44 protein-coding genes are annotated in these 57,671 nt (G+C 38.2%); 24 read left to right on the top strand and 20 right to left on the bottom strand.

Features of this window, described 5'->3' with window-relative positions; all coding sequences use genetic code 11:
• Positions 1 to 91 precede the first annotated feature (91 nt).
• Together BC008_RS48695 and BC008_RS28005 are read left to right on the top strand one after the other, a co-directional pair.
• Positions 92 to 1,075 (top strand): calcium-binding protein, encoded by a 984-nt coding sequence (locus BC008_RS48695; protein WP_058184083.1) that lies wholly within the window; start codon positions 92 to 94, stop codon positions 1,073 to 1,075.
• A gap of 429 nt (positions 1,076 to 1,504) precedes the next feature.
• Entirely contained in the window at positions 1,505 to 2,377 is an 873-nt protein-coding gene (locus tag BC008_RS28005; protein ID WP_027844163.1) for an MBL fold metallo-hydrolase, read from the top strand.
• A 171-nt stretch (positions 2,378 to 2,548) separates the two neighbouring features.
• Here the strand turns inward: BC008_RS28005 and BC008_RS51595 are convergent, their stop codons facing one another.
• Complete coding sequence (locus BC008_RS51595) at positions 2,549 to 3,733, bottom strand: DUF2808 domain-containing protein (RefSeq protein WP_058184082.1); 1,185 nt, start codon at positions 3,731 to 3,733, stop codon at positions 2,549 to 2,551.
• Positions 3,734 to 4,254: 521 nt separating this feature from the next.
• Here BC008_RS51595 and BC008_RS27995 point away from each other — a divergent pair.
• Positions 4,255 to 5,373 carry a glycosyltransferase gene (locus BC008_RS27995; RefSeq protein ID WP_036266065.1) on the top strand — a complete coding sequence of 373 codons (1,119 nt, stop codon included), beginning with the start codon at positions 4,255 to 4,257 and terminating at the stop codon, positions 5,371 to 5,373.
• Between the two features lie 452 nt (positions 5,374 to 5,825).
• On the opposite strand, the gene BC008_RS27990 is transcribed toward BC008_RS27995, so the two are convergent.
• Positions 5,826 to 6,704 (bottom strand): hypothetical protein, encoded by an 879-nt coding sequence (locus BC008_RS27990; protein ID WP_058184081.1) that lies wholly within the window; start codon positions 6,702 to 6,704, stop codon positions 5,826 to 5,828.
• Between the two features lie 794 nt (positions 6,705 to 7,498).
• On the opposite strand from BC008_RS27990, the gene BC008_RS51590 reads away from it, so the two are divergent.
• Positions 7,499 to 8,995, top strand: a complete 1,497-nt coding sequence (locus tag BC008_RS51590) for a protein kinase domain-containing protein (protein WP_027844166.1) — start codon at positions 7,499 to 7,501, stop codon at positions 8,993 to 8,995.
• A gap of 4 nt (positions 8,996 to 8,999) precedes the next feature.
• Positions 9,000 to 10,727 carry an RDD family protein gene (locus tag BC008_RS27980; protein ID WP_058184080.1) on the top strand — a complete coding sequence of 576 codons (1,728 nt, stop codon included), beginning with the start codon at positions 9,000 to 9,002 and terminating at the stop codon, positions 10,725 to 10,727.
• A gap of 139 nt (positions 10,728 to 10,866) precedes the next feature.
• On the opposite strand, the gene BC008_RS27975 is transcribed toward BC008_RS27980, so the two are convergent.
• Both BC008_RS27975 and BC008_RS27970 read right to left on the bottom strand, forming a co-directional pair.
• On the bottom strand, positions 10,867 to 12,558 hold the full coding sequence (locus BC008_RS27975) for an NAD-binding protein (RefSeq protein ID WP_027844167.1): 1,692 nt from the start codon (positions 12,556 to 12,558) through the stop codon (positions 10,867 to 10,869).
• A gap of 622 nt (positions 12,559 to 13,180) precedes the next feature.
• Positions 13,181 to 14,035: an acyl-CoA desaturase gene (locus BC008_RS27970; protein WP_058184079.1), complete on the bottom strand. Its 855-nt coding sequence runs from the start codon at positions 14,033 to 14,035 to the stop codon at positions 13,181 to 13,183.
• Between the two features lie 330 nt (positions 14,036 to 14,365).
• On the opposite strand from BC008_RS27970, the gene BC008_RS27965 reads away from it, so the two are divergent.
• Positions 14,366 to 15,610 (top strand): TetR family transcriptional regulator, encoded by a 1,245-nt coding sequence (locus BC008_RS27965; RefSeq protein ID WP_027844169.1) that lies wholly within the window; start codon positions 14,366 to 14,368, stop codon positions 15,608 to 15,610.
• 320 nt (positions 15,611 to 15,930) lie between these two features.
• Here BC008_RS27965 and BC008_RS27960 read toward each other — a convergent pair whose 3' ends face one another.
• From BC008_RS27960 to tyrS, 3 genes are all read right to left on the bottom strand, one after another.
• Positions 15,931 to 16,680 carry a hypothetical protein gene (locus tag BC008_RS27960; protein WP_153009675.1) on the bottom strand — a complete coding sequence of 250 codons (750 nt, stop codon included), beginning with the start codon at positions 16,678 to 16,680 and terminating at the stop codon, positions 15,931 to 15,933.
• Positions 16,677 to 17,393, bottom strand: coding sequence for an orotidine-5'-phosphate decarboxylase (pyrF, locus tag BC008_RS27955; protein ID WP_027847009.1), 717 nt, complete (start codon positions 17,391 to 17,393; stop codon positions 16,677 to 16,679). Before pyrF ends, BC008_RS27960 begins: the two co-directional genes overlap by 4 nt.
• Positions 17,394 to 17,533: 140 nt before the next feature.
• Entirely contained in the window at positions 17,534 to 18,739 is a 1,206-nt protein-coding gene (gene tyrS / locus BC008_RS27950) for a tyrosine--tRNA ligase (RefSeq protein ID WP_027846133.1), read from the bottom strand.
• A gap of 239 nt (positions 18,740 to 18,978) precedes the next feature.
• Between tyrS and BC008_RS27945 the strand changes: the two genes are divergently transcribed.
• Entirely contained in the window at positions 18,979 to 20,904 is a 1,926-nt protein-coding gene (locus BC008_RS27945) for a transglycosylase domain-containing protein (protein ID WP_027846134.1), read from the top strand.
• Positions 20,905 to 21,106: 202 nt separating this feature from the next.
• Here the strand turns inward: BC008_RS27945 and BC008_RS27940 are convergent, their stop codons facing one another.
• Complete coding sequence (locus BC008_RS27940; protein ID WP_027846135.1) at positions 21,107 to 21,430, bottom strand: DUF1825 family protein; 324 nt, start codon at positions 21,428 to 21,430, stop codon at positions 21,107 to 21,109.
• 325 nt (positions 21,431 to 21,755) lie between these two features.
• Here BC008_RS27940 and BC008_RS27935 point away from each other — a divergent pair, with 325 nt between their 5' ends.
• Both BC008_RS27935 and BC008_RS27930 read left to right on the top strand, forming a co-directional pair.
• Entirely contained in the window at positions 21,756 to 22,130 is a 375-nt protein-coding gene (locus BC008_RS27935) for an NINE protein (protein WP_027846136.1), read from the top strand.
• 14 nt (positions 22,131 to 22,144) lie between these two features.
• Positions 22,145 to 22,678 (top strand): helix-hairpin-helix domain-containing protein, encoded by a 534-nt coding sequence (locus BC008_RS27930; protein ID WP_027846137.1) that lies wholly within the window; start codon positions 22,145 to 22,147, stop codon positions 22,676 to 22,678.
• A 368-nt stretch (positions 22,679 to 23,046) separates the two neighbouring features.
• Here BC008_RS27930 and lepB read toward each other — a convergent pair whose 3' ends face one another.
• The gene (gene lepB / locus BC008_RS27925; protein WP_027842706.1) at positions 23,047 to 23,640 is read right to left on the bottom strand and encodes a signal peptidase I; all 594 of its coding nucleotides are present in this window, start codon (positions 23,638 to 23,640) and stop codon (positions 23,047 to 23,049) included.
• A 747-nt stretch (positions 23,641 to 24,387) separates the two neighbouring features.
• On the opposite strand from lepB, the gene BC008_RS27920 reads away from it, so the two are divergent.
• The 4 genes from BC008_RS27920 (at position 24,388) to BC008_RS51585 (ending at position 32,003) form a co-directional block, all read left to right on the top strand.
• Positions 24,388 to 25,356, top strand: coding sequence for an AAA-like domain-containing protein (locus BC008_RS27920; protein WP_235595946.1), 969 nt, complete (start codon positions 24,388 to 24,390; stop codon positions 25,354 to 25,356).
• A 2-nt stretch (positions 25,357 to 25,358) separates the two neighbouring features.
• Positions 25,359 to 27,785 (top strand): DUF456 domain-containing protein, encoded by a 2,427-nt coding sequence (locus tag BC008_RS27915; protein WP_027842707.1) that lies wholly within the window; start codon positions 25,359 to 25,361, stop codon positions 27,783 to 27,785.
• A gap of 643 nt (positions 27,786 to 28,428) precedes the next feature.
• The gene (locus tag BC008_RS27910; protein WP_027842708.1) at positions 28,429 to 29,487 is read left to right on the top strand and encodes a TniB family NTP-binding protein; all 1,059 of its coding nucleotides are present in this window, start codon (positions 28,429 to 28,431) and stop codon (positions 29,485 to 29,487) included.
• A 2-nt stretch (positions 29,488 to 29,489) separates the two neighbouring features.
• Positions 29,490 to 32,003, top strand: a complete 2,514-nt coding sequence (locus BC008_RS51585; protein WP_027842709.1) for a hypothetical protein — start codon at positions 29,490 to 29,492, stop codon at positions 32,001 to 32,003.
• Positions 32,004 to 32,038: 35 nt separating this feature from the next.
• Here BC008_RS51585 and BC008_RS27900 read toward each other — a convergent pair whose 3' ends face one another.
• The 4 genes from BC008_RS27900 to rimI form a co-directional block, all read right to left on the bottom strand.
• A complete protein-coding gene (locus BC008_RS27900) occupies positions 32,039 to 33,052 on the bottom strand; it encodes a sensor histidine kinase (RefSeq protein WP_036265164.1) in 1,014 nt (337 codons plus the stop codon).
• A 5-nt stretch (positions 33,053 to 33,057) separates the two neighbouring features.
• Positions 33,058 to 34,218 carry an FIST signal transduction protein gene (locus tag BC008_RS27895; protein ID WP_027842711.1) on the bottom strand — a complete coding sequence of 387 codons (1,161 nt, stop codon included), beginning with the start codon at positions 34,216 to 34,218 and terminating at the stop codon, positions 33,058 to 33,060.
• A gap of 379 nt (positions 34,219 to 34,597) precedes the next feature.
• A complete protein-coding gene (locus tag BC008_RS27890; protein ID WP_027842712.1) occupies positions 34,598 to 37,066 on the bottom strand; it encodes an ATP-dependent Clp protease ATP-binding subunit in 2,469 nt (822 codons plus the stop codon).
• Between the two features lie 435 nt (positions 37,067 to 37,501).
• The gene (gene rimI, locus BC008_RS27885; RefSeq protein ID WP_027842713.1) at positions 37,502 to 38,056 is read right to left on the bottom strand and encodes a ribosomal protein S18-alanine N-acetyltransferase; all 555 of its coding nucleotides are present in this window, start codon (positions 38,054 to 38,056) and stop codon (positions 37,502 to 37,504) included.
• 165 nt (positions 38,057 to 38,221) lie between these two features.
• Here rimI and lysA point away from each other — a divergent pair, with 165 nt between their 5' ends.
• The 3 genes from lysA to BC008_RS27870 all read left to right on the top strand — a co-directional run bounded on the left by lysA (position 38,222) and on the right by BC008_RS27870 (position 41,745).
• Positions 38,222 to 39,634, top strand: a complete 1,413-nt coding sequence (gene lysA, locus BC008_RS27880) for a diaminopimelate decarboxylase (protein WP_027842714.1) — start codon at positions 38,222 to 38,224, stop codon at positions 39,632 to 39,634.
• A gap of 441 nt (positions 39,635 to 40,075) precedes the next feature.
• Positions 40,076 to 40,999, top strand: a complete 924-nt coding sequence (cdaA, locus tag BC008_RS27875; protein WP_027842715.1) for a diadenylate cyclase CdaA — start codon at positions 40,076 to 40,078, stop codon at positions 40,997 to 40,999.
• On the top strand, positions 40,996 to 41,745 hold the full coding sequence (locus BC008_RS27870; RefSeq protein WP_027842716.1) for an isoprenyl transferase: 750 nt from the start codon (positions 40,996 to 40,998) through the stop codon (positions 41,743 to 41,745). Before cdaA ends, BC008_RS27870 begins: the two co-directional genes overlap by 4 nt.
• Positions 41,746 to 42,043: 298 nt before the next feature.
• Here BC008_RS27870 and BC008_RS27865 read toward each other — a convergent pair whose 3' ends face one another.
• The 4 genes from BC008_RS27865 to dnaK form a co-directional block, all read right to left on the bottom strand.
• The gene (locus BC008_RS27865) at positions 42,044 to 42,316 is read right to left on the bottom strand and encodes a DUF3143 domain-containing protein (protein WP_027842717.1); all 273 of its coding nucleotides are present in this window, start codon (positions 42,314 to 42,316) and stop codon (positions 42,044 to 42,046) included.
• Positions 42,317 to 42,671: 355 nt separating this feature from the next.
• Positions 42,672 to 43,253: a J domain-containing protein gene (locus BC008_RS27860; RefSeq protein ID WP_082650653.1), complete on the bottom strand. Its 582-nt coding sequence runs from the start codon at positions 43,251 to 43,253 to the stop codon at positions 42,672 to 42,674.
• 362 nt (positions 43,254 to 43,615) lie between these two features.
• Entirely contained in the window at positions 43,616 to 44,596 is a 981-nt protein-coding gene (locus BC008_RS27855) for a DnaJ C-terminal domain-containing protein (RefSeq protein ID WP_027842718.1), read from the bottom strand.
• A 302-nt stretch (positions 44,597 to 44,898) separates the two neighbouring features.
• Positions 44,899 to 47,250, bottom strand: a complete 2,352-nt coding sequence (gene dnaK / locus BC008_RS27850; protein ID WP_027842719.1) for a molecular chaperone DnaK — start codon at positions 47,248 to 47,250, stop codon at positions 44,899 to 44,901.
• A gap of 118 nt (positions 47,251 to 47,368) precedes the next feature.
• On the opposite strand from dnaK, the gene BC008_RS27845 reads away from it, so the two are divergent.
• On the top strand, positions 47,369 to 48,217 hold the full coding sequence (locus BC008_RS27845; protein WP_027842720.1) for a M20/M25/M40 family metallo-hydrolase: 849 nt from the start codon (positions 47,369 to 47,371) through the stop codon (positions 48,215 to 48,217).
• Positions 48,218 to 48,528: 311 nt separating this feature from the next.
• Positions 48,529 to 49,542 (top strand): DUF3179 domain-containing protein, encoded by a 1,014-nt coding sequence (locus BC008_RS27840; protein WP_027842721.1) that lies wholly within the window; start codon positions 48,529 to 48,531, stop codon positions 49,540 to 49,542.
• 262 nt (positions 49,543 to 49,804) lie between these two features.
• Here BC008_RS27840 and BC008_RS27835 read toward each other — a convergent pair whose 3' ends face one another.
• Positions 49,805 to 51,169 carry a DUF3370 domain-containing protein gene (locus BC008_RS27835; protein ID WP_027842722.1) on the bottom strand — a complete coding sequence of 455 codons (1,365 nt, stop codon included), beginning with the start codon at positions 51,167 to 51,169 and terminating at the stop codon, positions 49,805 to 49,807.
• 40 nt (positions 51,170 to 51,209) lie between these two features.
• A complete protein-coding gene (locus BC008_RS27830; protein WP_027842723.1) occupies positions 51,210 to 51,746 on the bottom strand; it encodes a pyroglutamyl-peptidase I family protein in 537 nt (178 codons plus the stop codon).
• 58 nt (positions 51,747 to 51,804) lie between these two features.
• Between BC008_RS27830 and hisH the strand changes: the two genes are divergently transcribed.
• Together hisH and rsmD are read left to right on the top strand one after the other, a co-directional pair.
• Positions 51,805 to 52,440, top strand: a complete 636-nt coding sequence (hisH, locus tag BC008_RS27825; protein ID WP_027842724.1) for an imidazole glycerol phosphate synthase subunit HisH — start codon at positions 51,805 to 51,807, stop codon at positions 52,438 to 52,440.
• Between the two features lie 160 nt (positions 52,441 to 52,600).
• Positions 52,601 to 53,146, top strand: a complete 546-nt coding sequence (rsmD, locus tag BC008_RS27820; RefSeq protein WP_027842725.1) for a 16S rRNA (guanine(966)-N(2))-methyltransferase RsmD — start codon at positions 52,601 to 52,603, stop codon at positions 53,144 to 53,146.
• A 261-nt stretch (positions 53,147 to 53,407) separates the two neighbouring features.
• Here the strand turns inward: rsmD and petG are convergent, their stop codons facing one another.
• Positions 53,408 to 53,521, bottom strand: coding sequence for a cytochrome b6-f complex subunit V (gene petG / locus BC008_RS46795; protein ID WP_072207778.1), 114 nt, complete (start codon positions 53,519 to 53,521; stop codon positions 53,408 to 53,410).
• Positions 53,522 to 53,731: 210 nt separating this feature from the next.
• Between petG and BC008_RS27815 the strand changes: the two genes are divergently transcribed.
• The 4 genes from BC008_RS27815 (at position 53,732) to BC008_RS27800 (ending at position 57,464) form a co-directional block, all read left to right on the top strand.
• Entirely contained in the window at positions 53,732 to 54,106 is a 375-nt protein-coding gene (locus tag BC008_RS27815; RefSeq protein WP_058184089.1) for a c-type cytochrome, read from the top strand.
• A gap of 116 nt (positions 54,107 to 54,222) precedes the next feature.
• On the top strand, positions 54,223 to 55,395 hold the full coding sequence (locus BC008_RS27810; RefSeq protein ID WP_027847074.1) for a RuBisCO large subunit C-terminal-like domain-containing protein: 1,173 nt from the start codon (positions 54,223 to 54,225) through the stop codon (positions 55,393 to 55,395).
• 139 nt (positions 55,396 to 55,534) lie between these two features.
• Positions 55,535 to 56,134 (top strand): arsinothricin resistance N-acetyltransferase ArsN1 family B, encoded by a 600-nt coding sequence (locus BC008_RS27805; RefSeq protein WP_063800826.1) that lies wholly within the window; start codon positions 55,535 to 55,537, stop codon positions 56,132 to 56,134.
• A 415-nt stretch (positions 56,135 to 56,549) separates the two neighbouring features.
• On the top strand, positions 56,550 to 57,464 hold the full coding sequence (locus BC008_RS27800; protein ID WP_027846941.1) for an NF038130 family PEP-CTERM protein: 915 nt from the start codon (positions 56,550 to 56,552) through the stop codon (positions 57,462 to 57,464).
• Positions 57,465 to 57,671: the final 207 nt, after the last annotated feature.

Genomic DNA, 57,671 nt, shown 5'->3' with positions numbered 1-57,671 from the left:
TCGTTTAGGATCGCTATAACAAAAGTTCTTAATTGTTTTTTTCGTAGACTTGGCATCAATCTGTTTTGGATATTGGGGGGTTCAGATAAATATGGCAGATATTTTCGGTACAAAAGATAACGATCTACTTTTTGGTACTCCAGAAGATGATTTCATCAATGCATTAGAGGGTAATGATGATGTCGTCAGTGCTGGTGATGGTAACGACACAGTTAAAGCTGGGAGTGGAGAGGATAACGTTTTCGGTGGAAGTGGTGACGATCGCATAGAAGGAGAAGGTGGAACTGATTTTATTAGAGGGGGAGATGGTAATGATTCTCTCTATGGTGGTGCTAAACCTGATATTTTAATTGGGGAAAATGGTAATGATGTTGTCAATGGGGGTAAGGGGAATGATTTATTGTTCGGTGATGTAGATGACGTCACGGGAATCGGAGATGATGTTCTCAGGGGTGGAGCAGGGGACGATAAAGTTAACGGTGGTCCAGGAAACGATCAAGTTTTCGGTGACAAGGGTAAAGATATTCTTAGTGGTAGCATGGGTAATGACTTGGTTAGTGGTGGTGCAAATGACGACCAAGTTTTCGGTGCAGCAGGGAACGATTTAGTTTTTGGCGATCGCGGTGACGACCGAGTTAATGGTGGTTCGGGTAATGATTTTGTCTCGGGTGGTGATGGTGACGACACTTTGAGTGGAACTACTACTTTAAGTCCCCAACCTGGTTTTGGTGAAATAGATGTATTGATTGGTAATGCTGGTAATGATGTCTTTGTGTTAGGACAACTATTACGAAATGCGATCGAGACTGTCTTCTATAATGACGGCGATCCTAATACTGCTGGAACTGACGATTATGCTGCGATCGCAGATTTCGAGCTTGAAGGGAAAACTAAAGACAAAATTCAACTAGTAGGGGAAGCAAGTAATTATTCCTTGGGTACATCTCCTGATAATTTACCACCCGGAACAGCAATATTTTTAAATGATGGTTCAACACCTGAGTTAATCGCAATTGTGGAAGGAGTTTCCCCTGAAGAACTTAATTTAGAAGATCCAAATCAATTTATATTTTGATTTTTGGATAAGGTTAATTAAGGGATATTAGCAAGTCTGCAGAGGGTTGCTATATATCAATATTGTAGCCTTTCTTTCCGGCATCACCTCAGGAATACATTTGTCGGGGATTGGCTTCAGTTTTCTATTCAACGCCAAGTATGATATGGCACTTTGCAATTAAAAATTAAATAAGATACAAAATCATATCCTCAAACTCTTTTGGTAAAGTTATTACTACCCATGTAAATGTATCTCATCAACCTGAAATGTGCTGTATAGCCCATAGAAGCACCAATTATGTTATGTGCGCTTAAATACCTATCGTATTTGTGAGGGCTAGTAACCCTCACGAATACTTCTAAATTTTTTTATCGTAGTCATACCGACTTCGTATATACTAAATTCATCATCTACCTAAAAAGTAACAGGGTAAGAGAGAGCACACACATGGCTAATTTAAATCTACGTCATCCGCAAAATACAAAAGGCGATTTTTACGTAGACACAACTTGTATAGACTGTGATACATGTCGCTGGATGGCTCCTGATATCTTTAATCGTACTGACGAACAATCCACAGTTTACAATCAACCGAATAGTGAACCAAAAAGATTGGGTGCACTACAAGCACTTTTAGCCTGTCCAACTAGTTCTATTGGTACTGTTGAGAAACCCCTAGATATTAAAGATGCTCAGTTAACTTTTCCAATTCTCGTTGCAGAAAATATTTATCATTGTGGTTACCATTCGGAAAAATCTTTTGGTGCTGCAAGTTATCTTATTCAAATGCCAGAAGGTAATATTTTAGTAGATTCCCCTCGGTTTGCACCTCCACTAGTCAAGCGTTTGGAACAGATGGGGGGAGTTAGCTATATGTACATGACTCACCGTGATGATGTTGCAGATCATGATAAATTTGCTTCACATTTTAACTGTCAACGCATTCTTCATGAAGACGAGATCTCCCATAATACTCGCGATGTGGAAATTAAACTCACAGGTTTGGAACCATTTCAACTCACACCTGAAGTTTTAATTATTCCCGTTCCCGGTCACACTAAGGGACATACAATATTACTTTATAAAAACAAGTTTCTTTTTACTGGCGATCATCTAGCATGGTCAGATTCCCTTAAACAACTAATTGCTTTCCGTCGCGCTTGTTGGTATTCTTGGTCGGAATTAGCCAAGTCTATGACTAAATTAACTCAGTACTCTTTTGAATGGGTTTTACCGGGACATGGTCGTCGCCACCATGCAGATTTTAATACTATGCAGCAACAACTACAAGAATGTATTGAGTGGATGAAAACTGTTTAAAAAATATCATAAGTCAGGAGACAGAATATGACCTGCGGTCACGCAATACCTATAGCTGCGCTAAGAGCGGTTAAGCCTTACGGCATTGCTGCGCTAACGTCGTCAGACGCGTGCATTCGTCTTTAGACGCGTCCAAACCGGTACGCTGTCGCTAGGCGCTAACAGGAGAGATTAGGTACCACTGTAGAAATGTAAACGTCCAAAACCAAGAAACTGACCGCGAGATTTTTCACCTACGGGAAACGCTGTGACTCCGAAAAGATAAATTCCTTCCGATGTAGGGTTTTGTCTTGCTTGTAGGTCAACTGTGATAGTTTTACCAGGTGCAACTGCTGGATCGAATACTAGTGATACTGTTTTTGCTTTTTTATCGCTAGTTATATCTTTGAGTTGCAGCCTCTTTCCTTTTTTTGAACGCGTCCCTTCAAAGACAAAACTCTTTTTGAGATTAAAGCGAATGTATTCTAAGCCTTTGCGTTGCTCAATTGTGATTTTTTGCAATGGTGTTCCAGCGTTCTCTGGTAGCTTAACAGTGAAATAATATGTTACTGCCCATTCCCTGATGTTATCATGGGTGGCAACTGCGTAAGTCAAACGCGGTGGTTGAGTAAAATATCTAACTTTTGGGGAAGTTGTAATTGTTGGAGTCGGAGACGGAGTAGGACTTATTGTTGAAACCGGGGTTGTTGAGCTAGGTTTTACATAGGTATTGTAGGTATTAATGGGAATTGCAAAAAAATCTGTTGTACCAGTTCTTGGATCCCTTATACCTCGTCCATTAATCCCCACTAATCGTCCTTTTGCATCCAGTACGGGACCACCACTCATCCCTGGCTTAATAATATTGGTATATATCCAACCATAGCCATCTTTTGCATTAGGTAAACGTACGGAAAGAGTTCCAGGTCGGGATTGGAAGCAACGTTGGGGACAAATAGCATCGGGATCTAACCAACCAGCAGCATAAACTGTTGTTCCTTCCGTTACCTTGCCAGAATCAGGGACCATATTCGCAGGTTGGTGATTTCGGTTGCTCTGAAATTGGAAAAAAGCTAAATCTACATTTGGTAAGCGTTTGATTTCGCTAGAGTTAATTCGGTAAGATGCCCCATTTTGGGTTTGGATCCTGTAAATTCCTGTGGTATCTACTACATGCCAATTAGTCAGGACAGTATAAGTGTTACCTTCCTTGTTAACTATTATTCCACTACCAGCTTCAGGACCGCTAATACGAACTGTAATTTTTTGAGCGATCGCATTAACTTCTGTTGGTTCTAATGCCACTACAAATCGATATGATTGCATTACATTGAACACAGCGAAGAGCATTGCAGGTAGTAGATAACCAAACTTCATATCTATCCTTAATGTAGCTTTTTTATTATAAGAATCAATTCTAACTGTATTGAATAATTTAACATTCCTACACTGAGACTAAGAGAAGTAAAGTCAAACTGGAATGTTTTCTTAAGAAGCTTCAAAGACGAGAAAACGTTTCTTTAAAGTAATCTATTTAGCAATTGCAAAAAACACCACTACACATCAATTCTTTGAATCTGTTCCCCGTTTCCTCTTCCCTGTCTTGGTCAGCATTTCCACCCTGTGGGGTGGCTAGGTTGGATGACGCCTGTTGGCGGCGCGGGATCTCGTGTTCGTTGTTTCCTTCTATAAACATTCGGCTTGCCGCGTTCTAAGTGTAGCAACATTAAAGGAAACCGGTGTATTACCATCAGATTATTACCATCAAAGGTCAATTAACGGTTATAGTGGTTATTTTCAGCATTAGTAGTTTTTGCAATTGCCACCTTAACCCTCAGAAATTACTAGGACAAGAAAAGTATAATATATTGCTATTTTGTGATTATGGAGAATCAATTATGAATAACACAATCTTGAAAAATTCTCCCGACATTGCAATTTTTCTACGTACCCTTAACGGTGGTGGAGCCGAACGAGTATGCTTAAATTTAGCTCAGTTTTTTTTACAACAAAATCTAAAAGTTGATATGGTCCTTGCAAGAGCAGAAGGTCCTCTTTTAAAGCAATTACCACCAGATATTCGACTTATAGACTTACAAGGTCAATCTAAGTTTAGCATTCCCTTAAAGTTAGCTAAATATCTGCGATTTGAAAAGCCTGCAAGCTTATTAGCTGCTTTACACTATCCTTGTGAAATAGCCATTCTAGCGAAGCATATTGCTAGGGTTTCAACGCGAATTATAGTATCAGAACGTAATACTATTTCTGTAGAAGCAAAACGTATTCCCAGACTATCAGTACGTTTGACACCCTTCGCAGCAAGACTTTTTTACCCTTTTGCGGATAATATTGTGGCTGTTTCTGAAGGAGTCGCTGAAGATTTAGCCAATGTTACCCACTTACCTCGGGAACGTATTGATTTAATTTATAATCCGGTTTTAACTTCTGAAACTTTTATAAGAGCCAAAGAAGCGGTTCATCACCCATGGTTTCAACCGGGAGAACCACCAGTTATTCTTGCTGTCGGAAGGTTAAAACCCCAAAAAGATTATCCGACTTTATTACGTGCATTTGCTCTAGTACGAAAAATGCGTCGTTGTCGGTTAGTAATTTTGGGAGATGGATCGGAAAAATATAATCTAAAAAATTTAATTTCTGAATTAGGCTTAGAAAAAGATGTTTACATGGAGGGTTTTGTAGATAATCCTTATGCTTACATGAGTAAGGCTAACGCATTTGTACTTTCTTCATTATGGGAAGGTTTAGGTAACGTATTAATTGAAGCTATGGCTTGTGGTTGTCCGGTAATTTCCACAGATTGTCCTAGCGGTCCCAAAGAGATTTTAGCGGGAGGTAAATACGGAGAATTAACCCCAGTTGGCGACCCTAAGGCTATGGCTGAGGCTATTTTAAAAGTACTTTCTGGAAATACAAAGCAAATAGATTCTGATTGGCTAAATCAATTTACTTTGGAATATAGTGCTGAAAAATATCTTAAGGTGTTAGGTATAAACTAATGATACTAGGTTAAACAAGATAAGGTTAATTCTCTTCTGTTATTCTGGGGAAATAAATACATGGAGCTTATTTTGAGTTCTAGATGTAACAATAGTTTTGGCGTTCGTACTAAGATTAATGCCATTTATACCCTATTATTGCGAAAACTTTGAAACACGAAGGTTGTAGATTATTATCTGCCGAAAGTGACAAAAGAGGATTAAGTACTTGGGAGTTGTTTATAAACAAAAAATAAAATTGCTGCAGTTATATCGGTGCGCTGCAGCAAATTTTGAATTATTACACGATTAAATCCTTATTTTGCCGTAACATACCCTACTTTATAATTTACTTATAAACATTCTCTTAAACAAAATTAATGTAGTATTCTTTTGAGAATAGATTGCGATCATAAAGTCAAAACAATTAGTAAATAGAATCGCTTTCGAGCACCAATATTGTTATATTAACTTCACAGTAACCAAGAAAGTTGGCGAAATACTGCAAAACGAATCAATCGACCCGGTACATTAGAACCTTGAATGACTTTGATTCTGAGAAAGCGTGCACTCAGTAATCTTGCAATACCTTTGAGGCGTGCTTTTAATCTAACTTTCATTAATTCTAATTTACCTTGATTCTTATCTAGGGCATATATTGGCATAAATGCTAATTTTCCATATAAAACATCTGCACGGTGGCTAGAACTGAGATTATTTTGTCGGTGTTCGGGATTGGGTATACCACCATGTTCCCCATAGTTGCGCCAAGGAATATAATTTTTTAGGTTCCGTTGACGAAGGAATTTATCGATCGTCGAATCCCAACTCGAATATTGATCGGTTCCATATTTTTGCTTAATTTCTGTAGCTAGTTCCAATAGATAAGTTGCAGCTTGGGGAGTAACAATATAAGCAACTGTAGAAACGGAAAAGCCTTGAGCATAACCCTCACAATCAATACTGTATACTTGGGAAGCACAGGTATAAATCCAACTAACTCCCACATCAGAATGCTCGGGATTAAAGGGTAAGGGTAGTTGACCCATACATGTGACGGGAACAAAATCTGCTTCAATAATCAAAGTCAATTTGGTCTGATTTTGTGCCTCTTCCCAAGCTCGACGATGATTCATCAAACACAGATAACTACGAGAATATTGTTCTAAATTCGGCAAAGGTTCTTGTCTGAGAATTTGATAATCAAAACCTTCTTTTTGCAAAGCTGCTTCTAGCTGTTCGGTGGGTTCTTTATTAGCAATGATAAAAACTTTTGCAACACGATCAAGCAAGCTATTGGAGGGGACAGGTGCTGAATTGATTGTCTGATGTTTGAAATAACTTATTTTCATAGAAGACTTAAAGCTAGCTAAATTTTTACTTCTGTAATAAATCTTTTATACTCGCTCTACTTCTTCAATCACAAGTCAGGGAAATACTGATTTTGAGGCAAACGCTTTCAGTAGAAAGGGAAAAAATGGGGGTATATCAAATTTAAAGATGCTAGCTATTTACTATATCTTCCAATCATCTATAAATTATCTATTATTTCATCACATTAATAACGAAGACAGACTAATTGTGACGGAATTAATTTCTTACTATAACCCCGTATAAAGCTTATAAAGTATCTCTTTGGAAAAAATATAAATTATGTGGACCGCATAAATTCAATAACCGTATAAACGTTGATGCTATGTGGTAACAATTATAGCAATATACTGAACGAATGAAAATAAGTAAAACTAAAACAGGAAGACCGCGCTAAAAAAATAAAAAATAAAATTGATAGATTTATTTGATTATATTTGGTTTGATTATCATAATTTTTCCACACAATTATCAGAAATTTTTAAACATTTACTGTATATATTAAATGTCAATTCAATATAAACTCAATATTAAACATATATTAACAGCTTAGTATTTCGTTTAAAAAATTATTGAGATTGTGAATTGTTTGTAGAATTTCGTGACATCAGCTCGACAGAGTCTGTCTGTAATTTTATACTTACATAAAAACACGGTAGTAGGAGTACTATTATTGCTCAGATTTAATTAACAAGCTAGTCAACAAACTCCCTAAAATAAAGTATAAAAAAAAACAGAATAATATTCATATCCTGAAAACTGCGTAAGCATATTTATGTTAGGAGCAAGTCTGGTAGGGGAAATACTTCAAGGACATTACCAAGTTACAAAAAAACTAGGTGAAGGTGGTTTTGGGGAAACCTATTTAGCTGTAGATACCTCAAGATTCAATCGACCTTGTGTTGTTAAAAGACTAAAACCCCAGAATCAATCAACCTTTAAATGGGTGCAACAAGCCTTTGAGAAAGAAGCAAAAACTTTAGAAATACTAGGAAAACATTCCCAAATCCCCGAACTTTTAGCTTATTTTCAAGAACAGCAAGAATTTTTTCTCGTCCAAGAATTTGTTGACGCCGATGACTTGCGAAAAAAAATAGTTCGCGGTCAGAAATGGTCTGAGAATCAAGTTATTTTTTTATTACAGAAAATATTAGAAATACTAGCTTTTGTACATCAACACGGAGTTATCCATCGCGATTTAAAGCCAGAAAACATATTATTTTATCAAAATAACCAAGTAGTAATAATTGATTTTGGCGCTGTTAAACAAGTAAGCACAAAAGTTTTTAATACTCAAGGGATGATAACATCTACAACAGCAGTTGTAGGTACTCAAGGATATATGCCAGTCGAGCAACTACGGGGACATCCAATGTTGTGCAGTGATGTTTATGCCGTAGGAATGATTGGTATTGAAGCACTGACAGGTACATATCCTTTGGAATTAGATATTGATACCAACACATTAGAAGTTGTTTGGCGTCATTTAGTTCAAGTAAGAAGCGATCTAGCGGATGTTTTGGATCGCATGATTAGCTATCATCCGAATCAGCGATATAATTCAGCATCAGCTGCATTACAAGCAGTTCAAGAATTAACAAAGACAGTTTATCCAGGAACACCTCAAGTACCAAATGTTACGAATGTTAACTCTACTGTACCCCCAACTTCATCATCACAAGCAAAATCAGTACCATCACGACAACCAACACCAACCCCAACACCATCTTTAAAACAGCAACCCGCACAAAATTTATCCAGTAATACTTCATCTAGTACTGGTTCATCTAGTACTGGTTCATCTAGTAATAGCTCGTTTAGTAATTCGTCAAGCAATTCATGTAATAATTCATTTAATAATTTACCTGTTCCTATTAAGTATGCGGGTATTTCGAGAAGAGTAGTTGCCGACATTATAGACAAAACAATTTTAATTGTTAGTGCTTTAATATTTGACTTAATTACCAGTGGAATTGACAATAATGAGGGATTTTGGCTGAGGTTTTTAGCTGAATATATAATTTTGGGCTTTATATATTCTTTAGTAATGGAAAGTTCTCCCACCCAAGGAACCTTAGGGAAAATGTTATTGGGGATTGCTGTTACTGATATCAATGGAAATCGAATTACATTCGAACAAGCTGCCAAAAGATATATCAGTAAATCTCTTTCATATTTAACTGCTTGCTTTGGTTTTTTTATGGCAGGAGTTACAGATAAAAAACAAACCCTGCACGATAAAATTTCTAATTCTTTAGTTATTAGAAAATAGTAAAATGTCTATTACAAATAATTATGCTGGCTTTTGGAAAAGATTTGTCGCAGTTTTAGTTGATGGTATTATTCTACTAATATTGCAATTCATTGTTGCTTTTGGTGTACCGCCGACCTGGGGTAATTCTAACAATGGTTGGGATAACCCAAAAGTAATTGCTTATAACATTTTTACACTTGTAGTTGGCTGGATGTACTTTGCAATTATGGAAAGTTCTCCCTTGCAGGCTACATTTGGTAAAAAAATCTTAGGAATAATGGTTACTGATGCCCAAGGTAATAAAATTTCTTTTGGTAAAGCTACTGCAAGGTATTTTGGTAAATCTTTTTCGATTCTAATTTGGCTTGCTGCTGGCTTAGTAGCATTAATGGCTCAAAATATCGGGGGAGGAGAATCGCCTTACCAATATTTAGCACTCTTATTATTTTTAATTGGAGCAGGAGTTTTCTTTTTTGGCTATTTAATGGCGGCTTTTACTCCAGAAAAACAAGCGCTTCATGACATTATTGCAAGATGTTTAGTTGTTAAAGGTCAAGACCAAAACGTTAAAATTCCTTGGAAACCATTAGTTGGATTACTTGTTGGTGCGATCGCAGCAGGAAGAGTTGTATCGCAAATACCACAAAAGAGTTTTACAGCAAATTCTAATGTTAATCGTCGTAGCACAAATAGAGTTAACACCCAAAGCACTTCTTCAGAACCGCAAAATAGAAGTAATTCAATTAGAGCAAATAACGGTGTTTTTGCTTCTAACAGTCGTAAAGCTAATATCTGTGGTTCTCAGGAACTATTGATCGATCCGGGGAGAAACAATATAGATGGAAATTGGCGACTGCAATGGACCGGTGGTACTGCTCTTTATGTCGCGACACTACAAATGCAAGGACGTAGGGGAAACATGTTAGTTAAATTTCCCGATGGTAGAGGAGGTAGTAATACTGTTCGGCAGAATATGCAATTGTATACTTCTTCACACGGATTAATTTTACTTGGTTCCAATCCAATTAATACAAAAACTGGCTCGCGCTTTGCTACTTATTTCCCAGATAATTTTTTGATTAGAACAGAACTTGATGGTTCTTTAACCGTTATTAATTGCGACAATGGCGGTAATCGCTCTCCTGTCAGACTCACAGCATTAAATAATATTCCCAGAAACTTCCAAAACTCAATTCCTCCCTCAAGAAGTTCACAAGCATATAATTCTCGACTAAGAAGTTCTCGGCTGAGAAATTTTCGTTCTAGATCTCAAACTAGAAATTCTCAACTTAGAAACTGGTATTCCTATACTTCAGGTGATGGTAGCTATACTGTTAAATTTCCTCGACGTCCAAAGCAACAACGTCGCTCTAATAACAAAGGACAAGATTACGTCTTGGTAACCTATGAAGACAGAGCAACAGGTCGGGGATATTTCACTTCAAGTATTAAATATTCTGGTAGTTCCTCCAGATCTAATGTTAACCGATACTTAAATAGGGCAACTAGTATTATTGCTAAAAGTACCAATTCTAAAATTATTAGACAAAAGAGAATTAGTGATAATGGATACCCTGGAAAAGAAATAATTATGCGGGGTAATAATGGATTTGCTTATAGGGCGAAGATATTAATCGACCCGAGAAAAAGAACTTTATATCAAGCTTTTGTAGTATCTAAATATGGCAAGATATATTTTCCTGAAGCTAGAGGTTTTTTGAAATCTTTTATTATTTCAGAGCAGGTTTGATTTGGGGATTGGAGATTAGGTAATGGGTAATGGGTAATAGGTAATGGGTAATGGGAATAGATAATTGGCAATAATTTGATTGTTAAATTGGATTCGAGCCGAGCCTACTTCAATTAAGCATATTTTAATTAACCACAATTCAATTAACCATGACCTGGGATGGTGCGCGTCGCCATAGTTCGTACAGTCGGTTTGCTGGCATTGTTAAATATAATGTATCTCCACCACTCAGGGAAGTTTCTAATAGATCCCAACCATGAATTGTTTGATGGTTAGTTTCCAGATACAAGGGAACAAAATCAGCACTCATTGCTGCATCTCTGACTTTTTGTCCACAAAAAGGGTGGGAGGGTGTAATTAAAGTAGAAAATGCTACCCAAAGGCTATCAGCAGTAATTCCATTACCAATAATTCGTCCGCCAAGAGCAGCTGCTGCAAAAGCTGGAGCGGCTAGTTCTGCTGGGCTAAGAACAGCTTCAAAGTCAAACACTTCCTGCGCCATCCGAGCAAAGTCTGGATCGGCATAATGGACGATTACGGGTATTCTAGGTGACAGACCCTTAGCTTTCAAGGCAATTTCAACATTAGTTGCATCGTTACCCGTAACAGCAAGTAGTCCAGCAGCATCTTCGATATTACTCGACTTGAGAGTTTCAGGAAAACTAGCATCAGCCTGAATTATGGGAATACCAAGCCTACGGGCTGTATTAACAAAGCGATTATTGATGTTTGGTTCAATAACTACTACTTCATGTCCCCTAGCATTTAATTGTTGAACGATTTTGATCCCAATACCACCCAAACCGCAAACAATATAATGATTTTGACGGGGTACTCTAGCCGCATCCCAAAACTGTTTGAATCGAGTTCCTAAAATAAATTCATTGAGCAAAGCATACCAAATACCAAAGGCTGCTGCTCCAATCAACATCATTATTACAGTAAATATTTTGATACTATTGGGAGCTTGTTCTACAACTTTTTCACTACCACCAGCACCGGTAATCATACCTACAGAAAAATATAAAGCATCAACTATAGAAATATTTAGTTCGGCAGAAACATAAGTAAGAGTAGCAATGGTAATAATAACCATTAACACGATCGCAGCTATAACTACCGATTGAGCATGGTATTGAAACTGCCGCAGATTAGTCAATACTTTAAGTAACTTGGTAATTAATGATTTGCGGGTTGGACGAATACGGGGTTGGGTACCAACAATTAGGCGATCGCCCTCATTTAATTGCTGTCCGGAAGTAACCGCTGAAACCAAATCTATCTCACCTTGAACGGGGAGATAATAAATTAGCATCCGGGAACGGTCTTCCCATAATTCATTTAATTTTTTGCCCAACCAAGGATGATATCTATGAATATATTCTTCATGAATCGGCCAAGTTTGATTAAATAATTTTAATTGTCCAATTAATTGATTGCCCAAAGCTGCAAAAGTAAATACAGGTGCAGCTAAACCAGCAACACTCATGGTCAAATGATTGGGTAATGTTTGATCCAAACGCGAACCCAAACTAGTATTAAAAAAGCGATTAATAATCCGGATGCGGGGATTAAGCACTCGCGCTTGCATCACAATCCATAAATTCAATGCATCGTCTTCACCAGCAATTACTAAAGTATTCGCCTTTTCGATTTCTGCAGCTTTTAGGGTACTAGCTGCATGTAAATCGCCGATAATCACATCTCCAGCACATTCTCCTGCAATTGGTTTGTGATGTATACCGACAACTAATGCTCCTTGCTGTCTAAGCAATCGAAAGACTTTATATCCAGTACGTCCTAAGCTACAGACAATAATTCTAGGTTTCATGAAACGGCTGCATGATTTACATCGATCGGACGCATTTGTGAAATCCCTACAGTTATAATCGCAATCCCTATTTTTGACAGGTAAATTATGATTTGAAATGATGCGGCTCCCGATATTATTAGTTAAATTAGCTTACTGTTTTAGGAGTTTATTCTTAAGTCAAAAATTGATTATGTACTAGGTCATAGACAATCTTGAATAAGAATGAGCCTATGGGATATGTATTCACAATTTTGCCGATTTCAGAGTTATTTAACTGTAGCTGAGGGTACGATTATTTCAAAACAATTAAACTTTTAAGCTGAAGTTCAAGCAGATGGTAAATATTGTCTAATCTTATTGCTAATGAATGTTTATCAGACACTTGAAAATGATTTTGATTTGATGAAATAATAACAGTTTTTTGGTAATTGGTATACGCCCGCACTGCTAACGCAGTGTTAGCATTTGCCTTAGGAATGGTTTAATGCTGGATGTAGGCTGAAAAGGTTGAAATTGCTCTACATCCATTGCTTTACCTAATTTGATAGATCTAGTTGATTATTTAACGGTCCTCGATAATTAGAAAGTGACACAAGAGAGAGATACCTACAATATAAACTTGTTACTACCTACCAATCTTTTAAATATTTGGCATTTTTGATGGATCGGGTAGTGCAACTTTTTTAGCTAAACCTAAAGTCTTTAATAACCCGATCGCCCACCAAGTCATGTCAATTTCCCACCAACGCAAGCCAGATTTAGCTAAGTGAGGAAAAGTATGGTGATTGTTATGCCATCCTTCTCCATAGGTAACAACAGATACCCACCAACAGTTACGAGCGTTATCATCATGATTAAAGGTGCGATAGCCCCACATATGTGTAGCAGAATTAACTAACCAGGTGGAATGCCAAAGTAAAACTGACCGAACAAAAATTCCATAGACAACAAAAGACCAACCACCTAAAACATATAGTAAGAGTCCTAAAGGAATTTGTAAAAATAAAAAGTAGCGATTTAGCCAACGATAGAATCCTTGTCGTGCTAGATCGGGAGCATAATTCTTATATATTTGGTAGTCAAAAAACTCTGGACGAGGGGACAAAATCCATTGCATATGACTCCACCAAAATCCTCTTTTTGCAGAGTAAGGATCTTTATCCAGATCTTCAGTATGAGCGTGATGTTGACGATGTCCCCCAACCCAGAAAATTGGTCCTCCTTGGAGGGACAGTGCTCCCAAAGTTGCAATTATATATTCTAGCCATTTGGGAACTTGAAAACTACGATGACTTAACAAACGGTGATAACCCAAGCAAATACCAATACTCCCTAATAGCCAGTGGAGAAATAGAGTTAGACCTAATGCAGACCAAGAAAAAAACCAAGGAGCCAATAGTGCTAGCAGGTGAAATGTAGCAAAAAATGCTACGTTTACCCGATTAATTGCAGCATAATTACTGCCACTAGAGGCGATCGCCAATTTTGTGTTCATAAAAAATCCTATGAATAGATAGGTGAAAACTTAAGATTTAACTAGGGAGAGGTTTTCTCTCTATACTTCAAAACAAATACTTCAAAACAACAAACTGTCAAACCAACAGATTACTGAAACCATGAAAGCAAGTGTCACTTACATTAAATATGCTAACAATATTTGAATTGTTATGCAAGTGCTACTTGCTTATTTATAATAACTCTTGTGGTTGGACCCGTAATTGTTATAGATTTAGCATTCACCTCAGAGATAAAGATGGTGAGCAGTGCGGTACTTCCGCCTATAGCAAAAAAATTAACTTAACAACCCAGGAGCAAGCTATCGCCTATGTGCGCTCGAACCAATTCAACTCGACAACGTCTGATCCAAGCAGCTTTGGAGTTATTTATATCTCGAGGTGTCAGTAGCACGACCACTCGCCAAATAGCAGAGTTAGCTCAAGTCAATGAAGTTACTTTATTTCGACATTTTGGTAATAAAAACGGATTATTATTGGCTGTAATTCAAGAATCAGAAGTATTTGGGAATTTGGGGGAATCTCTTATCCAGAAAGCGAATCCTCCAGAAAATGTTTACCAAGCACTCAAGGATTATGCAAGTGTTTGCTTGCATGCATTAGAAAAGAATCCAGAATTTGTCAGATCTGTAGTTGGTGAGGCTGACCAATATCCTACAGAAAATCGTCGTGCTTTAGGAAAAGTATTAACTGAAGCTAACGGTCATGTGGCAGAATATTTAGCTTCAGTAATTCAACAGGGTCATTTAACTACTCATTTAACAGCAGAAAAGTTAGCCAGCTTACTAAATGGAATTATATTAGGCTATACGGCGATCGAGTTCACAAGTGAGTTCCACGGACTTTGGGAAGACCGCGATGATTTTCTAGACAACTTGGTGGAATTATTTTTGCATGGAGCAATATCATCTGCAAATGACACTTCATCTGGATTATTGGTCCCTCAGAACGATAGAAATATTAGGACAGTAGCTGATTTACCGGCGAATTTAGTTAATCAAATTTTGCGACAAGCCAAAAAAGCAGGATTACAAGATTATGCTTTAGGATATGTTTTGTTTGGATCTGGATTGTCACCTACAGAAATTTGCAACTTAGAGCGATCGCATCAAATTACAGACACTCGCCAACATCTTTTACAAGTAACAACAAGTGGCGAACAAATGCGCCAAGTCCCTGTAAATCAATGGATTATGGGTAAACGTTATGGCTCTTATACTGCAAATCCATTAACTAAATGGTTGAAAATTCGTAAAGATAGTGAAAGTGCGATGTTTCTCAACGATGATGGTTTACCAATATCAGAATCAGAAATTGAGTCCCAATGGAGAGTTTGGACTGAAGAAATATTAACTCCAGAAGGAAAACCACCTGACGTAGCACAAGCTCAACAAACTTGGTGTGTCGAGATGTTAATGCGAGGCGTTAGCCTGGAAAATATTAGCATTATAACTAATTGGGATTTGGTCAAATTAGAACCCTATGCTCGCAGAGCAAAGGAAAAAGCAGCTATAGAAGAAGCAACTCGCTTGGATCGAAAACCTAATAATAGTTAGATAATGCGATCGCGGATAATAATTTTACTTATTAGAATTAAATATAATAGAAGAAATTGCTCCTTATACCAAATCCGATTTTTAAAAACCCTTTATATTTTTTGGGATTTCCCCCCACACTTCCCACACCTCCCACACTTCCCTCTCTCATTCTAAAAAGGGGTAATTAACCCGGAATTAGTATTACTTGATCTGGGGTAGGGCGAATCACTACTTATATAGCAATCAGTTAACATAATAGATAACTTCAGCGCATAAGCGCAAGCATCGCAAATCCCGTTTCAATTGCTCAATCCGAATAATTATCAAACTAGTAATTATCAGCTTCTTCGACTTGTGCTTTCAGCGACTCGACAATCTCGCAACCAAGTTTTAATTGCTTGTCCAACAACACCATTGCTACTATCACGTGGAGGGGTCGGTGGTTTACTCTTAGGGTAAGAACCTGTTTGAGTAAACATCATTACCATATGCCAACCATCTTTAGTTTTAGTTAAAAACAAGCGATGAAATTGCTGCGACTGAATGGGTTTTTTTTGAATATATTTTCTTTCTAGAGTAGTAAAGAAAACTTGCTTAACGTCTTTATCTTGTGATTTTTTCGATCTATTTCCTGTATCTTCAAGAATGTTGGTAGGTAATGGCGAAAATTCAGGTTTTCCCGCCATCAACATATAACTGTAAGTTTGTGTAGTCCTGCTCAAACGACGAGACCGTTGGCTAACACGATTGGCGTAACCCGGTAGATCGCGTAATAACTTGGTCATTAATGCTTCTACATCTTTCTCCATACAAACAGATAATTTGCGAGAAAAATTTATGCTTTGTTTCTCTTGAAAATAATTACTATTACTTGTATCTTGCTGCTTACTCCAATTCGAAAGGTAAATTTCTCTAGAACTTTGAGAATGATTCAATCTTCCTGAAAACTTTGATACGTAATTACTAGATCCATAGACTGAATCAATCAAAGCCAAATTTATGACTTGGAAAAATAAGCTTGCGATGAATAAAGAAGCAATTTGTAGAGATTTGAATTTAGGGAGAAGCAAAGAATAAATTATTTTCATGTAGTTGTGATCAACTCTGCACAGATTTTTTCCCAAGCTAATATCGGCTCAGTAGATGCAGTAATAGGACGTCCAATAACTAAATAATTTGCTCCAGCCTTTATTGCTTGCGCGGGAGTAAAAGTTCGTTTTTGGTCGTCTTTGTCCGCCCAAGTGGGACGTACCCCAGGACAAACCAATAGAAAATCATCGCCACACACTTCGCGTAATTGGAATGCTTCTTGGGGCGAACATACAGATCCATTCAAACCAACTTCTTTTGCCATTAATGCCATTTGCAAGACATATTCAGGCAATTCTAAAGGTATTTTCAAGTCAAATGCTAACTGTCGTGAAGAAATACTTGTAAGCAAGCTAATAGCAATTAAACGCGGTGGCTGTAAACTAAGCTTATTTGCTTCCTCTGTTGCTGCTTCTTTCGCTGCTTTTAAAGCATCTTTCCCTGCTGCTGCGTGAATTGTCAATAAATCCACTCCATAACGAGCAGCGCTACGACAAGCACCAGCAACCGTGTTAGGAATATCGTGGAACTTCAAATCCAAAAAAATTTTTTTCTCTTTACACTTCAAATATTCCAAAACTTGTGGTCCAGAAGCAGTAAAAAGTTCTAAACCAACTTTCCAAAAACTAACTTCGTCTAATTTTTCTACTAATACGATCGCACTTTGCAGATCGGGAACATCTAAAGGAACGATAATTTTGTTATTTGTCACCGTTAAAAAGTAAGGGGTAATGGGTAATTGGTAATGGGTAATTGGTAATGGGTAATGGGTAACTGATAACTGTAGCCCGTAAGGGCGTGGCGTTAGCCATAAACTGTTAACTGTTAACTAATAACTGGTAAATCCCCAACTTACCCAACAAGCTTGATAAATTTCTTCTTACCAACTTGCAAAACTTGTCCTTCCAATTCACTAACTTGTTCAAATGTAGTATCAATATCGGTAATGCGATCGCCACTCAAACGCACGCCACCTTCTTGAATTTTTCGTCGACCTTCGCCACTACTTTTACACAAGCCACTAGCGTTAAGGATATAAAATAATTTTGCCGGAAATTCTACTTGAGTAAGGGAAAATTCAGGAATTTCTCCTTGTTTACCACCTGATTTTGCTGCGGCTTCAGCTTCTTGAACAGCTTTCTCCCCGTGATACTGTCTGACAATTTCTCTAGCTAGTAAATATTGCTGTTCGCGAGGATTTTCTGGTAATTTATCTAAAGGTAAATCAGTTAACAATTCAAAGTATTGCTTTAACAAACTATCTGGGACACCTTGTAGTTTTTGATACTTAGAGGCAGGGTGTTCTGGTAAAGCTACATAATTATTCAAAGATTTAGACATTTTTTGCTCGCCATCCGTACCAATTAAAAGAGGTAACAACAAGCAAAACTGTGGTTTTTGTCCAAAATGGCGCTGTAAATCTCGCCCTACAGCAAGATTAAATTTTTGGTCGGTACCGCCCAATTCTACATCTGCTTCTAAAGCAACAGAATCATAGCCCTGCATTAAAGGATAAAGAAACTCATGCAAGTAAATCGGATTTTCTTTTTTGTAGCGTTCGGCAAATCCTTCTTTTGCCAGCATTTGTCCAACAGTCATGGTAGAAAGTAATTCCAATATCTTGCCTAAATCTAACTTCCCAAGCCATTCTGAGTTATAACGGATTTCTAGTCGTCCGGGTGTATCAAAATCTAAAATCGGTCGAACTTGATCTATATAAGTTTGGGCATTTTTCTTCACCTCTTTTTCCGTAAGTTGCCGTCTGGTTTGGGATTTACCCGTCGGATCGCCAATACGAGCTGTAAAATCACCAATCAGGAGAATTGCGGTATGACCTGCATCTTGAAATGCTCGCAATTTCCGTACTGGTATGCTGTGTCCGAGGTGGATATCGGTACCTGTAGGGTCAATGCCAAATTTAATTCGTAAGGGACGATCTGTAGTTTCTAAAAGCTTTTCGAGACTTTCATTTTCACTTTCAGCATTTGAAGATTGAGGTAAAGGTTGAGGAAAAATTTCTACAGTGCCACGATGCAGCCAAGCAAAATCTTGCGCCATACTAGTAAATCCATTGTCAGTTATCGGTTAATCGCCATGCCATAAGGCTTGAATGTTAACAGTTAACAGCGAACAGTTAACAGTTTTTCAATAATTTAAGTAAATAACAAGTTTGTTAAGTCACTCTTGATTCGCCTGGGAGTTTACCTGCCAAGCTAATATAATTGCAGAAAATAAACCGCTTTGCTTTACCTGCTTAATTTACACGCTATATATACAAATGAGGAAGTAAAAACACCGTGTCGTCTAGGACTTTTGAACAAAATCAGCCCGAACGTCAAAATTTATCGGTTTTCGAGTTTGTCAAGGGAGTTGGTCAGGTAACTGGTGGTACTCTCCTTGCACTCGCAATGCTGACAAGCTCTATTGTAGCCGGAGGTTTGGTTGGTTTAGCAATCAGTTTCCGTAACCTACCGGATGTGAGACAGCTTCGTAGTTTTGTGCCTACAGAAACTACTCACATGTATGACGTAAAAGGTAAACTTTTGACTAGTATTCATGGTGAAGCGAACCGTGAAGTTGTACCTTTAGAAAAAATTTCTCCTCACCTCAAACGTGCTGTACTGGCGATGGAAGACGATCACTTCTATCAACACCACGGTATTAACCCTGCTGGTGTAGGACGTGCTTTGGTCGTAAACTTAAGGGGAGGTGAGGTTTCCCAGGGTGGTTCCACCATCACCATGCAATTGGTGAAAAACCTGTTTTTAAATCGCAGACGACAGTTTGAGCGAAAAATTGCAGAAGCTGTATTAGCTATTCGCTTAGAACAAATATTTAAAAAAAATCAAATTTTAGAAATGTACCTCAATCAAGTGTATTGGGGACATAATAATTATGGGGCTCAAACTGCTGCACGTAGTTACTTTAATAAAACTGCAGATAAACTTACGCTTGCTGAAGCGGCGATGATGGCAAGCTTAATTCAAGCACCAGAAAGATACAGTCCCTTTGGAAATATGAAAGGGGCAAAAGAACAACAAGAAATTGTTTTGGGGCGAATGCTGAAATTAAATTGGATCACCCCAGAAGAATATGAAGAAGCTGTCAAACAAGAAATTAAACTTGGTAAAATACAATCTTTCCGCAGTAGTAATTTGCCTTACATAACGAATGCTGTATCTCAGGAATTAGCGAAGAAGTTTGGGCGCGATGCTTTACTTAAAGGAGGTATGCGAGTACAAACCACTGTAGATATTAATTTTCAAAAAATGGCGGAGAAGACCGTCAGTAAGTGGCATAATCGACTTCTGCGGCGTGGATTATATAAAAATCAAATTGCTCTTGCTGCAGTAGATCCTCGAACTCATTTTGTGAAAGCACTAGTTGGCGGAGTAAATTATAAAACCAGTGAATTTAACCGCGCTACTCAAGCTTTGCGACAACCAGGTTCTTCATTTAAACCACTGGTTTATTACACAGCTTTCGCTACAGGTAAATATACTCCTAATACAACCGTCTACGATACGCCAGTAAGATATCGAGATGGTAGGGGTTGGTATTATCCCAGAAATTACGATAATAGTTTTGCTGGACCAATGCCAATTCGTAGAGCTTTGGCTTTATCCCGAAACGTTCCTGTAATCAAAGTGGGCAAAGCTATAGGGATGAATAAAGTTGTTGAAACTAGTCGCACTTTGGGAATTATGAGTCCAATGTCACCAGTTACATCCTTACCCTTGGGAGCAATTGGAGTAACCCCATTAGAAATGGCTGGTGCATATGCGACTTTAGCAAACTATGGTTGGCAATCTCCAACAACAGTCATGTTGCGTGTTACTGACAGTAGTGGTAATGTATTGTTAGATAATACACCTAAACCTCAGCTAGTTCTTGACCCTTGGGCTGCAGCCTCAACAATTGATATTATGCGCTCGGTTATTGCTCCAGGGGGTACAGCGCCCAATGCGGCAATTGGTCGTCCCGCAGCAGGGAAAACTGGAACTACTTCTTCTGAAAAAGATATTTGGTTTGTAGGTACAGTACCTCAACTAACAACTGCAGTTTGGGTAGGTAGAGATGACAATAGGACTTTATCTAGAGGTGCAACAGGAGGTGGAATGGTAGCTCCAGTGTGGCGCGATTTTATGATGCAAGCACTAAAAAATCAACCCAAAGAAAACTTTAAATCACCTTCAAAATTTCCTCGTCCAAAGTCCAGGTAAGCCCAATTTAAGCCAACTAATTACAGAGATGGCTTTTGCTTAAAGACTAGGAGATTTTCTGTTCTCTATCTTGCGACTCTTGCCCACCCTACGGGGTGGCTGCACCGGATTGCAACTTGCGTTGTTGCTTGGTAGTCGCGCTGTTCCCTGTTCCCTTTCAGGCAAAATACGACGTCCTAATTTTTATTATCTACTGTTAAAACTAATTTTGCCGATCTAACTCAGCTTTCATTCTTTCCAATGTCGAGTTCATTTGATCGAACATTTGTTGGGGGGTAACCCCAAACTGACCCAGTTGAGTTTTGAGTTGTTCCATGGTCATTTGCGCCATAAAATCTTCGGACAACTCAAAACGTTTCATGAACACTCGATAGCGTTCCATCATTGCTTCCATTTGTTCGATGAACAGCTTTTTGCCTTCTCGATCGAACTTGCCGTAACTATTACCAAGTTTGATTAGTCCTTGGTAGTCTTCAAAAAGTTGTTTTGCTTCTTGTTGTACTATATCAGAGTCGAAGAATCCCATTTTGCTTTATATAACCTGAGCGACAATACCCAGCAGCTTTTAATTTTCCCACTAGTTTTATTCTAGTGTAGGCAATTCATAAAGGTGAACAAGTTCGTTTTCGGGTACTGTTTTTTACCCAGATATCAACACTTGACTGTTTTATGGGGGATTGGCGACTAGCGACTGGGTAATAGGGTCAGGGTAATTCCGCAATAAGGCTGCAAGTCTCATATGGATTTAGCGTCTACGTCAAGCATGTGACGTAAAAATTCATTCACCAATCCCCCCCAATCCCCAGTCCCTAATCCCTAATCCCCACCAACAAACAAATTTATAAAGGGAAATGTTTAATCAGCGCAAAAGTCGAAGTATTGCTGCAATTCTAGCTTTTTCAGGAACATTGACAATTTCAGGATTGCATAAATTTTATTTAGGACAACCCCTGTGGGGTATTTTATACGTGTTACTATCTTGGACCCCAATTCCCAAAGTTGCCAGTGCAATCGAAGGGGTTTGGTATTTAGCTCAAGATGAAGAAGCTTTTGATCGCAATTTTAATTTGGGTAAATCCGCTGTTAAAAGTTTCAAACAAACCGGTCAGCAGGTATCATCTGTAGCTGAGGCTTTGCGAGAACTAGATTCTCTACGCCAAGATGGATTAATATCTGAATATGAATTTGAGCAAAAACGCCGCCAACTGCTAGATGAAATATCTTGAATCCAAAGAGCATCGTGAATAATTGGTTGCCATTAAATCCCAGACTACAGAGATTGCGTTCCAAATTACTTAACGATCCATATTATCGGCTACAATCTGCTGAAGAAATTGCGATCGCGGCTCAAGTTGGTATCCGTATCGATGTTAATCAAGCAACGGTAGATGATTGGTTGCGATTACCCGGTTTGTCAATTCACCAAGCTCGCTCTTTAGTTGAATTAGCGGCTGGAGGGGTAAAATTTTACTGTATAGAAGATATAGCAGCGGCTTTGAGTATGCCAATACAAAGATTAGAGGTACTCAAACCGATTCTTAGTTTTACTTATTACGATGAAGAATCTTTAGATAGCCCAGTTCACTTAATCAATCCCAACACAGCAGACGTAGAGAGTTTGGCAAAAATACCTTTTGTCGATCTATCTTTGGCGCAAGGTATAGTAGAAAACCGTTTATCGGCAGGGCCTTACCGAAATTTAGCAGATTTTAAGCGACGCCTAAAGCTACCCGCTGATGTAATTGCCCAACTGATGTATTTTTTGAGATTTTAGCGATCAGGTAATGGGTAATGAGTAATGAGTAATAAGTAATAAGTAATAAGTAATAAGTAACAAGTAATGTTAGCGTTCACCGCAGGTGCATCTTGGATGCGCTTACAGCGAACAGGGGGGCGCGTTAGCATTCGCCGCTCGTGGCGCGCGGTCTAGCGGGACACGTAAGTGTACACAGCGTACAGTAATGAGTAGGGAGGAGTTACTAGTCACCAATCCCCAGTCCCCAGTACCCAGTCCCCATATGCCGCTAAGAACGCGCGGCTGCTAACGCAGTGTACCGTAGGTATTGCGCCACGTTCATCCGTAGGATGCGTCCAAACGCGCAGCACCTTCTCAGCGGCGGCATGCAGTGCTATCCCCAAGCATCAAGTCGATCCAATGCGATCAAAAGGCCAAAACCGAAATACTGCGCGACCAATGATATTTTCTTTGGGAACGAAACACCAATAGCGGGAATCTCGACTATCGTTACGATTGTCCCCCAAAACAAAAAATTCATTAGTTGGAACTAGCTGCTGTTGACAAAATTGTGGATTTTCTCTGTCCGGGTAAGGACGTTCTGGAGCTTCGGCAATGTAGTTTTCTTCCAAGGGTTCATTGTTAAGAAATACTGTGCCATCTTTTATCGCAACCGTTTTTCCCGGTTCGCCAATTATTCGTTTAATAAAGGCTTGGTCCTTCTCAAATCCTTGACGCTGTAATCTTTCTGGTGGCAAAAAAACTATAATGTCACCAATTTTTGGTGGATGAAAACGATAGGATATTTTTTCTATAATTAGGCGATCGCCAGTATGTAAAGTTGGAAGCATTGAACCTGTAGGGATCAATCGAGGTTCAGCGATAAAAGTACGAATTAAAAACGCTAATAATAAAGCAATACCAATTACGATTAGGTTTTCTCGCAGACTGTTCCATCGATTGAGGGCTACTTTTTTTGATTCACTTTCTTTAGAATTCATAATACATATTCAAAAATTAAACAGATACCTTGATTATTTTGAAGCTAAAGGTATGCTTCTTTGCCATGCCGACTTTACACCTTGTCTCTTTTGTGAGTAGTAATACTTAGATAACTTTTAATATTTTCTATATTTTCTCTGAGCCTAACTGGACCTATGAAATTATAAACTAAGCTTTTCAGCAAATTTCAGTTTTACATTCTTCTTCTGATCAGGTCAATTGACAAACAACCTTGCGATCAGTGTTATTAATGCTTTGTCTTGGATTTTATTCAGTTCAAAATTTATGCAATGAAGCCAGTTGTTACTTGTTTGATTTTTACTTGTTTGATTTTTACTTGTTTGATTTTTACTTGTCTAAATCACTTCACTTGTTTAAATAACCAACTACAAGTAATAATCTGACCCGATTTCAACAAATATAGCTTATTACCAACAGAATAAGAATTTTTGTCCTAACCTGTTTACTTGAGAAGAATTAATAATAAAAATATAATATTTCATTCTTATAAAGCTCTTAACGCTCTATATGACTCAAAATTCGCTATTTGCTTGATTGTTGCTCTCTAGACATGTACTTGAAAAGATAAAAATTATAATCAGTATCAAAAGTTACGAATTATCGAAATGCATCCAACCAACCCATTTGTGGCCGGTCCAAAGCTACAAAACCCACAATTGTTTGTAGGTCGAAAAGAAGAGTTACAAGCAATATTTTCTCGAATGAGTGGCGTGCAACCAACTAGTGTGAGTATTGTTGGTGAAACACAAATTGGTAAATCTTCTCTGCTGTATTACTTCTCTGTGATTTGGCACTCAAAGGTGAGAAATCCGAATAAATATGTAGTTATTTATATATCCCTAAAAAAAGCATATTGCCAAAAAGAAGAAAATTTTTATGGAATTATCGCTCAAGATTTATTGAGTTGTTCTGGGGTACAAGCAAAACCTATTTTAAAAGAGCTCTTGCAAAAAAAATCTCTCGATAGAATTGGATTTTCTACAGCAATAGCAGAATTTGAACATCAAGGTTTGCTCCCAGTTCTTTGTCTAGATGATTTTGAAAATCTTTTGAAATATCCTAAGGAATTCGACAATGGTTTCTATGATAATTTACGTTCTTTAATGGATAACAATGTTCTGATGCTTATCTTAGCATCTTGTGAAACTCTGAATATTTATGCAGATAAGTATCGTTTTGTGTCTCGCTTTTTCAATGTCGGTCATACTATCAAATTAAGTGAATTTACATCAGATGAAGCCATTGAACTCACAAAATTATCTGATATGACTGCAAATGATAAAAAGCCACTTTTAAATACTGAGGAGCAGAAATGTGTATATTCTTGGGGAAAATGTCATCCTTATTTATTGCAATTAGCCGCCTCTTATTTATGGGAATCTCGTTACAACCATAAGGGTATCAAATGGGCAAAAAAACAATTTGAACAACAGAAAAAATTATTTGAGCAAGAGAAAAAAAGAAAATCGCCTCATCTACCTTACTTTTTGAAAAAAGAAAAACCCGAGAAAAATAATATTTTTTGGTGGTTTAAAAAACTACCAATAATCATAGGGGGATTTGTTGAGACTTTAGAAAATTTTACTAAAAGCATTATTGGATTAGTTATTTTAAGTTTGTTGATTTTGGTCGTGGTGAAAGTTTTACCTGTGGAGACTTTTGTCAAATACTTTCGAGATTTAATAGGGAGATAGTTATGACTCAGAGTATATTCATATCAAATGTTCAGACCTATCTAAGTGAATGCATACGTATTCTTTATAGTTCATACTTTCAGCCCTATAGCTTCCAAAATTGGCTCGCTGAAATACACCCAGAATTAAAACCAAAAGATAATCCCTTTAAATATCAAGCTGATTTCGCAAATAACCCTCCTTTAAAAAAATACGCAGAGCAAGTTTGGTGGATAACGGCTGTAGTTCCTCTTATAGTTGTTGTACCCATAGGATTATTAATACAGACAACACTTGGTAATTTTAACTGGGTATTGAGCTTGCTTTTTTTTGTAGGTTGGTGGATTGGTTTAGGCTTAGCACGGAGCGAGAATCAGAGACTAGAGACATGGTTTAAAGGACTTTTCGTATTTGTACTTGCAATACTAATCGTTGCTCAGTTTTTAGTACCTTCTGAGGTTCAAGTTATAGGTTGGGGTGCTGCTTTAGGTATTGCTTGGGGAGTTGCTTGGGGTATCGGATGGGGAATGATTTTAGGGGTTGCATTGGTATTAATATTAGGGATTATATTTGTCCTTTTATTGAGTCTGATTAAATGGCGTTTGGCTTGGCGCGTAGGCTGGATAGTTGCTTCTGGCGCAACTTCAGGTGTAGTACTGGGCTTTGCACTGGGAGTATTATTCGGAGTTGGTTGGGGAGTAGATTCTGACCCGAAGTTAGTTGAATGTTTGGGGATATTATTTCTTCTAGTTCCCGTTATTGTTTGGTTTGTAGAAGTTATTTGGATGTCAGTATTATTTTTAATTTCCCTACGTACTGATGCCGCATCATTATTACTTTACTTACCAGTTCGTTTCGACCAACGTATCATCATACCGTTACCTTTTATGGCGCAGATGATTGCGAATGCTTATCTTCAAAACCAAGCGATTGCACGTGAAACAATCGATTATTTAATTAATTCTACAAGCCAACAAAGGGTAGCAGCAGATGCGATCGCTACAATTGCTTTGCATAGCCTCAAAAAATGTGAAACTATTGACGATATTGCAAAAGTTGCAAATCAACTCGATTGGACTCCTTTACCAATATCTCAAGATAAAAATTGGGTAGTACCCAGTTTTTTAGATGTTAGCCAGAATGTTAATTCTGCGATTCATGCTAGTTCCACCTATCGTGGTTATCAAACCCTGCAAGATTCGATTTGTAACTTACGAGAAGTTACCGATAAATTAGCTAGAGAACGAAATTCTCGTTTGGCTGCGACGTTCGGGAGTATAGCTGAACGGTGGCTAGAACTAATGACAGCACGAAAAGATGAATGGAGAAAAGAGACAATTGAGTCAGAGGAAATTCGACAAGTATATATCCCTGGTAGTGCTTTAGATCCTGACAAAGCCCAAGAACGTTTTAAAGGGAGACACAAAATATTTCAGGAAATTGAAACTATAGCCCTTTTAGACCCACCACCTGCATTACTACTTTACGGAGGACGTCGTACCGGAAAAACTTCGGCTCTTAAATACCTACCGCGTAGGGTAGGAGCTAATCTTATACCTTTACTAATTGATATTCAAGGAGCAGCTGCTGCAACGACTCTTACAGGTTTAGCAGAACAAATAGCAAAACAAATTGTTCAATCTGCAAAGCGCTTACCCCGACGTTTAAATTTACCAGAACCAAATCAGAGAAAGTTAGAAAAAGAGCCATTTTTAGCTCTTCAAGATTGGTTATTACAAATAGAACGTGTTGTTCCAAATAAAAGATTTCTTCTGTGCTTAGATGAATATGAAAGATTAAGTGAAATAATCGAAGCAACAGGTACTAAAGCTCCACTTAATTTTTTACGCCATATTCTACAGCATATGCCTGCTTGGACTCTATTATTTAGTGGTTCCCACGAGTTATCAGAACAACCACCTTATTGGAGTGATTACTTAATTAATACCCGCGCTTTGCGAATGACTTTTTTAGAAGAGTCGGAAGCACGAGATTTAATTTTGCGTCCCGTTAAGGATTTTTCCCATACCATTTATGAAAATGACGCTGTAGATGAAATTATTAAGGTTACTCATTGTCAGCCATATCTAGTTCAATTAGTATGTTTTGAATTGATAGAGCGACTAAATGAAATAATTAAAAAGGAAAAAAGAGTTCGCGGTATAACAAGAGCTTCGTTAGAAGACGTTAAAGCCGTTATCCCTGTAGTTATAGAACGGGGCGATCAATATTTTCGAGAACAATGGTCTCGTTTTACAGATGAAGAAAAAAACTTCCTCTATCGCCTATCAGACGGTGAGAAACCCAAACGTGAAGATAAATTAATAGTGCGATCGCTAGTACGGAAAGAAGTCTTAAAGCAAGAAGCTGTGTTTGGAATAAATACTGACTTATTTGGAAAATTAAGTTTCAATGTGCCTTTATTCCGGAAGTATGTGGAAATGTCTTAGAGAATTATAAGGGATGCTTCAAAAGCAATTATTCTCATAATTTATAAACTATAGGGGCACACATCAGTGTGCCCGAATGAATATCATATTTTTATTTTGAATAATCTAGTGAGAAAATATTACTGACCAAATAAAAAATCAGCTACGATAATAACGGAATTATACTAATTTTTAGGATTTAATAATAAGTTATCATTGCGAATAAAATAATCAAAAAAAGTTAGATAATACTATTACTTTTTCCTAAATGTAAACGCTACGCAAACGATTCATTACATCATAAATGAATAAAAATCAAATTTTATACATTCCTCAGACAAATAAAAAGAATATTCAATCAGCATATATATGAGTGAATAAATACTTTTTAAAAAAGAGGATTTAAAAGGATAAATCACTTTATTAACTTGATTATATAGTCGTATTTATGTAAGTCTTTATATATCGGAGTAAAAGATAGCATGAATGTATTTTTTCTGGTGTACTAATAATTCTCTAAGCTTCCATAAAAATTTTAATTTTGTCATATAGGATGCATTTTACATTCATAAATATGAGTTAAAAGAATGCATTAAACCTGTAATGAAAGGGTAAATGCAAAGTTGAGATACAAAAGTATTCTATTCAAAATTACTTTCTTAATATGAATATTAATTATCGCAATCCCTTTGTAATAGATGGAATTCTTAAGGATCGCCGATTATTTGTAGGTCGTGAAGATGAGATGAGAGCTATTGTAAATAGAATGACAGGAATACAGCCGATAAGTATCAATATTATCGGTGAGAAAAAAATTGGTAAATCCTCTCTTCTTTATCATTTTTATCAAACTTGGAGAGAAAGAGTTATAAACGATGAAAAATATATCGTAATTTATTTATCACTCTCTCGTTGTCAAACAGAAGGGGATTTTTATGAAGAAGTAGTAGATAATTTAGTAGAAAGTTCAAATCAACCACTCATTTATCTAAAAAAAACTTTTCTAAATAAATCTATCAATCGTAGAAAATTTTCTAGGATAATCAGGAGTTTTCAAGAGAAGAAAATATTACCAGTTATTTGCTTGGATGATTTTGGTCGATTATTGGAACGCCCACAAAAATTTGATAAGGGATTTTATGACCATTTACGCTACTTAATGGATGATAGCGCTTTAATGCTAGTAATAGCATCACGTAGAAGTCTTGCAGATTATGCTCGTGAGAAAGAATTAAGTTCTCCTTTTTTCAATATTGGTCATACTTTAGAATTAGGAAAATTAACAGAAGATGAAGCGATAAAGATTACATCACTTATTAGTAAAAACAAAATATCAGCAGAGCTACATTTAAACGAACAAAAAAAAGCGATAGAATGGGGCGAATTACATCCTTATAAATTACAATTATCCTGTTTTTATTTATGGGAAGCACGTCAACAAGGTAGGGATATAAAATGGGCAAGAATTAAGTTTATAAAAAATATAAATGTTAGACAAAGTAAGATTACTTTCCTAAAATTAAATCATTGGGATAAATTATTGAGTATATTCTCTTCCTTAGGTAAGTTTTCCTTCGATGTTGGTGATTTTTTTGATAAGTTTCACAAGGCAATTATCGGGATTGCTTTATTGATTTCTATAGTTCTTATTTGCTTAGATAAGTTGGAAGTTAGTGATTTAATACAAAAATTTTTTAATGAACTATTTGAGATTGGAAATTAGTTATGACTCAAGAATTACCATTGACTAAATTTTGGATTTATTTGATTCAGTGTGTTCGTATTCTTTGGTGGTCTTATTTAAAACCCTATACATTTGCTAACTGGTTACTAGAGATTCATCCAGAGTTAAAACCTGCAGATAATCCTTTCAAACTGAAAGCTGATTTTTCTAATAATCCCCGCTTGCAGAATTACGCTAATCAAGTTTGGTGTGTAACTGCTTTAATACCAATTTTGGCTGCACTATTACTTGGTTTAGTGTATGAAGTTTTGCCAGTAAATGGCTTTAATTGGACTCATACTTGTTTTTTTTGGATGGGTTGGTTGTTAGGCTTATGGTTTGCGCGTAGTGATAATCAAAGACTAGAAAAGTGGTTTGAGTTCTCTTTTGGTATTTTATTTATTTTTGTAGTCGTTATATTACTTTTGGGTTTGACACCATACTCTCTAATAACTCTGCTTGTTACTAATCAATGGTTCCCTGCTATATGGGGAGTATTTTTAGGAACAGCGTGGGGTGTATCTTTGGGTTGGGAATGGGGTATGAAGTGGGCAAGGGTATTAGGTATTTTATTATTCTTAGCTATTTTATTAGGTGTTGAATGGAGTTCAACCTGGATTTTTGTTGCATCGTGGCTTGTAATATGGTGCATAGCATGGATTGTGGTATCAGGTGTAGCTTCTGGTGTCGCATTAGGTGTAACTGCTGGTACAGCATTAAGTTTGGTATCCTGTTTGGCACTAGCAGATGCTCCTGACCAAAGAATAATTATGATCTGGGGTGGTGTATTTCTCTTGGTTCCAATCATTGTATGGATTGCAGAATTACTATGTATGTCCGCCTTATTTGTCTTCTCTAGAGGTGGAAAAGCATCATACTGGATTGGATATTTACCATCCCGCTTCGATGAAAAAATTATATTTCCCTTACCTTTTATGGTTGAAATGATTATGGATACTTATAAAGAAAATACTGAAATAGCAAATACAACTATTAAATATTTAACGACTTCCACTAATCAACAAAAAGTAGCATTTAAAGCTAATTTGCAAATAGCTCTGTATACTCTCAATCAATGTCAAACTATAGAGGATATTGCAAATACTGCGAATAAAGAGGAAGTGGCTTGGATTCATTCGAATTCTTCTAAACATATTGAATGGACACTACGCCGACTTCTAGACATAGCGAAGGACGTCCACCAATATTTCGAAATACCCTCTGATTACCTCAGATATAAATTACTAGAAAAAAATGTAATTTCGTTAGAAGAAGTATTCCATAATATTTCCTTAGTTAGCGAGCCGCAAATAGCTACCTATATTGGCAAAATCGCTCAAAGTTGGAGAGAAATTCTACAGTCAAAAAAAGATCTATTGAAAGATAGTGCTAAGGCTTCCCAGGAAATTCGACAGGTTTATATTCCTGGAAACGCTTTAGATCCTAATATTGCAAAGAGTCGTTTCAAAGGAAGAGTTGATTTATTTCACGAAATAGAGGCGTCAACATCCCAAGAACAAGCACCAGTTTTATTGTTGTATGGTGGACGTCGCAGTGGCAAAACTTCAACTCTCAAATATCTGCCAGTAAAACTTAGTGCTAACCTATTACCATTACGAGTAGATATTCAAGGAGCAGCATCTGCAACAACCCTAAGCGGGTTTGCAGAGTTTTTAGTAGAGGAAATTATTGAAGGAACGCGACGCTTACGCCAAAGTATTGATTTACCAGAATTGAATTTGGACAAGTTAGCTCAAGATCCATTTCCTATATTACAAAAATGGTTTAGGAAAATAGAGAACAAATTTCCTGAGAAAAGATTTCTCTTATGTTTTGACGAATATGAATGCTTGGATCAATTAGTGAAATCTACCAACAGTTACGCACCTCTCAATTTTATTCGTCACATTTTGCAAGACTATAATAATTGGATTTTACTCTTTTGTGGGTCCCACTTACTTGATGAACTTCCTATTTATTGGAGTAATTACCTAATTAATGCTCATGCTATTCGGATTACCTACCTTAAAGAATTAGAAGCAAAAGAATTAATTACTAAGCCCATACCAGATTTTCCTGACATCTATGAAGAAGATGCTGTGAATCGGATTCTCCATTTAACTCGCTGTCAACCTTATTTAGTTCAGCTAGTTTGCTACGAAATAGTAGAATTACTTAATAAAGATATTAGAAAAAATGGCAGAGATGCAGAGATTTCCAAAGCTAACCAAGAAGATGTGGAAAAGGTTATACCCATAGTTTTAGAACGAGGAGACTTATATTTCCGATATTCATGGACAAGTCTTAATGATAAAGAACAGCGATCGCTTCAGAATTTAGTTCAAGGGAAACCTCTGAAAATTTCGGATAAATCAGTAATAAACTCGTTAGTAAGAAAAGAGATTTTGGAAGTAGACAAGATTACAATCAAAAATCAAGATGAAATTCCACCAGTAAGCTTCCAAGTTCCTTTAGTCCAGAAATATGTAGAAAAAATGGTGTCAGAAGAAATTTAATAAATATATTTTTATTTCCAAGTCAACAACTTGAATTAACTGGAATAACAACCATGTTTAACCGGAATTTCAATGGTAAAACAAGTTCCTTTTCCTATCTCTGAACTACAGGTTAGAGAACCATCGTGCATTTCTGTAATAATTTGATGGCTAATTGACATCCCTAAACCGGTTCCCTGACCTACAGGTTTTGTAGTGAAAAAGGGATTAAAAATATTTTTTTGAATTTCTTCGGGAATTCCCGACCCATTATCTATTATTTTTATTGCTACTCGATGATTTGCGAGCACTGAGGTGTGAATGGATATTGTCAGTAACTGATTTTCCTGCTTATTTTTATTATTTTCCATTTCTTGCAAAGCATCGATCGCATTAGCAATGATATTCATGAATACCTGATTGAGTTGTCCAGCATAACATTGAATTTTTGGCAGTTCGCCGTAATATTTTCTAACTTCAATGTTCTGAGTTTGTTCATTTTTAGCTTTTAAACGGTTTTGTAAAATCATAAGTGTGCTGTCTATCCCCTCATGAATATCGACAGCTTTGACTTCTGCTTCATCTAAACGAGAAAAGGTACGGAGAGAATTAACAATTTCACGAATTCTCTCAGCCCCTATTTGCATAGAATTTATTAGTTTTGGCAAATCTTGATGAATGAATTCTAAATCTATCTCTTCGCCTAAATCTTTAATTTCTGGTGAAATATCTGAATATGTTTGCTCGTAAGTTTTGACTAATCTAAGTAGGTCTAATATGTATTCACGGGCATGAAAAATATTACCATGAATAAAGTTAACAGGATTATTAATTTCATGAGCAACTCCTGCAACTAATTGACCTAAGGAAGACATTTTCTCATTGTGAACTAGTTGTAATTGAGTTGTTTTAAACTCTTTAATAACCTGTTTGAGCAAAGATTCTTTTTTGTGATTATTCTCTTCTAAATTTATTCTATCAGCTTCAGAACGTTGGAGCTTTTTTTGAAGAATACGATTAGCTTTTTCTAAATCTTTTATTTTTTGTTCTAAATTCGTTGCGATGGTCATTTCGTTTATTTTTCTCCTAACATTAAAGTCACAAATGTTTCATTATGGAAATAAGTCCAATTAGAACCCGAATTGGGAGAAATTTCACCATTTGCATAGAAACCACAACAAGGTAGTTCTATTTTCAAACAACTTTTAGCAATTTGATATTCTTCTCGAGCACGAGTACCGAGAATTTGTCTTCTTGAGGCGCAGGAAAAAAACAAAACTACTTTGGGTTCTACACCGGGATAATTTTCTAATGCATTTGTCATTGATATTTTTGAAGCTGTGAGAATATCATCACAACTTGCTTGTGTAATTTGTACTAATGCTTGATTGGGAACATCAGCAAAAAAAGTAATACTACCGTTAGAAGAATCGTGAGTTTTAGGAGCTCTCATGTAAAATTGCTCTGTAACATCCCCATAAATAGCCAGAGGATATTCAGCAGCAGGTGTTAAGGAACCCAAATATCGGTGGTAAAAATGTAAAGCTGGTTCACCATCAATTTCATAAACGATATGTTTATCGGCTGAAGTTACTAGACTTTTTTTACCTATGGGATTCCAACCACTTGCGACTCCATGGGAAAAAAGTAATTCTCCACAGAATAACAAAACTGGTACGGAATCACTGAAAACTTTAGTTTTAAAGAATTGATAAGTTTGTTGAAATCGATTTTGGTCCGCTGCTAAACCACCAAAAATTGGTACTTGTTGTCCCAAAGCTAACTTTAATCCATTCAAAATCGATACTCCGCTACTACCCAGAGTCTCGGGAATGGTTAAACATATTGTGGCTGCTAGATTGCTGCTTTTGCTGAGTGCTTGTTCGACCGCTCTAGAAGTTGCAGCAACCGGATTTAGAGAAACATTTTCTCCAATACCAGCTAATATTTTCAGATTTGTATTATCCGTACAAAATACCGTTAAAGTTAGCGAATCTTGTTCAAAACCTAATACAGAGGAAATTTCTCCATCCGTTGTTCCTCCGATTAACTCAATTCCTGGAAATACTTGATCGATTTCTTGCAAAATCAGATTGTGGTCAAAATCAATCGCAGCAAATAAGATTCCCGCATTTGGTATTTTTCCTGCTAAAGATTTTTGACACTGTTCCAGAACTTCAGCAATCGCACAATCGGAATCTGGGTCGTTGCTATGACCGACTGCTACTTTGAACATAAATTCTCTCGTTTATTTTTCCAAGTACAAATATGGGTATTTCACAATCATTCTGAGATTATTTTTCCCATTTCAGAATCGAGAGTATTGTTGTTTGCACAATATTTATGGTTTTTATAGCAGTAAGAAGATAAGTTAGAACATCATGTTTTACTTAAAAGGGAACAGCGCCGCCGATAGGCGCAATCCGGCGCAGCCGGAATGCTGACCAAGACAGGGAACGTGGAAACAGGAAATCTAACCAGAAAAGATAGTGCTATAAATTGCGACAAAAAACGGTAGAGATATTAGTATCCCTACCGTTTTTTATTTATTTATTAAAAATTCAAGAATCAGAGATTCAAAAGTAAACTTTAAATCTCATATTCTCATCAGGTAATTAAGAAACAGCTTGTGGTAAAGAGTCCTGATTTTCTCGACCAGTAACTTTAATGTTACCGCCCTCATCCACGTCAACTACTGCTGTATCACCGTCCTTAATGCGACCAGAGAGAATTTCTTCCGCAAGACTATCCTCTAACAAGCGCATAATAGCCCGACGTAATGGTCTTGCACCGTAGCTGGGACTATAACCTTCTTCGATCAAACGATCTTTGAAGCGATCAGTAACTTCTAAGTTGATACCTTTTTCGCCCAGACGACCAAATACCTCTTTGAGCATGATTTCGGCAATTTCTTTGACCTCGTCTTTGCTCAGTTGACGGAAGACAATAATTTCATCAAGTCGGTTGAGGAACTCTGGACGGAAATATTGCTTAAGTTCTTCATTAACCAAAGACTTAATTCTATTGTACTGGGACTCGCTTGCATCATCCGCAAACTCGAAACCAATACCGCCACCACCTTTTTCAATGACCTTGGAACCGATATTGGATGTCAAAATTAGTAAAGTATTTTTAAAATCTACTGTTCTACCTTTTGCATCCGTTAATCTACCATCTTCCAAGATTTGCAGTAGCATATTAAACACATCGGGATGTGCTTTTTCGATTTCATCGAATAGTACTACTGTATAAGGACGGCGACGTACAGCTTCTGTTAGCTGACCACCTTCGTTGTATCCGACATAACCAGGAGGCGAACCAATCAATTTGCTGACAGTATGACGCTCCATGAACTCGGACATATCCAAGCGAATCATTGCTTCTTCAGAACCAAAGAAGTAGGAAGCCAAAGACTTCGCTAATTCTGTTTTACCAACACCAGTTGGACCAGAAAAAATAAAGCTAGCAATGGGTCGATTGGGATTTTTCAAACCTACGCGAGCGCGACGAATAGCCCGAGATACTGCTTTCACAGCATCTTCTTGACCGATCAGGCGCTGGTGCAAGGTGTCTTCCATGTGTAACAGCTTTTCGGATTCCGATTCCGTTAGCTTGTTCACAGGAACCCCAGTCCAAGATGCGACAATATGAGCAATGTCTTCTTCTGTGACTACAGGTTCTTCACCTTCTGCACGACCAGAATTAGATTTGCTCTGAGCAATGGCGCGAATTTCGGATTTAATTTCCATTTCTCGATCGCGCAATTCGCCAGCTCGGTCAAAATCTTGGGAGCGGACAGCATCGTCCTTTTCCTTCAAGATTTGTCGTAGCTCTTTATCTAATTCCTTCGCTGCTGGTGGTAACTGAGAATTAATTAAGCGGACGCGAGAACCGGCTTCATCAATTAAGTCAATAGCTTTATCTGGTAAATAACGATCACTAATGTAACGGTCGGATAATTTTGCCGCCGCAACTAAGGAATCGTCAGAAATCTTTAACTTATGATGTTGTTCGTAACGGTCGCGCAGACCATAAAGAATTTCTATGGTTTCTTCTACAGATGGTTCACCCACCATGACTGGTTGGAAACGACGTTCCAAAGCAGCATCTCGTTCGATGTGCTTGCGATACTCGTCTAAGGTCGTTGCACCAATACACTGCAATTCTCCCCGCGCCAAAGCTGGCTTAAGGATATTGGCTGCATCAATTGCGCCCTCAGCCGCACCCGCACCAATGAGGGTGTGTACTTCGTCTATTACTAAAATTACATTTCCCGCCTGACGAATTTCGTCCATAATTTTCTTCAGGCGTTCTTCAAATTCACCCCGATATTTGGTTCCTGCTACCAGCAAACCAATATCCAGAGTTACTACACGTTTTTCTTCTAAGATGTCAGGAACATCTTTATTGGCGATTCGCTGCGCTAAACCTTCAGCTATTGCAGTTTTACCTACACCTGGTTCCCCAATTAAGACAGGGTTGTTTTTTGTACGTCGACCCAAAATTTGAATGACACGCTCGATTTCTTTAGCGCGTCCTACAACTGGATCTAACTTACCATCCCCTGCCATTTGAGTCAGGTTTGAACCGAATTCATCCAAGGTTGGGGTCTTCGTCCGTCCTGATTGACCAGTAGCAGCCACCTCAGCGGTTTCTCCCAACATTCGGATAACTTGAGTTCGGACCTTAGATAAATCCACGCCCAGGTTTTCTAGCACTCTAGCTGCTACACCTTCTCCTTCTCGGATTAAGCCTAACAACAGATGCTCTGTGCCAATGTAATTGTGCCCCAGTTGGCGTGCCTCTTCCAAGGACAGTTCTAAAACTCGTTTTGCCCTTGGTGTAAATGGTATTTCCACCGCGACAAAACCCGAACCCCGGCCTATGATTTTTTCTACCTCAATCCGGGCGTCTTTAAGATTGACCCCCATGGATTTCAGTACTTTTGCAGCCACTCCCGTACCCTCACCAATCAGACCCAGGAGAATTTGTTCGGTTCCAACAAAGTTGTGCCCCAAACGTCTTGCTTCCTCTTGGGCGAGCATTATGACCTTAATGGCTTTTTCTGTGAAGCGTTCAAACATTGTCCCATTACCTGCGTCGTGCCGGTACGCTGATTTTAGCACAGGCTAATATTTTCAATGTCTGTAGAAAGATAAAGAGGTCACATTATCCTCTACTTTTCTTCTCTGTGTAATCACTATGTTTTTGTGATTATTTTGTACTCAGTATGTGACTAAAATCAACCCGAACGTTACGTTTTTGGTTAACTGCTAGCTATAAACCAGTAATTTTAAGATTTAGTTGCAATTAATATGTCAAATCTACCATATTTTCCATATCATTTTATTTTAATTTCGTCTATGACCAGAAATACTTAATTTTAATTATTTATACTATATTCGATATTAATAAGAAAAAATAACGTTAAGCTTGTTTCTCAGGTAGATGACAGCTTTGATAAAGTTTGTTGAAGACAAAAAACCTATAAGTAAAAATTCTGTTGCTTATAGATGAAACTACTTCTCAAGAAATATTTCCCAGTTAGAATTTTTGAGGCGATCGCTAAATAATTCTTGCCAGGTATCCAGAGTTTTTTGGAATTGGGTATGTTTCAAATCCCCTAACCAAAGAATTAAAGCGTCTTCCCCGTTATCAATGTAATATCGTCGTCGTCGTCCTGCGGTTTTAAAACCAAATTTCTGATATAAAGAAATTGCTGCTATGTTGGAAGGCCGTACTTCTAATGTCGCTCGCTCTAAACCCTGCTTATAAGCTTTCTGAAGCAGAAAACAAAGTAACATTTGTCCTAAACCTTGGTTCTGATGTTGGGGATGGACAGCCAAGATTGTAATATGTGCTTCTTCTAAAATTGACCAAAAACAACCTACTCCCAAAAGTTGTAAGGGATGAATAGGAGAAAATAAGCCCATTAAATTGCTAGTTGAACTTTCTAGCTCCCTAAGATAAGCTTCTCGACTCCACAGACCGTTAAAACAGATACGATCTAGTTCTACAAGCGCATCTAAATGCTCTGCAGAAAGAATTTTGATCTCTAATTTGAATGATTTCACACTGTTGGCAAAACTTGAAATGTCCTTGAAAATCAATGAGACACCATAAGAACGCCCTTTTCAAGAAAAGCGAACGAGTGTCTCCTTTCAACATTAAAGGTAAACTGAGAATCGGGAAATGGACAATAAGCGTCCACATTTTAAACAAGGATAATCCTGACAATTATGGTATCGACTCACCCTACGGGGGTTCAAGATTCTGGTAACAAGTATTTACCTCCAAAAAACACTGATAACAAAAATCTTTCTCCAAATCAGCAATTATTGCCATTAACAGCTAGAACCAATAATTCAGGACATTTAGAAATTGGCGGCTGTGATGTGGTCACATTAGTACAGCAGTTTGGTTCCCCACTATATATTTTGGATGAGGAAAGCTTACGAACTGCTTGTCGCCAATATCGGGATAGTTTCCAGAATTATTACAAGGGTGAATCTCAAGTATTATATGCTTCCAAAGCTTGGAATTGTTTAGCAGTTTGTGCGATCGTAGCTAGTGAAGGATTAGGAATAGATGTCGCATCCGGTGGCGAACTTTACACCGCATTAACAGCCGGCGTCACTCCCGACAAAATTTATTTCCACAGTAATAATAAGTCTAGGGAAGAACTAATTTATGCTAGTGAGTCTGGTTGCACCATTGTAGTAGACAACTGGTATGAATTAAGCCTTTTGGTTGAACTCGGAAAAAATAATAGTTCTGAGTCATCAGTGCCGATTAGAATCATGTTGCGTCTGACCCCTGGAATTGATTGTCATACCCATGAATACATCCGTACTGGGCAACTGGATAGTAAATTTGGTTTTGACCCAAATCACTTGGACGAATTATTCGAGGAAATTAACAAACATAAATCTATTCTCAATTGCGTTGGCTTGCACGCCCACATTGGTTCCCAAATTTTTGAACGCCAACCTCACCGAGATTTAGCTCAATTAATGGTTAAGTGGTTACAAAATGCCAATTCCAAAGGTTTAAATATCACTGAGTTAAACTTAGGTGGTGGTTTAGGAATAACATATATAGAATCAGATGATCCGCCCAGTATTGAAGAATGGGTAAAACCAATCTGTGAAGCAATTGAAGAAACCTGTAACACTCAAAATTTACCTTTGCCAAAATTACTGTGCGAACCTGGGCGTTCGCTCATTGGTACAACTTGTGTAACAGCATATACTGTTGGTTCCTCCAAAAAAATTCCCGGAATTAGAACCTATATTGCAGTAGATGGTGGAATGTCGGACAATCCCCGTCCGATTACGTACCAGTCCGTATATCGGGCTGTAATTGCTAATAAAATGTCCGCTCCAATTACAGAAACAGTAACAATTGCTGGCAAACACTGCGAATCGGGGGATGTTTTAATCAAAGATGCTACACTGCCAACAACAGAACCAGGAGATATTCTCGTAGTTATGGGTACTGGTGCTTACAATTACAGCATGGCATCCAACTACAACCGTCTGCCTCGTTCCGCAGCAGTTTTGGTAGAATTGGGCGAAGCAAATCTAATTTTGCGTCGTGAGACCTATCAAGACTTAGTTCGACAAGATTGCTTACCGGAAAAGCTTTCCTAGTTAACAAGCAGTGTTTAGTCAAAATTTTTAGGCTTTGAATACAGGGTGTTTTGTCACCCTGAGTAGTATTACTTGAATTGAATACATTTTCCAAAGTCTTACTTTAAATCTTCCGGATAAGGGCAAAAGCATATCCCGAATGTTACCAACACGGAATCTTACTAATTACATAGGTATTGTTCCAGCAAGGGAAATATTGGGATGCTACCCTGTACTAAATCATATTTTTCTGTTGCACGATCTTTTTCCGTTCCACAAACGGAAAATCTTGTTCCAGAATTTTTTATTACTACATCTGGGATTTCCGAGATTCATACTAAGATAGAGCAACAAAGCTGAGTTTACATTTAAAAGTAAAAGTGCTTTGAATTTTGAATTTTGACTATTGATTAGTGTCTATTTACTTATACGATAAAAGACCGAAGGTAAAATCCAGATTTCATGGGAGATTGGTGGGCGCAATGGCTCAAAAATATAGAATGGTCAAAGTCTTTGCCGCTTGACACTCTGGATATTTTGTTGGTGCTGGCGCTCACCTACATGATATTAGTTCTGATCAGTGAGCGTCGCACACTCTGGATGGTGCGGGGATTTATCATCTTGATGTTGGTCTCAGCCCTGATTGATAATTCGGAGTTCACAAGGTTAAAGTTTGTACTGGAAAAGTTAGTCATTGGCTGTGCTGTGGCAATGGCGGTTGCTCTGCAATCAGAGTTCCGCCGATTTTTGGAACAACTAGGACGTGGCGAATTTCGCCAGTTATTTCAACCTTCTAATTTGGCAGTCCCAAAAGCGGATAGTGTCATTGATGAAATTGTCGATGCAGTTAGAGAACTCTCGAAAAATCGTATTGGTGCTTTGTTGATTATCGAAACTACCGGACAAATTGACGAGCGGGACTTTTCCGTACCCGGTGTAAAACTAAATGCAAATGTTTCTAAAGAACTGATACAGACGATATTTCAGCCGAAAACTCTTTTACACGATGGTGCTACATTGCTACGTGGTTCTCGGATAGTGGCTTCGGGTATAATTTTACCGCTTTCGGGACGCACAGCCTCGCGCCAGTTGGGAACACGCCATCGGGCAGCGATGGGTATTACTGAGCGGGTCGAAAATTGCATTTGTGTTGTTGTATCAGAAGAAACAGGTTCTATTTCTTTAGCAGAAAGGGGAACTCTTAATAGACCACTTACGATCACGAAGCTGAAAGAGTCGTTAGAGACTCGATTATCCCCCAGTGTTGATCGGGAAGCAGTTGCTTCCGATTTATTCAGTTTGGGGCGTCGGATTCGTAACAAAGCACTGAAAATGATTTCGTACTTACCCGGATTATCATCGACTGCTTCTCGAGATAAAAAATGACAACACAACAAACAGAACAGCAATATTTGCCAGTCGACTTAAAACGAGAATTACTACCCAGACACGTTGCAGTTATTTGCGATGGTAATGGTCGATGGGCAAAAAAAAGGGGATTACCCCGAATTATGGGTCACAAACGAGGAGTGGATGCACTCAAAAATTTGCTCCGCACCTGTAAAGATTGGGGAATAAAAGCTTTGACGGCTTATGCTTTTTCCACAGAAAATTGGAAAAGACCCGAAGAAGAAGTCGAATTTTTGATGACCTTATTTGGACGAGTTTTACGCCAAGAACTAGAAGAAATGATAGAGGAGGATGTTCAAATTCGTTTTGTTGGGGACTTAGAAGAACTTCCAGTGGGGTTGCAAAAAGAAATAACCCACGCAATGGAAACAACCAGGAATAATCGAACTATCCAGTTTAACGTTGCCACTAATTACGGGGGTAGGCTAGAAATTCTCCAAGCCTGTCGTAGCATTGCAGATCGAGTTCAAAAAGGTTTGCTACAACCGAATGAAATTGATGAAGCAATTTTTGAACGCCATCTTTACACTGCTGGTAGTTGCGACCCAGATTTATTAATTCGTACTAGCGGGGAAATGCGAATTAGTAATTTCCTTCTCTGGCAAATTGCTTATTCAGAAATATATATTACTGAAACTTTGTGGCCAGATTTTGACCGTAACGAATTTCACCGTGCCTTATCTGCTTACCAACAGCGAGAAAGACGGTTTGGGAAAGTTTGATAGTGGGATTGGGGATTCGGGTATTGGGGATTAACGTTAGCGTGAGGCGTTAGCAAGGCGGGGCGTAAGCACATACATGTTAGTATCTACAGCGTCACATTGGATTAGGAATTGGGATGAAAATTCAAATATTACTTCCTAGTCCCTAGTCCCCAGTCCCTAGTCCCCAGAGGCTATGACTATAGCTGCGCTACCTACGGAGCCGTCACCTGCGGATCTGCCGACGCCGTAGGCTCTATGCCGCAAGGCGGCACGCATGCTATCCCTAGTCACCAGTCCCTAGTCCCTAATCCCCAGATTACGGTCCAGAAAACACTGCTTCTTCTATATCTCGGCGAGATAGGGAATATTTAAATGAACGTTGTATATCTTGTCCGTTTTCTCCGGCTTGAATATACTTAACTATAATTTGTTCAATATCCAGCCAAAGCTCCGCTTCCCAGGCTGGTCTTTTTAATTGCCAATGCTCTAGCTCTTTTTTATCTTGCTCGCAACCTTGATGTGTTAGCCACTGTTCTATTTGGGGCAAGGTATGGTTATACAAAGGGGTTTCTGGAACGGGGAGATCCATAAGCAATTCTAAATAATTCACCTGTCGAAGTTAAGAATATTACTCTGTGCCGACTTAAGATATATCCAACAGCCAGGACATTTGTAAATCGCGCTAATTACTTTTAACAACGCTAAACCTATATTTCACATTGTAAAGTGAATGGGAACGCTGAAGGTCAACTTTTATGAATGAATTTTGGGGGTATATATTTGGCTAAAGTATTTAAACAGAAAAACTAAAAGTATCAGAATTACAAAGTATCAAAATTTTTGGATTGATTTATATTAATGGTTTTATCTCTTGTTCAATTTTTGCTACTACAGTATCTCATTGATATTGGAAGCGAGTAGAAGTTTAAAAACCAAGACAACCCCTATGTGATTTTACTGCTGGCTCCTGATTCACTTAGCCCGAATTCTGTTTCAAAGCTGAGAGTTTCAAGTGTTTCCCATTGGTAACTAACTAAATTCGAAGTAATTGGTTGTTCGGGGGAAAACATTGCTTGACTAATTTGGGTTTCTAGAGCAGTATCGCCGCGAGTTAAACCAATTGCGATCGCTAATAACAAACATGCTAAAAAAGTTACTCCTAATACAAACAATGCAAAAAGTTCGCCAGGAGACAAGGGACGATCTGAAGCATCTAAATAAGCGGATTTAGACCAGTCATACGAACGGGAAACAGGAGTATTTAAATCTGAGGGAGGTTGAATTACTCCAAAACGGGAATAACCTATTGTTAAGTCGTAGGAAAATCGTCGGTCTGGGTTGCTAAGAGTTGCGTAAGCTTCGTTGATCTGTTGAAACTTTTTAGTTGCAACAGCAGTGGGTAAATCAGTTGTGTCTGGGTGATAGCGTTTGCTTAATTCCCGATAAGCACGACGAATTTGAATCACTGAAGCTCCAGGATGCAATCCCAGTAGAGAATAATAATTGGGTTTGCTCTGTTGTGATATCCCGTTTTGATTCACAGCTGGTTCCACTTATTGTGTCGATTTCTCTGCTCTTAATATTGTAAAACTATATTTTCCCCCTGGTATGGGTACTCATAAGTTAACAACCTAAGTATATATGTAAATTTTTAAGTTTATGAATTTACGAGTAGATAAATTTCTAAACTAATAAACTTTTTAGTTGACAAAATTACTAATTCAATAGATTTTTGAACAATTTTTTGAGTGAGAAATTTTTGAGCGATTTATTTTGAACAATTTATCTTGTTACCTTGGAATAATATGCCCTACTATACAGAAATTTAGTTTGAGATATGTTTGGGATTTATTTAAAAGTAAATTTTCTTTTGTGGAACTGAAATATCTTAGCCCAATTCATTACGGGGCTTAAAAGTTTCAATTTGTCGTATTTTCTCATAAAGTTCTCGTTCTCGGGTGCTAATTTGTTTGGGAGTTACTATTTGAATTTCTACTAATTGGTCGCCACGTTTACCATTTTCGTAAGGATAACCTTTGTTTGCGAGGCGCAATCTTTGACCCGTTCTGACACCTGGAGGAATACTCATTTTTACTAATCCATCAAGAGTCGGTGCTTCAACTTGTCCCCCAAGCACAGCTTCTGAAGGAGTAACTGGTACCTGACAAAAAATATTAAAGCCTTCCATTTTAAACATTCGATGGGGTTCTACAGTGATTTTTAAATACAAGTCACCACCACCAATTCCTTGATTACGCAGACGGATAGTTTGACCTGTCACCATCGCTGGGGGCATTTTTACTTCTAGAGAACGTCCATCTTCCAAACGAATTCTTTCCAAACCACCCTTGTACGCTTTTTCTAAAGGTATGGTCAGTCTAGCTTCAATATCTCGACGATTGGTACGAGGGTTAACGGTATACTCATACTTGGTTCTGGGGGGAGAACGAAACGGATCGGTAGTCTTAGTTTTGCTTGAGTTACCTGTTGTTGTACTCGAATTTTTATTCCTCCCAATAACTTGATTAATAAAACTTTCGAATGTTTGATGTTGACTGGGATCGAAACCTCCACTTCCGTTACTAGAAGCGGAGCGACTATCACCTCGTTTACCTTGCTTACCAAAATTCTTTTGCTTCCAGAAGCGACTAAATTCGTCGTACTGGGATCTTTTTGCGGGATCAGAAAGTACTCCGTAGGCTTCACCGATGGCTTTAAATTTTTCTTCAGCAGATTTATCACCTGGATTTAAATCGGGGTGGTACTGTCTCGCCAAACGACGATAAACCTTTTTAATCTCCTCAATAGAGGCATTTTTAGATACTCCCAAAATTTCGTAATAATCGCGGAAATTCTGCAAATTCTGCATAGCCAGTTGTTTAAGTTGAGATTCTAGATTTTAGATTTCAGATGTTAGATTTTAGATGTTAATTTTTTTTATTGGACAATAAATATTCCTTTGTTTATTAATATTTTTAATTCTTGTTATTCTCTGTCCTTGCGGATAGGAGATTTGTAACCGAGGAATGACTACAAATTCCTGTTGGTAAAATCCGCACATGACACCCACTAAGCTCAGCCTTTAGTAACTATCCGTACAGTTCAATAATTTGCAGATATTTACTACAGATAAAGCCGAAAGTCCCGTATACAGGTAATTGCTGGTATAACTTAGAACCAATCATCATCATCGTCATCCCAATTATCTCTGTAGCTGGGGCGGGGGTTGCGGGAAGAACTTCGCTTTCCTTTATAAGAACGGCTGTCTTTGCTATCCCTTTCTACATCTCGATCTCTATCATAACCTCGACCATATCCTTGGTTATAGTCTTTGCTTCTTTCTCGGTCATAGCTTCCTAGATCGCGATCGCTATCATATCCTCGCCTGTCGTCTTGTTCCCAATCTCGGTTGTTGTTGCGACCCCGGTTGTAATCTTTCTCATACCCTTGGTTATAACTTGGGTTAGGTTCTCGGTCATAGCCACCACCCCGCTCGTAGCCACCACCCCGCTCGTAACCACCACGGTCATAGCCACCACCACGGTCATAGCCACCACCTCGGTCATAGCTACCACCCCGGTTATAACCGCCCCGATCATAATCTCGATTGTAGCTTCTGTCGTTGTAAAAATCGCGATCGTCATCATCTTTCTCACCAATAAAGATGTCGCGAATTGTACCAAATAGGTCATCTTCTTCATCTTCTTGGAAGAATTCCCGAACTTCCCGACTTAATTCATATAAAGCATCTTGCAAATCAGCATAGGTCTGATCTATTCCCCGCTCGTCTTGGGCTTCCAAACTTTCCCGCAGTTCTCGACAAATATTATCTATGCGCTGGCGGCGATTGCGAGCAAAATTGATACCTAAATCTAATGCTACTTCCCGTAATTGTCTTTCGGCTTGCAATATTAATGCTTCAGCACGATTGCGCTTTTCTACTTTTTCTTTGCGCTGTCTGTCTACTTCCGCAAATTTTTCAGCTTCTTGAATTATCTGGCGGATTTCAGCTTCACTAAGATTGGAAGCGCCTTGAATTGTAATACTTTGTTCTCTTCCGGTAGTCCGGTCTAAAGCTGTTACCTGTAAGATTCCATTTGCATCTATGTCAAAAGATACTTGTATTTGTGGGATACCTCTCGGTGCTGGTGGAATACCGTATAACTTAAATCGTCCCAGGGATTTATTATCCGCAGCCATTTCCCGTTCGCCTTGGACAATATGAATTTCGACGGTATTTTGGTTATTTTCCGAAGTAGAGAAAACATCGGAACGGCGAACTGGGATAGTAGTGTTACGAGGAATTAATTTTTTCGCCACCCCGCCAATAGTTTCTAATCCTAGGGATAGAGGTGTAACGTCCAGCAATAATATATCTTTGAGTTCTCCGGCGAGAATGCCTGCTTGCACCGCTGCACCCACCGCCACAACTTCATCAGGATTGACATTTTGGTTAGGTTCCAAACCAATCATTGCCCGAACCAATTGTCTAACCATCGGCATCCGGGTAGAACCACCTACCAATACTACTTCATCAATACTTCGTGGCGACAATCCCGCATCTCGTAACGCCCGTTTGACTGGGTTGCGCAATCTTCCTAACAGATCATCGCACATTCCTTCAAACTGAGCCCGAGTCAACCGAGTTTCTAAATGCTTTGGACCATCTTCTGTAGCGGTAATAAACGGTAAATTGATATCAGTGACCCCAACCGCCGAAAGTTCAATTTTGGCTTTTTCTGCCGCTTCCATTAAACGCTGTAAAGCTTGGCGATCGCGTCTTAAATCTACGCCTTCAGTTTCTAAAAATTGTTCTGCTAACCAATTTACAATCCGCGTATCAAAGTCATTACCCCCCAACTGGGTATCACCGCTAGTTGCTTTGACTTCAAATACACCATCGCCTACATCCAAAATAGAAACATCAAAAGTACCGCCACCCAAGTCAAATACCAAGATAGTTTCATTTTCAGCCTTATCTAAACCGTAGGCTAAAGATGCGGAAGTAGGTTCGTTAAGAATTCGTAACACTTCTAAACCAGCAATTCTACCTGCATCTCGGGTAGCTTGGCGTTGAGAATCATTAAAGTATGCTGGAACTGTAATCACCGCGCCGGTTACAGTTTCTCCCAAATAAGTACTTGCATCTTCCGCTAACTTCTTCAATATCATTGCGGAAACTTCTTCTGGGGCAAAGTCCTTACTTAAACGCGGACATTTAATTTTGATACTGCCAAACTCATCTTTGCGGATGGTATAAGGTACACGCTTCGTTTCCGGACTAAGTTCGCCATACTTACGTCCCATAAAGCGTTTAATTGCGAAAAAAGTATTTTGGGGATTGAGGATGGTTTGTCGCCGCGCCATTTGTCCCACAACTCTTTCGCCATCTTTACTAAAGCCTACCACCGAGGGTGTGGTTCGCATTCCTTCAGCATTGGCAATAACCACCGGCTTGCCTCCCTCCATGACGGCAACTACTGAGTTGGTTGTACCCAAATCAATGCCGACTACTTTGCCCATGCGTTACTTTTCTCCTAATGTTACTTATAAATTTTATTTCTTTAGATCCAATGCTTGATTTATTGTATCTTGCACTTGAGAAATACACTGTCATTGAGTATTCTTTATCAATTAATTTGTGAATTTAAAAGAGCAACTAACAACTCACCTCTCTGAAATAGTACGGGAGCGCGATCCATATATGGCGTCGGCTGGTCATTTTTTTGTCCAGGAATACATTCGCGCTTCATTTAGTCAGTGGGGAAGTGTGGAAATCCACACCTTTTCATTCAAAAGTAAAACATTCAAAAATCTCATCCTCAATTTACCCGGTTTACCCAGAAAGAAAAAGAGAGATTTACCACCAATTTTAATTGCAGCTCATTATGATGCTGTTCCGGGATCTCCGGGGGCTGATGATAATGCTACGGGGGTGGCTGTTTTGTTAGAATTAGCCAGAATGTTTGCAAAAGAACCTATTAAATATCCCCTGCGGCTAATAGCTTTTGATATGGAAGAATATGGCTTAATTGGTTCTGCTGAATATGCAGCAATGTTGCAGCAAGAGAAACAAAAATTACGTTTGATGATTTCTCTGGAAATGCTGGGTTATAAAGATTCTAGACCTAATTCCCAATCTTACCCTCCTCCTTTAGAACGCTTTTATCCCGATTGTGGGGACTTTATTGCTTTAATTGGTAATTTGCGAACTATACCAGATTTAATTCATCTATGCCGTAACATCCGCCAATCTGGGACACCTAGCGAATGGCTAACAGTACCAAATAAGGGTAAATTAGTTCCTCCAACTCGACGGAGCGACCATGCACCATTTTGGGATGTGGGTTATCCAGCAATGATGGTCACGGATACATCATTTATGCGCAACCCCCATTATCATAAACCTAGCGATACTATTGCTACTTTAGATTTGGATTTTCTTACGGGAGTTTGTCGGGGTTTGGAGCAAGGGATTAGGAAGATTTGATTCGGGATTCGGGATTGGCGTTAGCAAAGCGTGACGCGATAGCGTCATATGGCGATTGGGAAGATAGATAAAGTATTTTATTCATCGGTTTCTCAAATCTAATTTCTATGTGGCTAACGCCACCCAAATACAGCTAGCACTGTTAACACAATGAGACGAAGCGCATCGGTGCAAAATTAATCCCAATCCCCAATCCCTATAGTCCCCAATCCCCAATCCCCTCTCATCAAATTATTATCTGATTCTCAAGCTGCATTAAACTTCATCAAATCTACTAGTAATTAGTAGGAAGGAGTTTGAGGATACGAGCGATGAAGATACTAACCCGGTTAGCCATTGCTGCAATATTAACGATCGCGATCGCATTTGGCGGATTAGTGACTCATGCTGGTGGTTGGGATAATTTTAAACTCCGCTATTTTTTTCTGACCAAATATTTTAATGACCAAAATAAAGAACTTGATGACCTGCACAAACAAAATAAAAACCCACTGGAGAACGCCCGAATTAAATTAGATGATTTGCTGGATGGAGGACCAGGTAAAGATGGTATCCCCAGTATTGATAATCCCAGCTTTGATACAGCCAAAACTACACCTTTCAAATCAGATGAAACAGTTATTGGTGTTGTTGTAAATGGAGAAGTCAAAGTTTATCCGTTTGGGATTATGAATTGGCATGAAATAGTTAATGATACGGTTGGGGGTATTAATGTAGCGGTTTCCTATTGTCCTTTATGTGACACAATAGTTGCTTTTCAACGAGGTGGTTCAACTTTTGGGGTCTCAGGAAAACTTTATCAAAGCTGTTTAATAATGTACGATCGCGCCAATGATACCCTTTACGCTCAACCTTGGGCTTTGGGTGTGGTTGGTCCTAGAACTAATCTTTCTTTAGCAAAAGTTCCCACAGTTAAAACAACCCTTGGTGCTTGGTTAAAAAAATATCCCAACAGTAAAATTCTTTCCACCAAAACCGGACATAACCGCGATTACCAAAGATATCCCTACGGTACCTATTACACAGATAATCAAATTATATTCCCCGTCCGCAATCAAGATTCCCGCAAGCTTCCTCCCAAAGCAATTGTCACCTATGTATGGGAAGCAGATAATCAAAAGCCTAATAACCGTTTTTCTGGTGCAAGTTTACAGTTTAGTCACCAAGAAATGGCAAAAGTTGGTACCAAATTAGTTGATTTTAACGATCGTCAAATCCGCGCTCGTTGGGATAAGGAATTTGAAACAGTTATTGTGGAAGAACTCGATGGAAAGCAAATACCAAGTTCCACAGCATTTGCTTTTGTTTATCCAGCATTTTTTTGAGTGATTGAAACCTTAACTCAGATCTTGCACCTCTGGGTGTAAAACACTAAAACCTCAAAATTACCGCAATAAAGCTACATTATTTTGCTTAGCTTTTATCGCTAAATTAAGGTTTTGCCGTTAATACTGAGTGATTGAAATACATCAAATTTTATTGGTGCAAGATGTGAGTTAACCTGATGTATCTGGTGGTGTGTTACGGTTCAAAGATATGTTTCTTTTTCCCCATCATTAAACCGCACCGTAACACACCCTACCCAAATCAAAAAGTTCTTACTGTCAACACCTGAGGTGGGGTTGCATCTGGAGGATAAAGAAAGTCTACCCGCACCAATCTTGTGTCATTTGGCTTGATATTTAGGGTTACTAAAGGTTTACCTTGTTCGCCTCGGTTTTGCACCAAATGTACGTAACGTGTCTGCGGTATTCCTTTATCATCGGTGTAGCGGACTAATACTGTTCCCCGGAAAAATACTCTTTTGGTTGGTTCTGCAAAAAAACGCAATCCATTTTTACTTAACTTATCTTCTTTAATTGGTGTTTGTAAGGAAACACTGACAGTTTTCTGGTTATTTGTATTATTGTAAAGCGGTAAACTTAAACTGTATTGGATTCCATAGTTACCGTGGGCGCGATATGCTGTGTCGGGATAGCGGACTAGCATGGGTGCGCTTTGAATCTGTTCAGTACCAAGGGTACCGCGATCAAGAGTACTAACACCGTAAGAAATGGCGCGATCGCGATCAGGAATTGTTAAATAAGTTGCTTCGGAACTATCTCGCAGTAAAGTTCTCCACAAAGAACCTTTAGCTACTCCAGCAACGCGACCATAAATTATTGATTTATTAGTTTTATCTGGAGGAGTTGGTTTTTTATCTCGCGGTCCGGCTAACTTGCCATTATTAAGTAAATTTTGCCATTCTGCTAGGGTTGGAGCGCGTTCTTGACCATTTGCATCATTCGGTGCAAACATTGCCAAACTAGCTGCATATACCGTTCCATTGCTCCGCAATCGCATTAAAGTTGACCTACCGTTGATGGGTGGGTCGAATTCTTTTACCGGGATTGGTGAATTTAGTAACATTTTACTTTCACCAGGTGGAATGGTAATTTGCGGAGGTAAGATAGACTGTCGCTTACTGCGGAGAACGTCATGGGTAGCGCGACTACCCGGACCAGCGTGCACTTTACCAAAAAGATTATTCTCTTGGGCTGGTAGGTCAACAAATGGCGCATCGGGTTGACTGAGATAACTGGCTGCATGCAATACATCAACCTTTACAGCTTCTTTGCTGGGATTATGCAGAATTACACCTATATATAGTGTCCGTAAATCTTCTGGTGTGGGAGCTTTCGCAACATGATGTGCAAATACATCAAATCGACCCCGGAAGGGAAAATTCAAGTGTGCTTCTGGCGATTTTTTATCTTTTTGGGGAAAAGTAGAAAGTAAAATTCCTTCTTTAAGAACTAATTCTGGACTATTGCTATTAAATACAGGGACATTATCAAGATTCCCTGACAAAGGTCGAACTTCCTGTGGTCGAACAAATTCTACCGGTGTTGGAGAAGGAGTAACTTGAGCGATCGGAAAAGCAATTGAAAAATTTAGTAAGAATGGCAACATATATCCAGACGTTTTTTGCACCATCAAGACGCACATAAGTTTATGAAAGTGCCAGTCTATCAATAATTAATAGAAAATGATTAAGGATAGATGAAGTATTTTCTTCAGTCAAAATCGGAACGTGAACAAATATGCAAGGAATTTTGATTTGATTTTGTTGCAAATAATCTAAGACTGAATAATAAAGTCCTTCACAGACAAATTTACCGCAGTCATGGCTAATCTGAACAGTTTCTATACCCTTGACTAACAGTTCTAAATCAACTGTTGTGTAGAGAACTCTTTGATGATTTTCAGCCGATGATATAGCTGTACTACTAGCATTTGATTCCACACTCAATTGAGTTCTTTTTTCTGCCATGCCACAACAGATTATTGCACCTGGCTGGATTTGACGGATTTTTTTAATTACCCGATTGCTAGCCAAAGAAACATCAACTGGTATCTGTTTTACAAAAGTTAAATAATCATCTGTTGGGTGAATTTTTTCGAGAGCAATCAACAAATCATTTGCAGAATTTGATTTTTGATCTGGAAGCCAAATATCAAAAGAAGTTAATAGTATTCTTCTCTTCATAAAAAATTTTATTTACAATAGAAATACCCTCCATAATAAATTTATCGGGAGCAGGCAAATGGCTGTAATTGCAATCGTAGATTACGAGATGGGTAATTTGCACTCAGTCTGTAAAGGATTAGAAAAAGCAGGAGCTATTCCAAAAATTACAGATTATTCTAAGGATTTAGAAAGAGCAGATGCCGTCGTTTTACCAGGTGTTGGAGCTTTTGACCCCGCAATGCGAAACTTGCGAAATCGAGGTTTAGAAGGTCCAATAAAATCAGTTATTGCATCAGGTAAACCATTCTTAGGTATTTGTTTAGGACTGCAAATTCTCTTTGAATCTAGTGAAGAAGGTATTGAAAGGGGATTAGGAATTATTCCCGGAAAAGTAAAACGTTTTCAGCCAGAAGCAGGAATTACAATTCCTCATATGGGTTGGAATCAGCTGGAAATAACCCAACAAAAATCAACTTTATGGGAACATTTACCTTCTAGACCATGGGTTTATTTTGTTCATTCTTTTTACGTCGACCCCATAGATCCAAAAATTTCTGCAGCTAATATTACTCACGGGAATCAAACTGTAACAGCTGCAATTGCTAAAGACAATTTAATGGCGGTACAGTTCCATCCGGAAAAATCTTCTAATATTGGATTACAAATTTTGTCAAACTTTGTGTCTCAGGTTAGAGAAAAAGTTATGGTTTAATACATTTATTTTCGACAACTTAGATTAAAATGTTGGGATATTTACGCCCACTTTAAATCATTACAGTTTCATGTTTGTGGTAACTTTACTTTTCTGTAATTGGGTTGAAGTGAGGCAAAGTTTGTGGTGCAAATTATCCCGAGTCCGAAAAAGATAAAGTATGAGTCTGAGAATTTACGGTAATCGTCAGCTGAAAACGCTACCAGGAAAAGAAACAAGACCGACGGTTGCACGTGTAAGAGAAGCAGTTTTCAATATTTGGCAGGGTACAATTACTGAATGTAGTTGGCTAGACTTGTGTACCGGAACGGGTTCGATGGGTGCAGAAGCTTTATGTCGAGGGGCGAGTTTAGTAGTAGGTATCGAAAAATCTCGCCGTGCTTGCAGCGTAATAAAAGAAAACTGGCAACAATTTGCTAACGACGAACAAAAATTTAAGATTTTACAGGGCGATCTACTATCGCAGTTAGAAAAACTTAAAGGACAGCAATTCAGTAGGATTTATTTCGACCCACCCTATGCAAGTGGTTTATATCAACCTGTCTTGGAAAAAATCTCTGTCAACCAAATTTTAGAACCGGAAGGTGAAATTGCAGTTGAACATAGTTCCAAGGATTGGACATCACCGATAATTTCTGGCTGGAGTATTTGCCGTGAAAAAACTTATGGTAGTACGGGATTAACTTTCTACAGGAATGGGGATTAGGGATTGGCGACTGGGGATTACCAATTACCATATGACGCTTACGCGTCACGCCTTGCTAACACTGCGTTAGCAGTGCGGCCGTACGTATACCAATTACCAATTACCAATTACCAATTAACACCTCGACAGATATCATAGCTGCCAAAACAGGTCATATTCAGATTCTAAATGAGTAAATTTTTAAACAAATATGAAGGGAGAACCTCAAGTAAAAAATATCAAGGGCGCAAGCAATTGCGCCCCAGTTAGTCCTGATATGACTTACAAACCTAGTTGGTTACCACGCTTGTACTGGTCATATGCTTTATAAAATAGTCCGCCGAGGGTGACGAAACACAAACCTAGAACAATTCCACAGAGTAAAGGTTCAACCACCAGACAACTCCTTTGTTGCGATTAGTAAACAAATTAATTCACGATTCTGATTCTACCAAATTGGGTTGTAAGGGCTTCATTGATAGATTTTCAGCTCTTAAAGAAACGAATAAAATTCCTCCACGCGCTTGCAGACAAAATCAAGAACTTTTAAGCTATGTGTATGAAATTAATATTTTCTGGCAAACCTCGACCATAGCAGCAAATCCGTTGGATAATCAGATCGCTAAACCCGAAGCTCTAATGCAGCGCATTTTTTTGACGGCTCTAGCCCTTGTGCTAGCAGTCTTATTGGTCGTTTTTGCAGTTAATTTGGCTCGGGCTTCCGATCCGTATATCAAAACAGTTTTGTCATTAGATGGCGATCCAGTTCAAGGACATGCTATTTTTCAAATTAATTGTGCTGGTTGTCATGGTTTAGAGGCAAATGGAAGCGTTGGTCCTAGTTTACAAGCAGTATCAAGACGTAAATCTCGTTTTGGGTTAATTAAACAAGTTGTCAGTGGTGAAACCCCTCCAATGCCAAAGTTTCAGCCTAATCCTCAAGAAATGGCTGACCTTTTAAGTTTTTTAGAAAGTCTTTAGATTGGGGATTGGGGATTGGGGATTGGCGACTGGGGATTAGCGACTGGAGATTAGTAACTTATAAACTTGTAACTAATCACGACTACCAATTACCAATTACCAATTACCCATTAGCAATGACAATAGAAGTTGATTACCGTTTCCCTGCGGGTGTAGATGCCCAAAAACAAGCCAAGATTATCGCCGTGGGGCAAACTGCAGGTACTTGGAATGCCCGTTTTACTGATCGCGAAGCAACTTTAAAATCCCATTTGGGAGAGGTTATCTCTGTTGAAAATGATGAAGTAACAGGTCAAAGTATCGCTACTATTCGCTTTCCGGAAAAAAATGTAGAAAATGATATTTCCAGCCTAGTGACGATGATTTTTGGTAAGTATTCCATGGCTGGTGCAGCAAAAGTTGTTGCAGTGCGTCTTCCAAAAGAATACGGTTTACAACCCCAATTTGGGATTACTGGTATTCGAGAAAAACTTGGCGTGTTTGACCGTCCTCTAATTATGGCGATTTTTAAACCTGCATTGGGACTTTCTGCTCAAGACCATGGAGGGATTTTTAAGGAAGTTGCTTTTGCAGGATTAGATATTATCAAAGATGATGAAATTCTCGGCGATTTGGATGTTGCACCAACATTGGAGCGCCTAAAGGCTTGTCGCCCAATTATTGATGCTGTGAAGCAGAAAACTGGACGTACTGTGTTGTATGCAGTTAATGTCACTGGTAGTGCTGACAAGTTACTAGATAAAGCACGTTTATTAGTTCGTGAAGGTGCAAACGCACTTTTAGTTAATGTTCTTTCCTATGGCTTTTCAGTGTTACAAGCCTTAGCTGCGGATGCAGAGATAAATGTTCCTATTTTTACACATCCAGCTTTTGCAGGAGCGATGTGTGCAGCCCCTAATTATGGTATGGCATATTCAGTAGTTCTTGGAACCCTGATGGCTTATGGTGGCGCTGATGCTGTGTTGTATCCCGCACATTACGGTAGTTTACCTTTTGATAAGTTGGAAGAAGCCAGAATTAGAGATATTCTGCGCGATCGCAATGTTTTTCCCGTTCCTTCAGCAGGTATCCATCCAGGTATTGTCCCCAAAGCCGTAAGTGATTACGGTCAAGACGTCATCCTGAATGCAGGTACTGGAATTATGGATCATCCCGATGGTCCTGCATCTGGGGTCAAGGCGTTTTTTGCAGCTTTGGAGCGATTCAATAAAGGTGAATCTTTTGATTTGGAAAACTTACCTGATGGGGTATTGCGAAAAGCAGTGGAAAAATGGGGAAATGGAAATTAGGTACAAAATCTGGTGGTGTGATTGGTAATTGGTAATTGGTAATTGGTGATTGGTAATTGGTAATTGGTAATTGGTGGTTACACTTTAACCGTGTTTACTTAATTTTTACTTATCGAGTTAATATCAAGGATCATTTGCGGTGTCTTCAATTATTAGACTTGCTACAGAAAGTGATGCTGTGCAAATTTTAGATATTTACGCCCCTTTCTGTAACGATTCATCATCGGTGGTATCTTTTGAAGTTGAACCACCTAGTCAAGATGAAATGATGTCTCGCATCAACTCTGTTTTACAACAGTTACCATGGCTAGTTTGTGAACAAAACGGTCAAGTATTAGGTTACGCTTATGCAGGACTTCACAGACAACGAGCGGCTTATCAGTGGTCTGTTGAGGTCAGCGTTTATATTCGCGATACAGAGCGTCGTTCTGGTATTGGACAAGCTTTATATACTTCGTTATTTCAAATTTTAACGCTTCAGGGTTATTTTAATGCCTATGCTGGTATGACTCTCCCCAATCCAGGTAGTGCTCGACTTCATGAAAAAATGGGATTTAAACCAATTGGAACTTATCACAGAGTTGGGTACAAAAATGGTGCTTGGCGTGATGTTGCATGGTACGAACTTTCATTGCAACCACTGGTTAGTAATCCAGAACAACCACAAAATATTAATTTGACACGTAATTCTACTGAGTTTAAATCTGCTTTAGAAAGTGGTATTTATTTGCTGAGATAGCGCCGCTATGGGGAAGTAAAAAGTTAAAAGTCAAAATTAAAAAGTCAAAAAGCTTATAATTTAGGCGTTTTAGTGATTTTTAATCGACACTCTATTTCAAACTAACTGTACTACTACTATGTAAAATTTGTTTTGATTGATTCTATGTATAAGTGAATAAACGTAATTTTTAATGGATATTTTAGCTATTTTTTTAGCTTTGTTTTATTAATAAACCATCAATCCTTCACCCAATATCGTCTCCTAATTTTCTAAACTGTGTTTGGATAACAAACATGAGATACGACCAAAAACAGTTGTATTCGTAAAAATAAAAACTTGTAACCAAACCAAATCTTAGAAAATTTTAAGTTTAGAAAATTCTAAGTTTAGAAAAACTTAAGTATAAAAAATCAAATTCTGAGGAGACCGGAAGATGAAAAGTGCTGTTAAAAAATTGTTGCTCGCTACATCAATTGCTGCTGGTATGGGTGGAATGTTTAGTGCTCCAGCACTTGCTGATAGCTTGAAAAGTGCTGAGATAGGCGGCTCTGCACCGACAGATTATTATGTATATGATTCTGATGGTACCAATACATCTAATAATGACGATAAAACTCTAAAAAATGTTCAAAAAGCTTTAGGGGGTAATACAAAAAATCCTGGAGGTAACGTAGAGTTAGCAGCAGACAGCGAGAAAGTTGGATTTGATTTTTCCAAGAATACTACTTTAATGGGTCAAATTGGCGGTCAAGATATTACTTTGAGCAGCCTAACGTATGATGACTGGATGAGTAAAGATGCTAGTGGTATGAGCTTTGCTCAACGTTGGTTTGATGAAGCTTTGATCGCAAATGGATTTGGAAGTTTGCTTCAAATAGATTCCTTTAATAAATTCATTGCTTACAGGACAGGACTTTCCATGTTTATGAATGAAGGAGGCTTGCAACGCTTTAGCGATCCAAATATTTCTTACGTCAATCAAGATAGTAGTACTGGTTTAATTAGCATTGGATTAGCAGGTCACTTCGATGCAACCGATATGTTAATGAGTAGCTTGAATTCTACTCCTTTTGGGGGATTAGTAAATTCATTCCGTAATGGTTCTGGACCAATCCAAGCGAGTGAAGTTGTAAAAGTCACTTATAATGGTGCCACTAAGTTTCTCTACAGTTTTGAGGCTACTAAATCTGGGTTATTTGAAAAAGGTGATGGTGTATCCCACAATGGTAATTACGAAGTGACACTCAACGGTGTAAAACCAACAGCAGTACCAGAACCCTCTGTCATGTTAGGTTTATTAACTGTTGCAGGTATGGTTGTTTCCCAACACAAAATGAAAAAAGCTTAGCGAGGAAACACTAAGCAGTATACCGGTGTATGTTTGTTTAATCTATATTTTCACTTTCCGAAAACAAAAATTGAAGGTAATGGTCAAACATTAAACTAAGGTTGGAATATCATTTAACACTACAATACCTTCGCCAAAAAAAGAGTATGAAAAATAGGGCTGATGTAGTAGAGTTATTGTCTCTCACAACGACAACTCAAAAACCAC

The organism is Mastigocoleus testarum BC008 (genome assembly GCF_001456025.1).
GTDB classification, from domain to species: Bacteria; Cyanobacteriota; Cyanobacteriia; order Cyanobacteriales; family Nostocaceae; genus Mastigocoleus; species Mastigocoleus testarum.
Note: the sequence above shows the minus strand (reverse complement) of the source record. Positions and strands in the feature narration are given on the sequence as shown.

Bases quoted from the DNA above. Each gene is read 5' to 3' on its own strand.
- lysA (WP_027842714.1), top strand. From the start codon at position 38,222: ATGGTATCGACTCACCCTACGGGGGTTCAAGATTCTGGTAACAAGTAT.
- BC008_RS27935 (WP_027846136.1), top strand. From the start codon at position 21,756: ATGTTTAATCAGCGCAAAAGTCGAAGTATTGCTGCAATTCTAGCTTTT.
- BC008_RS51585 (WP_027842709.1), top strand. From the start codon at position 29,490: ATGACTCAAGAATTACCATTGACTAAATTTTGGATTTATTTGATTCAG.
- BC008_RS27965 (WP_027844169.1), top strand. From the start codon at position 14,366: ATGTGCGCTCGAACCAATTCAACTCGACAACGTCTGATCCAAGCAGCT.
- BC008_RS27990 (WP_058184081.1), bottom strand. From the start codon at position 6,704: ATGAAAATAAGTTATTTCAAACATCAGACAATCAATTCAGCACCTGTC.
- BC008_RS27980 (WP_058184080.1), top strand. From the start codon at position 9,000: ATGTCTATTACAAATAATTATGCTGGCTTTTGGAAAAGATTTGTCGCA.
- hisH (WP_027842724.1), top strand. From the start codon at position 51,805: ATGGCTGTAATTGCAATCGTAGATTACGAGATGGGTAATTTGCACTCA.
- BC008_RS27910 (WP_027842708.1), top strand. From the start codon at position 28,429: ATGAATATTAATTATCGCAATCCCTTTGTAATAGATGGAATTCTTAAG.
- BC008_RS51590 (WP_027844166.1), top strand. From the start codon at position 7,499: ATGTTAGGAGCAAGTCTGGTAGGGGAAATACTTCAAGGACATTACCAA.
- cdaA (WP_027842715.1), top strand. From the start codon at position 40,076: ATGGGAGATTGGTGGGCGCAATGGCTCAAAAATATAGAATGGTCAAAG.
- BC008_RS27830 (WP_027842723.1), bottom strand. From the start codon at position 51,746: ATGAAGAGAAGAATACTATTAACTTCTTTTGATATTTGGCTTCCAGAT.
- BC008_RS27995 (WP_036266065.1), top strand. From the start codon at position 4,255: ATGAATAACACAATCTTGAAAAATTCTCCCGACATTGCAATTTTTCTA.
- BC008_RS48695 (WP_058184083.1), top strand. From the start codon at position 92: ATGGCAGATATTTTCGGTACAAAAGATAACGATCTACTTTTTGGTACT.
- dnaK (WP_027842719.1), bottom strand. From the start codon at position 47,250: ATGGGCAAAGTAGTCGGCATTGATTTGGGTACAACCAACTCAGTAGTT.
- tyrS (WP_027846133.1), bottom strand. From the start codon at position 18,739: ATGGCGCAAGATTTTGCTTGGCTGCATCGTGGCACTGTAGAAATTTTT.
- BC008_RS27900 (WP_036265164.1), bottom strand. From the start codon at position 33,052: ATGACCATCGCAACGAATTTAGAACAAAAAATAAAAGATTTAGAAAAA.
- BC008_RS27970 (WP_058184079.1), bottom strand. From the start codon at position 14,035: ATGAACACAAAATTGGCGATCGCCTCTAGTGGCAGTAATTATGCTGCA.
- BC008_RS27960 (WP_153009675.1), bottom strand. From the start codon at position 16,680: ATGAAAATAATTTATTCTTTGCTTCTCCCTAAATTCAAATCTCTACAA.
- BC008_RS27835 (WP_027842722.1), bottom strand. From the start codon at position 51,169: ATGTTGCCATTCTTACTAAATTTTTCAATTGCTTTTCCGATCGCTCAA.
- BC008_RS27895 (WP_027842711.1), bottom strand. From the start codon at position 34,218: ATGTTCAAAGTAGCAGTCGGTCATAGCAACGACCCAGATTCCGATTGT.
- BC008_RS27800 (WP_027846941.1), top strand. From the start codon at position 56,550: ATGAAAAGTGCTGTTAAAAAATTGTTGCTCGCTACATCAATTGCTGCT.
- BC008_RS27840 (WP_027842721.1), top strand. From the start codon at position 48,529: ATGAAGATACTAACCCGGTTAGCCATTGCTGCAATATTAACGATCGCG.
- BC008_RS27810 (WP_027847074.1), top strand. From the start codon at position 54,223: ATGACAATAGAAGTTGATTACCGTTTCCCTGCGGGTGTAGATGCCCAA.
- BC008_RS27915 (WP_027842707.1), top strand. From the start codon at position 25,359: ATGACTCAGAGTATATTCATATCAAATGTTCAGACCTATCTAAGTGAA.
- BC008_RS27855 (WP_027842718.1), bottom strand. From the start codon at position 44,596: ATGCAGAATTTGCAGAATTTCCGCGATTATTACGAAATTTTGGGAGTA.
- BC008_RS27940 (WP_027846135.1), bottom strand. From the start codon at position 21,430: ATGGGATTCTTCGACTCTGATATAGTACAACAAGAAGCAAAACAACTT.
- BC008_RS27870 (WP_027842716.1), top strand. From the start codon at position 40,996: ATGACAACACAACAAACAGAACAGCAATATTTGCCAGTCGACTTAAAA.
- BC008_RS28005 (WP_027844163.1), top strand. From the start codon at position 1,505: ATGGCTAATTTAAATCTACGTCATCCGCAAAATACAAAAGGCGATTTT.
- lepB (WP_027842706.1), bottom strand. From the start codon at position 23,640: ATGAATTCTAAAGAAAGTGAATCAAAAAAAGTAGCCCTCAATCGATGG.
- BC008_RS27865 (WP_027842717.1), bottom strand. From the start codon at position 42,316: ATGGATCTCCCCGTTCCAGAAACCCCTTTGTATAACCATACCTTGCCC.
- BC008_RS27890 (WP_027842712.1), bottom strand. From the start codon at position 37,066: ATGTTTGAACGCTTCACAGAAAAAGCCATTAAGGTCATAATGCTCGCC.
- rsmD (WP_027842725.1), top strand. From the start codon at position 52,601: ATGAGTCTGAGAATTTACGGTAATCGTCAGCTGAAAACGCTACCAGGA.
- BC008_RS51595 (WP_058184082.1), bottom strand. From the start codon at position 3,733: ATGAAGTTTGGTTATCTACTACCTGCAATGCTCTTCGCTGTGTTCAAT.
- BC008_RS27975 (WP_027844167.1), bottom strand. From the start codon at position 12,558: ATGAAACCTAGAATTATTGTCTGTAGCTTAGGACGTACTGGATATAAA.